Genomic DNA, 57,671 nt, shown 5'->3' on the forward strand with positions numbered 1-57,671 from the left:
CACCCGCATTGGCGAAAACCACGTCCAAGCGTCCGTAACGGTCCCGGATCGCGGTCGTCAACGCCGCCAGATCGGCGAGATTCGCTGCGTCGCCGGGTATCCCGAGGACGCGATCGCCACCGTTCAGCTCTTCGACCGCGGCGTCCAAGCGGGACTTGTCACGCCCGGTGATGGCAACCCGCCCACCCTCGTCGAGCAACCTGCGCGCGGTGGCCAACCCCATACCGCTGGTTCCGCCGGTGATCAGCGCGATCTTGTCGTCGAATCGGGAATTGCTCGGCATGGCACGACCTCTCATACAGTTGAATAGTTCGATAACATATGAACAGTTCGACTGTATGTCAACAATCGAGTAATCTGCTCCGCGTGATGACGGCACATCCCGAGCGGGATCGGATCGAGTTGGCGAATGTGTTCGCCGCACTGGGAAATCCATTGCGGCTGCAGATCGTTCGCGTCCTCGCGGATGGGGCGGAACACACCTGCGGTTCGATCGTGGACGGTGTGCCCAAATCGAATCTGACACACCACTATCGGGTGCTGCGCGATGCGGGCATCATCTGGCAACGTCCGGCCGGCCGGGAAACCTTGCAGTCGTTGCGCCGTGACGATCTCGACGCCCGATTCCCGGGTTTGCTGGATTCGGTGATCGACGCGGCCCGCCGGGATGAATCGCACGCGACTCGAATTTGATCACGGTTTGGCAGCATGGCGCGCGCGAAAGTCGTGGTTACCGTACCCAAGTCGGGTTATGCCGTACTGTGCCCGCGTGCCGCCATCCGCCCTCCGTGATCGCAAACGGGAACGTACCCGCCGTGCCCTCCTCGAGGCAGCCGTCGAACTTTTCGAGAACAGAGGTTATGAGGAAACCACGGTGGCCGACATCGCCGCCGCGGCCGAGGTCGGCACCCGGACCTTCTTCAACTACTTTGCCAGCAAGGAAGAGTTGCTCTTCCCGGAACAGGACGAACGGGTGCGCGCCGCGGTGGCGGCCATCGCGAGTCGTCGGCCCGGCGAGCGGCCGGTGGAGGTGCTGCTGCGCGCGTTGCGGGCGGCCGGCGACAATCCAGGTGAACACCTCGTCGATGACCTGAGTGCGCGCATTGCCGCACTGCGCGCACAGGTGTCGCGCACCGTGCCCGCGGTCAGCGGACGGGCCGCGCATGCGCAACTGGTCGCGCAGCGGGAGATCGCGAGGCAGTTGCATATGGCATTTCCCGCCGAATTGGACGATGTCGGCGCCGCCGCATTGGTCGGTGCCGTGGTCGGAGCGGTCTCCGGTGCGTTGACGGTGTTGTTCCAGAGTCCGGTGGCCGGAGTGGACGGCGAGCGGTTGCACCGCCAGATCCACGAAACGACCTCACGGGTGCTGCAGCCCTGGCTCGCCTCGAATGCCAAGATGCATGCCGGACCTATGCACTGATCGCCTCACCCGAATTGCTGCCAGCCCAACCGGATCACCATGCCGGTGACAACCACCAGCAGTACCACGCGCACGAACTCCCCGCCCTTGCGTAAGGCCATGTGCGAGCCGATGATCGCGCCCGCCACATTGCCGACCGCCATGGCCGCGCCCAGCGCGAACATAATGTGGCCGGTGACGCCGAAGAAGATCAGCGCGCCGAAATTGGATCCGCAGTTGATCACCTTCGCCATCGCGGCCGCGCGCACGAATTCGGTACCGAGCAGGGTGGCGAAGGTAATGATCAGAAAGGTGCCCGTGCCGGGGCCGAGCAGTCCATCGTAGAACCCGATCAACCCGGCGGCCAGGGCGATCACGAGGACGAACTTGCGCCGCGTCGGTGGGTGCGTGGCCAGGGTGATGCCGATCGACGGGCGTAGCGTGACGAACACCGCGACGCCGACCAGCACCACCATCACGATCGGGATGAACAGGTCGCGATCGATCAGGGATACCGCTGCCGCGCCGGTCGCTGCGGTGACCGCCGCGATCGCCGCTGCTGGCAGCAGCGTGCGCCACCGCATGGGAACTTTGCGCGCGAATGTGATGACCGATGCGCTGGTGCCCGCGACCGCGGCGAGCTTATTGGTGCCGAGTGCGGTCTGTGGTGCGATGCCCGGTGCGACCAAGAACAGTGTCGGGAGAATGATCAATCCGCCGCCGCCGACCACCGCATCAACCCAGCCCGCGGCGGTCGCGGCCGTTAGCAAGGCCGCCCAGTCTGCAAAATCCACCCGGCCAGCCAACCAGATGGTTGGATCGGGCCCGTCCGCACCTAGGCTGATGGTCGTGCGCCGGTTCAGTCTGTGGCTTCGCGGCAAGCCCCTCATCTCGGACTCGATGCTGGCCGCCGTACTGATGCTGCTCGAGATTCTCGGGGTCGGCAATTCCGATAGCAAGCTGGCCTACCTCGGAATCGGGGTGCTTTTGCCGGCACCGGTGGCGTTTCGGCGGCTGTACCCGCGAGCCATGGCGGCCGCGATGCTCGGACTATCGATCGCCTCGACGTTGGTGAGCTACGCGTCCGAGGACAACGCCGACCACATCGCGCTGCTCGGGCTCGGCATCATGCTGTACACGCTGGTCGCGTATGTCGGTCGCAAGGAAGGACTTTGGTACGCGCTCGGCCTGATCGCCGACTGCACCAGCTCATTTTTCTTGTTACACAAGCCATCCGGATCTGATCTGATCTTCACCGCGATGTTCTACGCGCTGTGCTGGACGCTGGCCGAGTTCATCGGCGCGCGCCACGCCTATGACCAAGAGGTGGCGGCGCGGCTGGCGGTCGCCGACTACGACCGGGAACGCCGCGCGCACGATGCCGTCGCCGCCGAACGCACCCGCATCGCCCGCGAACTGCACGATGTCGTCGCCCATGCGGTGAGTGTGATCATCGTGCAGGCCGACGGGGCGAAGTACGCACTGCGCCGCGATCCTGACTCGGCCGAACGAGCCTTGACCACGATCGCGAGCACCGGTCGCGAGGCCTTGCGGGAATTGCGGCGGACCGTCGCGCTGCTGCGCATCGAGCATGCTCCGGATCAGTTGCCGCAGCACGGAACCGCGGGCCTGGCGAAGGTGGTCGAGATGATGCGCGATACCGGACTCGCGGTGGAACTCGAAATGACCGGCGAGTTGGACGATATCGCCCCGGAGGTGAGTCTCGGCACGCACCGCATCGTGGCGGAATCGCTGACCAATACGCTGCGCCACGCGGGCTCGCACCCGAAGGCGTGGGTGCGCGTGCAGCGCCGCGAAACCGATGTGGCCATCGAAGTCACCGATACCGGCGGGGTTCCCGTGCAGGAGCAGGCCGCGAGCCCGATAGTCGGCGGTGGTATGGGATTGGTCGGCATGCGTGAACGCATCGCCGTACTCGGCGGCACGCTCGAAGCGGGCCGCACATCCGATGGCGCGTGGCGGGTATACGCGACTATCCCGCTGGTGCGCGGAAACGAAAACGGTTAGCCGCAGGCCTGTTTCGCGGCCGCCCGCACTGTGCGAAAAACACGCTGGACGATGCCGATAGATTAGGGACGTGCCGATTACCGTTCTCGTTGTCGATGATCAGGAACTCATGCGCATGGGGTTGAAGATGGTGCTCGGTGCGCACCCGGACATCGAGGTGATCGGGGAGGCCGAGAACGGGGCGGCCGCGATATCCCGGGCCAAGGAGATGCGGCCGGATGTGGTGCTGATGGATGTGCGGATGCCGGTCGTCGACGGGGTATCGGCCACGCAGCGTATCGTCGAGGCCGGTGACGGCTGCAAGGTGCTGGTCATGACGACCTTCGATCTCGATGAACACGCATTGGGTGCGCTGCGAGCTGGCGCGAGCGGATTCCTGTTGAAGGACACGCCGCCCGAGGATCTGGTCTCGGCGATCCGAAGTGTGGCGGGCGGTGACGCGGTGGTGTCGCCGAAGGTGACCAAGCGACTGCTGGACCGGCTCATCGCCGACGACCCCGGTGGCATGCGGGATCCGGCGATACTCGAGGTGCTGACCGCGCGTGAACGCGAGGTGCTCGAGCAGATCGCGGCGGGGCGGTCCAATGCCGAGATCGCCGAGCAGTTGTACCTATCCGAGGCCACCGTCAAGACGCACGTCGGGCGGGTGCTGACGAAACTCGGTCTGCGCGACCGGGTTCAAGCCGTAGTACTGGCCTACGAAACCGGGTTGGTGCGGCCGGGCGGCTGAGGTCTCAGCCAGCTATCAGGCTGGATCGGGAGAAAAATCGAACCGCGCGACGTTGAACCGGGTAGATCGTCCGAAAGGATCGCCATGCCCGCCGTACTGTTCGTGCTCTACGTCATCGTCGAGATTGCCGCGCTGATCGGCGTCGGCCACCTCATCGGTGTAATGCCGACCATCCTGCTGCTCATCGCCGGCTCCGCGGCGGGCATGCTGCTCATCGGTTCCCAAGGCCGTCGTGTCTTCGAACAGTTCCGACGCGCCGGGCGCGGTGAGATCAATCCGGGCACCGCGGTCGCCGATGGCGCGCTCGTCGCCGCGGGCGGGTTCCTGATGTTCATCCCGGGCCTGGTCACCTCGTTCTTCGGGCTGCTTCTGCTGCTGCCGCCGACCCGCTTCCTGGTCCGTCCGCTGGTCGCCGCGTTCGCCGCGCGCCGCTTCAGCCGTCTGGCCGCGGCGATGCCGTACCGCGGCGTGATCATCGACGGTGACGATGTGGTCGACGGCACGGTTGTCACCGAGTGGTACGACGACCCCCGCCCCTCGACACGGCCGGCCCTCGGCGGCTGATCGGGTTCACGCCGAGCCGCTTCCATAAACCGTGCCAACTATCACCCTCGTGCCCATTTCGTGAGACGGATCAAAGGGCTAGGGTGGCCGGATGGCGACCGAAGAGCTCACCGTCACGGTGAGCGAGGAGCTGGCAGCGGCGGTGCGGCAGGCCGCGGCGGCTGCGGGACAGTCGATTTCCGGATTCACGGCTGCGGCATTGCGGCTGGAGCTGATCGCGGTGGAGGCCGGTATGCGGGCCGCGCCCGGTGCCGCGCCGCCGAGATACTCGGAGGTCATGGCGGTACTCGCACAACCCGCGGACGTTTCGCCGCCGACCATTTCGAGCGACCTGCAAGCAGTCGCTACGGAGCGGAGACTGTCCGACTCGACGGACTGAAAAACCCATACGGCAGACTGGTGTCTCGTGAGTACCCAGTTGCTGATCGGCGGTCGTTTCTACAGCTCGAGTTCACCCGACGCGACGGCAATGGCCGTGACCGACGGCACCGTGGTGTGGTTGGGCGCCGAGCAACCGGGTCGTGCGCTGCATTCGGATGCGGAGATCATCGACCTCGACGGTGCATTCGTGGCACCGGCGTTCGTCGATCCGCACGTGCACGTGACGGCACTGGGCTTGAAGCTGACCGGACTCGATCTGTCGACAGCACGGTCACTCGAACACTGTCTGGAACTGCTGCGCGCGTTCGCGGCGTCGCATCCTGACGGCGCGATTCTCGGCGACGGCTGGGACGAGACCGGGTGGCCGGAGCGGCGGCCGCCGACGGTCGAGGAGATCGACGCGGTGGTGCAGCCGGCCCGGCAGGTGTATCTGTCACGGGTGGACGCGCATTCGGCGGTGGTGTCGTCGGTGTTGTTGACTGCGGCAGTCACTGCCGCGGCGGGATTCACCCGGGGTGCACCCCTGCGTGCCGACGCACATCATCTGGTGCGCACCGCGGTTCTCTCGGGATTGGATCGCGCACAACGGGATCGGGCGCGCAAGGCGGCGCTGGACACGGCGGCCGCGCACGGTGTTGTCGCCGTGCACGAGTGTGCGGGACCGGAGATCGCCGGGCGCACCGATATTCGTGAGTTGCTCGAGTTCGAGCACGGTGTGCAGGTCCGGGCCTATTGGGGTGAGGCGGTCCGTACCGCGGATGAGGCGCGGGCGCTGGTCGCCGAACTCGGGGTGCACGCGCTCGGCGGCGATTTGTTCGTGGACGGTTCGATCGGCTCGCGCAGCGCTCTGCTGCGCGCGCCTTACGCCGATCACGCCGGAACCGGTCTCGGCTACCTCGACGCGGACACGATCGCCGCACATGTGCGCGCCTGCACCGAGGCGGGCATGCAAGCCGGATTCCACGTCATCGGCGATGCCGCGATGGACGCTGTCGTAGCCGGATTCGGGCAGGTGATCGACGAACTCGGTGGCCCGGCCGTCGCGTCCCGCGCGCACCGCGTCGAGCATGCGGAGATGATCGACGCCGATCAGATCGCGAAACTGGCCGCCTGGGGCGTAATCGCCAGTGTCCAACCAGGTTTCGATGCGACCTGGGGCGGCCCGGACGGCATGTACGTCAGCCGCCTCGGCGCCGAACGGGCCGCAACGCTGAATCCGTTCGCGGCCATGGCCGCGGCGGGCATCGCGCTCGCCATCGGCTCGGACGCACCGGTTACCGCACTCGACCCCTGGTCGGCGGTCCGGGCGGCCGTCAACCACCGCACCTCCGGCCACGGCCTCTCGCCCCGTGCCGCCTTCGCCGCCGCCACCCGCGGTGCCTGGCGCGCGGGCGGACTTCGCGACGGCGTGGCGGGCACCCTGGTTCCGGGAGCTCCCGCCTCCTACGCGATTTGGGACGCCGCCGATCTCGTCGTGGCCGCAGCCGCCGATACCGTCCAACGGTGGTCCACCGATCCGCGCTCCCGAGTTCCTGGCCTGCCCCCGCTCGGCCCCGACGCATCCCTGCCCACCTGCCTGCGCACCGTTCACCGCGGAGTCACTATCCATGAGGCCTGAAATACCCGGCGCGGCTCTGCGCCGCATGGTGGGCGTGCTCGGTCGGTTTCCGGTGCTGAGTAGGTCGGTTGCGGCGGTGGTGTCGGGGCTGTTGATCTTCGGGAGCTTTCCGCCGCGACCGTTCTGGTTCCTTGCGCCGATCGGGATCGTGGTGCTGACACTGACCGTGCGCGGCGCCGCGCGGTTGCGTGGGGGATTCGGGTACGGGTTCCTGGCGGGGCTCGGGTTTTTCGTGCCGCTGTTGCCGTGGACCGGGATCTACGTTGGGCCGGTACCGTGGCTCGCGTTGTCGACGGTGTGCTCCTTATATATCGGGCTATTCGGGCTTCTGGCGCGGTTGTTGTTTTCGCTGCCGGGGTGGCCGGTGTTGGTCGCGTTGACGTGGACGGCCACCGAGTGGCTGCGATCGAGTTTTCCGTTCGGCGGATTCCCCTGGGGGCGCTTGGCGTTCGGTCAGGCCGACGGCTGGTATCTGTCGCTGGCGATGGTCGGGGGAGCGCCGCTCATCGGGTTCGCGGTGGCGCTCACCGCGACCGCGGCGGCGGCACTGCTGGTGTACTTGTGGACTCACGTGACGGTCGCGCCGACCGACGATCCGTCGTCTGCCGAGCGGGGTCGTGCTACCACCCGCGTTGGAATTATCGCCGCGGCGGTCACGCTCGTTGTCATCCCGATCACCGGAGCGATCCTCCGGACCGCGCTGCCCGGCCCGGAGCAGGGCGACCGGACGATCACCGTCGCCGCCATCCAGGGTAGCGTGCCGCGGCTCGGGCTGGACTTCAATGCCCAGCGACGCGCCGTACTGGACAACCATGTCCGGCGCACCGAGGAATTGGCTCGAGCGGTCGCGGGGGGAAAGGCACGCAAGCCGGACGTGGTGATCTGGCCGGAGAACTCATCCGATATCGACCCGCTGCGCAATGCCGACGCGGCCGCTGAGATCACCGAGGCGTCCGAGCAGATCGGCGCGCCGATCCTCGTCGGCGCCGTGCTGGTTAACGGCGACCGCACGACGACGAACTCGGTCATCGTCTGGAACGGCGCGGCCGGGCCGGGGGAGCGGCACGACAAGAAGATCATCCAGCCGTTCGGCGAATACCTGCCGATGCGCAGCTTCTTCCGCCTGTTCTCCGAGTACGCCGACCGCGCCGGATACTTCGTGCCCGGGCACGGCGACGGCACCGTCCACGCCGACCTCTTCGAGCGACCGGCAAGCAGTCGCTACGGAGGCGGCGTCGATATCGGCGTCGCGACCTGCTACGAGGTCGCCTTCGACCGCGCCTTCCGCGATTCCATGCACGCGGGCGCGCAATTGCTGACCGTGCCCACCAATAACGCCACCTTCGGCGACAGCGAGATGACCTATCAGCAGTTGGCCATGTCCCGGGTCCGCGCCGTCGAGCACGGCCGCGCCCTCGTAGTCGCGGCCACTTCCGGTGTCAGCGCCATCATCACCGCGGACGGCACGGTCCAGCAGCAGACACCCGAGTTCGTCCCCGCCGCACTGGTCGCCGAACTGCCATTGCGCAGCGACACAACACTCGCGACTCGATTCGGCGCCCGATCGGAACTTCTTTCGGTTATCCTGTCCGCTGCTGCCGTTGTCGTGGGAGTTATCCGGCGGCGAAATGCTCGCGACAAGTACGCGAACGACCAGGCCGCCATGGACGAGCCGGTCGGCTGAGCTCGCGAGATCGTTCGAGCGCGATGAATAGGGCTTCCTCCTAACCAAACAGTTGGTATGTTTCTGGGCTTTAAAACCGTCTTTCGGTCTGCCCTGAGCGTTAGCGTGCAGTTCGCCAGACTAGAAATCAGGGCTGGCGTAAGTCGTTGTTTTCCGGTGTTTATGCTGCTCAGGCCGCAAATCTGGAGAATTTGCGGAAATATATCTAACGAATGTGCCTTGCTGCCGACGTCGTTCGAAGTGAAACAAATCCGCAACGCTGGCCATCCGCTGCATTCGATGCTCCGAATCTATGGGCGTGGATCACGTCCTACGGCTGGCGCGTGCGCGCCTGCGGTGGCGGTGCTCGTGGAGTTGTGCATCAACAGCGGCAGAAGGAGTGATTGATGAAGTCATTGGCCACGGATCGCGTCGACCAATGCTCTTCCGGTGAATTCTCGGCACAACCATTCGCACTGTCGCCAGCGCAAACAGCCCTCTGGTACGCCCAACGTATCCGCCCGGATGTCCCGCTGACCATTGCGCAGTATGTCGAGATCCACGGAGACCTGGACGTCGGACGCTTGCTGTACTCGATCGAACGGTTCGGTGTCGAAACGCAGGTCGGGCATGTGCGGCTGATCGAGATCGATGGTGTTCCACATCAGGTGATCGACCACAACCGTCGCCCGGGCTGGGGCCGGATCGATCTGCGCGACGAGCCCGATTCGCACGCTGCCGCGCTGCGCTGGATGAACGAGCACGCCAGCTCGCCGATCGATTTCGAGCGCGATCCACTGACCACGAACATAGTGCTGCGGACCGGTGAATCCGACTACATCTGGTATGCACGCGGCCATCACATCGTGATCGACGGCTATGGCGCGATGAACGCGCTCACCCGTACCGCGGAGATCTATACGGCGGTGGAGAACCGCACCGAACCCGAGGCATCCCGGGCCACACCGCTGGCCAAAATCTATGCGGACGAATCCACATACCGCGACTCCAGCCGGTTCCGCAACGACCGTGACTATTGGCTCGAACAATTAGCGGGCGCTGGTGGACCGATGACTCTGTCCAGCGTGAACGGCCTCACCGCCGCCCCCGACGCGGGGCGGCGGCGTGCTTGCGCGGTCCTCGACGCGCGCGCCGAAGCCGCGATGACCGCGGCCACCGCCGAACTCGAGACCCACAGCTCGACCATGTTCGTCGCCGCACTGGCCGCCTATGTGCGGTCGGTGACCGGCAATCCCGACGTGGTGCTGAGCCTGCCGGTCTCGGCGCGGACCACGGTCGCGCTGCGCCGCTCCGCCGGCGTGGTCTCGAATGTGGTGCCGATCCGGGTGCGCTTCGATGCCGATCCCAGCGTGCGCGATGTGGTGCGTGCCGCCGAATTGCAGATCACCGGCGCGCTGCGGCACCAGCGCTACCGGCATGACGACATCCGCCGCGACTGCGGCTACTCCCGCGATGCACGCGGATTCTTCGGCCCGATGGTCAACATCATGCTGTTCCACGACGAGCTGAAGTTCGGCAGTCTGCTCGGCTCGCTGCATGTGCTGGCCACCGGCCCGGTCGAGGACCTGTCCATCAATCTGTACAACGGCGAGGGCGGTCGCATCCATATCGACTTCGAGGCCAATCCGCGGCTCTACGCGGAGTCCGAGGTCGCCGCGCACCACACCCGGTTCCTGGACTTCCTGACCCGTTTCCTTGCCGCCGAACCCGATACACGCGCCGAGAGTCTCGTCGCCATCACCGATGACGAGCACGAGCGCGTCGTGCACACCTGGAACGCCACCGAGACCGCGCCGCAGCAGGGAACCCTGTCAGGCCTGTTCACTGATCGCGCGATGATCTGCCCGGATGCGGTCGCGCTCGAATTCGGTAACGAGACACTGACTTACCGTGAACTGGACGAGCGTGCCAACCGGTTGGCCCGACTGCTCATCACGCGCGGCGCGGGCCCGGAAAAGGTGGTCGGACTGTACTTGCGGCGCAGCATCGAGCTGGTCGTCGGCATGTACGCGATCATCAAGGCGGGCGCGGCGTACCTGCCGCTGGATTCGGATCACCCCGTGGATCGGATCGAACAGATCCTCGAACAGGCCGATCCGGTCTGCGTATTGACCGCGACCCGAGACGAGCTCGCGCTGCCGGACGGCGCGGACGCCGTGGCGATCGATACCGTCCACCTCGCGGATTTCGACGCCCGCCCGATCACCGACACCGACCGTCTCACCCCGCTGCGCGCCGATCATCTCGCGTACGTGATCTTCACCTCCGGCTCGACCGGAAAACCCAAAGGCGTCGGCGTGACCCACGCCGCGATCGTCAACCGGCTGCGCTGGATGCAGCACGAATATCCACTCGATACCACTGACGCGGTGCTGCAGAAGACCCCGGCCACCTTCGACGTTTCGGTCTGGGAGTTCTTCTGGCCCTTGCAGATCGGCGCGCGACTGGTCGTCGCGACGCCCGATGGCCATCGCGATCCGGGCTACCTGGCCCGGACAATCGCCGAAAAGTCAATTACCGTTGCACATTTCGTGCCGTCGATGCTTTCGGTGTTCGTCACCGATACCGACGTGCGCGGCTGCACCACGCTGCGCCGGGTGTTCTGCAGCGGTGAAGCGTTGCCGGCGGCCACCGTTCGTGATTTCCACGCCGCCCTGCAGGGACCCGAACTACACAATCTGTACGGGCCGACCGAGGCCGCCGTCGATGTCACCTACTGGCCGTGCCCTGCCGATCCGGACACCGTGCCAATCGGCTCGCCGGTGTGGAACACCCAGACCTACGTCCTGGACGCCCACTTGCGGCCGGTGCCGCCGGGGGTCGTCGGCGAGCTGTATCTCGCGGGAGTCCAACTGGCGCGCGGTTACCTCGGCCAATCCCGTTTGACCGCTGATCGTTTCGTGGCCAATCCGTTCACCCCGGGCGCCCGGATGTACCGCACCGGCGATCTGGCGCGCTGGCGGCTCGATCCGAATCTCGGTGACCACCAGGGGGATTCGAGTCGGGGCTTCCTCGAATACCTGGGCCGCAGTGACTTCCAGGTCAAGATCCGCGGTCTGCGCATCGAACTCGGCGAAATCGAGGCGGCACTGCTGGCCGACGAACGGGTCGCCCGTGCGGTCTGCGTCGCCCATCGCGGCCGCACCGGCGATGAACTCGTCGCCTATGTCGTCGCCGTACCGGCCTTTTCGGACGCCTTGGACAGCGCCGCACTGCTGAACGCATTGCGTCGCACGCTGCCCGGCTACATGGTGCCCTCGGTGCTGATGTTGCTCGACGAACTACCGTTGAGCGCGAATGGGAAGATCGACCGCAAGGCGCTGCCCGAACCGATTGCCGCCCGCCCGTCCGGCCACCTCACCGCCGAACCACGCACCGAGGTGGAGCGGGTGCTCGCCGGAATCTTCGCCGAAGTACTCGGCATCGACGGAATCGGTGTCGAGGACGGTTTTTTCGATCTAGGCGGCAATTCGCTGATCGCCGCCCGCGCGGTCGCACGGATCAATGCCGCCCTCGGCACCGGACTGACCATCCGCGACCTGTTCGAGGCCTCGACCATCGCCGCGTTGATCGAGCGCTTCGCCACGCACAACCCGGATGCGTCCTCCCCGAAGCTGGTACCGGTCGAACGGCCGCAGCGGATTCCGGTGTCGCTGGCACAGCAGCGCCTGTGGATTCTCAACCGCTTCGCCGAACATGCCGCTGTCTACAACATGCCGCTGGCCGTCGAAATCGACGGACCCATCGATATCGTGGCACTGCGTGCCGGCCTCATCGATGTGATCGAACGGCACGAATCCCTGCGCACCACATTCCCGGATGCGCCCGAGGGTCCGTATCAGCTCGTGCATCGGGCCTGCGACATCCCGCTCACCCTGGATCCGATCGACGCGACCGGCGCCGATGTACGCGTACTCGCCGAGGAGTTCGCCGGCTACGGCTTCGATCTGCGTAGCCAGGCCCCGATCCGGGTGGCTCTGTGGACCACCGGACCCGATCGGCACGTATTCCTCATCGTGCTGCACCACATCTGCGGTGACGGTTGGTCGATCGCACCACTGGCCCGGGATCTTATGTCCGCGGTGGCCATGCGTGCGAAGGGCATAGCGCCACAGTGGAACCCGTTGCCGGTGCAGTACGCCGATTTCGCCCTGTGGCAGCGTGAACTGCTCGGCGACGAAACCGATCCGGCGAGTGCGCTCAGCCGCCAGCTCGCCTACTGGCGCTCGGCCCTCACCAGTCTGCCGGACCAGCTCGACCTGCCGCTGGACCGTCCGCGCCCGCTGCGTCGCTCGACCGATGGCGGCCGGGTCGAGTTCACCATCCCGCCCGAGATCCGACGCGCCGCAGCCGAACTCGCGGCCAGCCGGGGCGTCAGCATGTTCATGGTGCTGCATGCCGCATTGGCCACCCTGCTCGCGCGGCTCTGCGCGAGCACCGATATCGCCATCGGCACCCCGATCGCGGGCCGCTCGGATCCGGCGCTCGACGATCTCGTCGGCATGTTCGTCAACACACTCGTGTTGCGCACCGAGGTCGATCCGGCCACTGGATTCGACCAGATGCTCGATGTGGTCCGCGAAACCGATCTCAATGCCTTCGCCAATGCGGATGTGCCGTTCGAGCGGCTGGTCGAACTCGTCAACCCGGAGCGCTCCGCCGCCAGGCATCCGCTGTTCCAGGTGATGCTGTCCTATGACCGTGCGCCGGATCTGAGCATCGAGCTGCCCGGTGTGCAGGCGCAGGTGCTGCCGATCGCGGCCGATATCGCCAAATTCGATCTGCAGCTGGAACTGCACGACAGCCTCGCCGACGGTCCGCTGCACGCCGAATTCGGCTATGCCACAGATGTTTTCGACAAGCGTACGGTCGAATCGTTCGCCCGGCGCTTCATCGCCGTGCTCAGTGCCGTCGTCGTCGAGCCCAATTGCCCGGTTGGTGATCTGGAGATTCTGGACCTGCGGGAGAACGCGAAGCTGGTACCGATTGCCGGTGCCCCCGGCGAGCCCCCGATAACCCTGGCACAGCTGTTCACCGACATCGCCGAGCGGCTGCCGGATGCGACCGCGGTGCGATATGGGGGCGTCGACACCAGCTATCGCGAACTCGACGAGATGTCGAACCGGCTGGCGCGCACCCTGATCGAACATGGTGCCGGCCCCGAGGTCGTGGTGGCGATCGCCTTGCCGCGCAGCCTCGATTCCATCGCGGCCATCTGGGCGGTTGCGAAAACCGGTGCGGCATATGTGCCGATCGATCCGAGCTACCCGGCCGAGCGGATCGGGCATATGATCGCCGATTCCGGTGCCATGCTCGGGCTGACCGTTCCGGCATCCCTGGCCACCATGCCCGCCTGGCCCGCCGCCCGCAGTAAGCATCGCAAGCACGATGTCGACTGGCTGGTGCTCGGCTCCGACGAGCTGGCAACCGAATCCGCCCGCCACTCAACCGATCCCGTCACCGATGCCGACCGCCACTATCCGCTGCGCACCGGCCATCCGGCCTACCTGATCTACACCTCGGGTTCCACCGGAAAGCCCAAGGCCGTGATCGTCACCCACGGCGGTATCGCATCGCTGGCACAGGAGCAGATGTATCTGTTCGGTGTTACGGATTCGGCACGCACGCTGCACTTCTCCTCGCCCAGCTTCGACGCGTCGGTGCTGGAGATTCTGCTCGGGTTCGCGGCCGGCGCCACCATTGTCGTCGCACCCGCGGGCGTGTACGGCGGTACCGAACTCGCCGATCTGCTGCGCACCGAGCGGGTCACCCATGCCTTCATCACGCCGGCCGCGTTGGCCACCGTGCCGGAGGAGGGGCTCGACGAGCTCGAGGCCGTCATCGTCGGTGGTGAGGCGTGCTCCGAGGACCTGGTCGAACGGTGGTCGGCCGAGCACCGCATCCACAATATGTACGGACCTTCCGAGGCGACCGTCGCCGCCACCGCCAGCGCTCCGATGCAGGCGGGACGCCCGGTGCCGCTCGGCATGCCGGTGCGCGGTATGCGGCTTTTCGTGCTGGATGCTCGACTGCATCCGGTGCCACCGGGCACCCCGGGCGAGCTCTACCTGTCCGGCCCGGGGTTGGCCCGCGGCTATCTGGGGCGATACGGCCTTACCGCACAGCGCTTCCCGGCCAACCCGCACGGCAGGCGCGGTGAAAGGATGTACCGCACCGGCGATCTCGTGGTTTCTGATCCGACCGGACAGCTGCGCTTCCTCGGACGCGCCGACGACCAGATCAAGATCCGCGGCTTCCGTATCGAACTGCGCGAAATCGACCATGTGCTGCGCGCCCATCCGGCTGTGAACGCCGCGCTCACCGTCGTGCACACCGACGAACACGGCCAGCCCCGCCTGGTCTCCTATATAACCGCGGACGAACCGATCAATGCCGCCGATATCACCGAGACCGCACGTCAGCGGCTGCCCGGTTATATGGTTCCCGCCTCGATTGCGGTACTCGACGAGATGCCCGTCACCCAGGCCGGGAAGCTGGATCGAAAGGCCCTGCCCGCACCGGTTTTCGCGACCGTGGGCTCCTCGCGTGCGCCGAGTACGCTGATCGAGCAGCGCGTCGCCGCCGCGTTCGGTGAAGTCCTCGGCCGTCCGATAACGGGCGCGGAGGACAGCTTCTTCGACGTCGGCGGCACCTCGTTGCTGGCCACCCGCCTCGCCTCCGCACTGTACGCGGACTTCGGCGTCGACCTGCCGGTGCGGCTGATCTTCGAGGCGCCGACGGTCGCGGGCATCGCGGAACTGATAGCGGAAGCGCCCCGGACGCAACGGGTGGCGCTGGCTGTGCATACCCCGCGTCCGGGACGCATTCCATTGTCGCTGCCCCAGCAGCGACTGTGGTTCCTCAATCGATTTTCACCCGAATCGAGTGCTTACAACATCGCATTCGTCATTCGGATCGACGGCGATCTGGATGTGGATGCACTGCGCGCGGCGCTGACCGATCTGGTCGAGCGGCACGAGGTACTGCGCACCGTCTTCCCGGAGGACAATCTCGGCGCCCAGCAGTCGGTGCTGCCGACGGGCAAGGCCATGCCGGTGGTCGAACCGGTGGCGACCGACGAGAGCGCCGCCGAGCAGGCACTGCGGGCCATGGCCCGTACCGGATTCGATCTCACCAAGGACATCCCGCTGCGGATCACCCTGCTGCGCACCGAGTCTCGGCGGCATCTGCTCGGCATCGTAGTACATCACATCGCCGCCGACGGCTGGTCGCTCGGCCCGCTGACCCGGGATCTCGCCGCTGCCTATATGGCAAGGCGGGAGGGTGTCGCACCCGGTTGGACGCCACTTCCGGTGCAGTACGCCGATTTCGGGCTGTGGCAGCGCGCCTACCTCGGTGACGAGGCCGATCCGGAAAGCCTCGCGGGCGAGCAACTCGCGTACTGGCGTACCGCACTGGCGGATCTGCCCGACGAACTGCCGCTGCCCTACGATCGCCTGCGGCCGGCCGAGCCGACGCAGCAGGCGGGTTCGGTGCGCTTCACCGTGCCCGAGCCGACGCGGCAGGCGCTCGCCGAACTCGCCCGCGAACAAGGCGTCAGCATGTTCATGGTGCTGCGCCCGGCTCTCGCGGTCACGCTGCGGTTCATTACCGGCGGCCGGGATATCGTGATCGGCACGCCGGTCGCGGGTCGCACCGATACAAAGCTCGACGAGCTGGTCGGCATGTTCGTCAATACGCTGGTGCTGCGCTCGGACGTCGATCCGGATATTCCGTTCGCGACGCTGCTGCGCGCGGATCGGGATAATGAGCTGGCCGCCATGGCGCATGCGGATATCCCCTTCGAGCGCATCGTCAAGGAGTTGGGGCGCGATGCGCGCGGCAGCAGTCGCCAGCCGCTGTTCCAAGTGGCGCTGACGGTGCAGGACGGTCCGGTTCCGTCGCTCGAACTGCCCGACCTCGCCTTGCATGCCGATGAATTGGATATTGCGCTGGCCAAATTCGATCTGGAGCTGCGGGTCGGTACCGGTGCCCGCGACACCGGACCGAACGCGTCGCTGCGTGCCTTCGAATTTGTTTATGCCGCAGAGCTTTTCGATGCGGCAACGGTCAAAACATTGGCTGATCGGTTTCTGGGGGTTTTGGCGGCCATTACCGCCGTGCCGCAGGTGCTGGTCCGCGATATCGACGTGCGCACCGAATTCGAGCGACGACAGCTCACTCCGGCCACCGGCGGCGCGACCACGCCGCAGTGCACGCTGGCCGCTTACTTCACCGCCACCGCGCATATGTATCCGCAGCGCATGGCGATCCGCGCGGGCGGCACCTCGCTGACGTACACCGAGGTCGACGCGCGCTCGAATCGGTTGGCGCGGGCGCTGATCGAGCGCGGGCTCGGTCCGGGTGACCGGGTGGCACTCGGCCTGACGCGCTCGATCGACTCGGTCATCACGATGCTCGCGGTCGCCAAGTCCGGCGCCGCATTCGTGCCAGTGGATCCGAACTATCCGGCCGACCGCATGCGGCACATGCTGGTCGACTCCGGGTGCGAAGTGGGAGTCACGCTGACCGAGCACGCAGATCGGCTTCCCGCGACCGCGGGCACCGACTGGCTGCTGCTGGATGCTCCCGAATTCGTCGAGGAACTCGACGAATTCGACGACTGCCTGGTCGACGACTACGAACGCCATCGTCCCGTCGAGATCGACGACCTGGCATATGTGATCTACACCTCGGGCTCGACCGGCAAACCCAAGGGTGTGGGTGTCGCGCACAACGGCCTGTCGAACCTCGGCGACGAGGTCCGCGAGCGTATTCGGATCGACAAGGATTCGCGCACGCTGCACTTCTCCTCACCGAGCTTCGACGCGGCCCTTCTCGAGCTGCTACTCGCCATCGGGTCCGGTGCGACGATGGTGATCGTCCCCACGGATGTCTACGGGGGTGATGAACTGGCCGCGCTGATGGAGCGCGAACGGGTCACCCACACGTTCATCACCCCGGCCGCGCTTGCCACCATTGATCGGGAACGGTGGTCATTGTCGGACCTGCGTGGGCTGATGGTGGGTGGCGAGGCCTTCGGCCCCGAGTTGGTGGCCCGGTGGGCGCCGGGACGTCAGATGCACAACGTATACGGGCCGACCGAAACCACCATCGTCGTCACGATCTCCAGTCCGATGGCGATCGGTGAACCGATCACCATCGGCACGCCGGTGCGTGGTGCGCGGGCGCTGGTGCTCGACGAGCGGCTGCGTCCGGTCCCCGTCGGTGTGCCCGGCGATTTGTACCTGGGCGGATTCGGTGTCACACGTGGGTATCTCGACCGGTTCGAACTCACCGCGACGCGATTCGTCGCCGACCCCTTCGGACCGCCGGGGTCGCGGATGTATCGCAGTGGTGATGTGGTGCGCTGGAATGCCGCAGGCGAGATCGTCTACCTCGGACGCAGTGACCATCAGGTCAAGGTGCGCGGCTTCCGCATCGAACTCGGCGAGATCACCAATGCGCTCGCCGCACATGAGCACGTGCGGTTCGCGCACACCGAGGTGCGCCATATCGCGGGATCGGATCGGATCGTCTCGTTCATCCAGCCCGCCGACGACACCACACCGAATATCGACGCGGTACGCGCCCATGTCGCCGAACATCTTCCCGCACACATGGTTCCGGCGAGTATCACGGTGCTGGACGGGATTCCGCTGACCCCGACCGGCAAGTTGGATGTTGCCGCACTGCCCGAACCGCAGCTGACGGTGCGCACTGCCCAGCGGGCACCCGCGACCGACGCCGAGCGGCTGGTCGCCGAGGTGATGGGCGAGTTGGTCGGTGTCGAGAGCGTGAGCGCCGAGGACAGCTTCTTCGATATCGGCGGAAATTCGCTGGTGGCAACCCAACTCGTGGCACGGCTGGCCGCGGCGACCAATATCCGGCTCGAGGTGCGCACCGTCTTCACCAAGCCGACGGTCGCCGAACTCGCGAGCCTGCTCGATTCCGGCTCCGGTGCGGACGCCCGGCCGGAGTTGGTGCGCCGCGATCGGCCGGCTCGGATTCCGTTGTCGGCGGCGCAGTCTCGATTGTGGTTCCTGAACCGGTTCAATCAGGTCGGGGACGGCGCGGGTCATGTCGGCGGGGCCTACAACATCCCGGTGGTGCTGCGCTTGCGCGGCGAGCTGGATGTCGATGCGCTGACGCGGGCACTGCACGCCGTGCAGCAGCGGCACGAGACGCTGCGGACGGTGTTCCCGGAGGTCGACGGGGTTCCCACGCAGCAGATTCTCGATCCGGCCGATGCGGCCGTCACGCTGTTCGTCGCGACCATGCCACTGTCCGAAATACCCGGCGCGGTACAGAGTTTCGCGACTCGAGGATTCGATCTCGCCTCGACTGTGCCGCTGCGGGCCGAGCTGATCACGGTCGACCAGGACGGATCCACCGACCCGAAATCCGGGGCACCGACCGAGCACGTACTCGCGCTCGTCGTCCACCACATCGCGATGGACGGCTGGTCGCTGGCGCCCCTGGCCGCCGATGTTGCCGCTGCCTATGCGGCCGCATCCGCGGGGAAGACGCCGGACTGGCCGGAATCGGAGATCCAGTACGCGGATTACGCGCTCTGGCAGCAGGACACGCTCGGCACCGAGGACGATCCCGACTCGGTGGTCCATCGCCAGCTCGATTACTGGCGCAAGACCCTGGACGGAATTCCGGAGCTGCTGAGCCTGCCCGCGGACCGGCCGCGCCCGCCCGCGCCGAGCTATCGCGGCGGCATCGTCGAGTGCCCGATCGACGCGTTGACCCATCGGGAACTGCGCACGATTGCCACCAGCAATAACGTCAGCATGTTCATGCTGCTGCACGCCGCGCTCGCGGTACTGCTGCACCGGATGACCGCGACCGAAGACATTACCGTCGGCACGCCGATCGCCGGTCGCGGTGGCCACCCCGAGCTGGATCGGATGGTCGGCATGTTCGTCAACACGTTGGTGCTGCGCACCCGGATCGATCCGGACGCCAGGTTCACCGACCTACTGCACGCCGTGCGCGATACCGATCTTGACGCGTTCGCACATGCGGGCCTGCCCTTCGAGCGGCTCGTCGAGGTGCTGAATCCGGCCCGTTCGCAGGCCCATCATCCGTTGTTCCAGGTGATGCTCTCGGTGCAGAACCACCCGGTGCGGGTGCTCGAACTGCCCGGGCTGCGCATCGAGTCCGAGGATGTCGACACCGGTATCGCGAAGTTCGATCTGCAGTTCACGCTGACCGAATCCGAAACCGGCACAAGGGAAGCCGCCGGCATCATGCTGTCGGTCAACTACGCGAGCGATCTGTTCGACGAGGAGACCGCGCAGCGGCTCGGTAAGCGACTGGTCCGGCTGCTCGCCGGCGTCGCCGCGAATCCGACCACCGCCGTGGGCGACCTGGAACTGCTCGATCCCGCCGAATGGTCCGGGCTGGCCCCGGTGCGCGGGGCGGAGGCGGACCGGCCGGTCACCTTCCCAGAGGTGTTCGAGACCGCGGCGAATATCGATCGCCAGGCCGTCGCGCTGCGTTCGGGTGACACCCAGGTGAGCTACGACGCGCTCGATCGGTGGACCAACCGGCTGGCGCGGGTGCTCATCGAGCGCGGGGTCGGGCCGGAAACGCTGGTGGCGCTGGGGATTCCGCGTTCGGTCGAATCGGTGGCGACAATGCTCGCGGTGGCCAAGGCGGGGGCGGCATTCGTGCCGGTCGATCCGATGTATCCGGCGCAGCGAATCTCCCACATGCTCACTGATTCCGATGCAGCACTGGGGATCACGCTCGCCGCGCACCGCGATCAGATGCCCGGCGATGCCGAGTGGATCGTGCTCGACGATGCCGAATTCCGTCGGCGCGTGCTGGATACCTCCGATGCGTCGATCAGGACGGGAGAGCGGACCAGCGTGCTGCGGGTGGACAATCCGGCCTACGTCATCTACACCTCCGGCTCGACCGGTACACCCAAGGGTGTGGTGGTTACCCATGGCGGCTTGTCGAACTTCGCCGCGGAGACCGCGGAGCGCTTCGAGGTGCACCCCGGTTGCCGAGTCCTGCATTTCGCGACGCCGAGCTTCGATGCCGCCATGCTCGACCTGCTGCTCGCGCTGGGTGGTGCGGCGACGCTGGTGATTACGCCGCCGGGTGTGGTCGGCGGTGCCGAACTGGGCAGGGTGTTTGTCGACGAGGGGATCACGCACGCGTTCATCACCACGTCGGCACTGGGCACGGTCGATCCGACCGGCGTCACCGAACTGGCGCATGTGCTGGTGGGCGGCGAGGCGCTGCCGCCGGAGCTGGTCACACGCTGGGCGCCCGGACGCAATCTCTACAACGTGTACGGGCCGACCGAGACCACCATTGTCACGGTGATTTCCCAGCCCATGACCCCGGGTGAGCCGATCACGATCGGCGGGCCGATCCGCGGCGTCAACGCGACCATCCTCGATGGGCGGCTGCGCCCCGCTCCGGTCGGGGTGACCGGTGAACTGCATTTGGCAGGTAGTGCGCTGGCACGGGGCTATCTGAACCGTCCGGGGCTGACCGCGCAGCGGTTCATCGCGAATCCCTACGGCAAGCCGGGTGAAAGGATGTATCGCACCGGCGATCTCGTTCGCTGGTTCGGGCACAGCTCCGACTCGGCCCGGGAAATCGAATATCTCGGCCGCACCGACCATCAGGTGAAGATCCGCGGCTTCCGCATCGAGCTCGGCGAGATCGACGCTGCGCTCGCCCGCCACGACGCGGTCGAGTTCGCCACGACCATCGGCTATCGGACCCACGCCGGCGCGACGGCATTGGTGTCGTATGTGAAGCCGTGCGATGGAACAACGCCGAGCACAGCCGAGCTCACCGAACATCTCGCCGAACGGGTGCCGAATTACATGGTGCCGCAATCGATCATGCTGATCGACGAGGTTCCGCTCAGCCCGGTCGGCAAGCTCGACCGAAAGGCGTTGCCGGAACCGGTCTTCGGCGCGAGCGAAGGCTATCGGGCACCCGCCACCCTGACCGAGGCGCAGCTGTGCGCCGCCTTCGCGACGGTGCTAGGTGTCGAAACAGTGGGTGTCGACGATGGATTCTTCGAACTCGGCGGCAACTCACTGCTGGCCACCAAGGTCGTGGCAGAGCTGCGCACCAACGGGATCGATATCCCGGTGCAGCTGATGTTCGGCGAATCCACGCCGGCCGCCATCGCGGCCCGGCTGGACGGAGCCGGTCACCCCGGTGCCGCCATCGCCGCGATGCTGGAGCCGGTACTGCCGATCCGGGCCCGCACCACCGCTGCGAGCCGGGCCCCGTTGTTCTGCATCCATCCCGCGATCGGACTGTCCTGGTGCTACTCGGGCCTGCTCGCGCATCTGCCTGCGGACCGTCCGGTGTACGGATTGCAGGCACCGCATGTCGCGGGCGAGGACGGGTTCGATTCCATCGGCGAGGCCGCGGAAAATTATGTGGCACATATCAAGTCGATCCAGCCCGAAGGGCCCTACCATCTGCTCGGCTGGTCGCTGGGCGGCCTGATCGCGCACGAGGTGGCGGTCCAACTGCAGGAGGCGGGCGAGCAGGTCGCGCTGCTGTCGATGATGGACAGCTACCAGCTCACCGATGAATGGCTCGAGCATGCGATCCCCGCGGTGGCCGAGATCATCGGCGAATTCGGCAATGACGCCGATGACGTCGAACTCGACCCGCGCATGACCCTGCGCGACGCCGCCGAACTGCTGCGCTCGCGTCCCGGGCCGTTCGCCGCCCTGACCGTCGAACACCTGGAGCACCTGTACGCGGGCTATACCAGTGGCACTGTCCTGGCCCACAGCTTCCGCCCCAAGACCTTCGACGGTGACGTGCTCTTCTTCACCGCGGCCGATGACGAGATCAACCGCACCGACCCGACCCGCTGCGCCGCGGCGTGGGCCCCCTTCGTCACCGGCACCATTCACAACCACGACCTGCCCTGCAAACACTCGGCCATGACGACACCGGAATCACTCGCCGTCATCGGTCCCGTGCTCAACGAACACCTGGAAGGCGGACCGGGGCAGGAGTCATGGTCGTGAGAGAGCGTTTCGACAATCCATCGACACAGCACCCGTACGCATCGACGAAGCCTGGTGTCACCAAAGCGGATTCGCGCGATACAGCGCAGACGACCGCGCGGACCGGGACGTCGGTGCCGAGGGCCGGAATAGGAGCGAATCGTGAGCGAGCGTCAGCGAGTGAACCATCGACACAGTGCCCCTTCGCGCACGACGCAACAGCGTCAGCGAGGTGCGGTCGTGAGCGAATGCCGTGAAACGATAGGTCGTGAGCAAGCCGTAGCAGGTGCGGCCAGAGTGCGGGCCCCGGGGGCGAGGGCTCGGCAGGTTGTGTCGTGAGTCTCGCGGTAGAAGTGCGCGGCCTGGTCAAGACTTACGGCCGGGTGCGGGTGCTGGACGAGGTCGACCTACAGATTCCGGCCGGCACGGTAATGGCGCTGCTCGGACCCAACGGCGCGGGCAAAACGACGACGGTGCGCATCGTGACCACCCTGCTGCGGCCGTGTGCCGGAGCGGTGCGGGTCGCGGGCATCGACGTCTTGCGCGATCCGGCGGCGGCACGTCGCCGCATCGGACTGTCCGGTCAGTACGCGGCGGTCGATGCCAATCTGACTGGATACGAGAATCTGCGCATGGTGGCGCGGCTGTACGGAATGTCGCAGCGGCAGGCCACATCTCGCGCGGCGGAGTTGCTGAGCGCCTTCGGTCTGGACCATGCGGCGCACCGTCGCGCGGGCACCTATTCCGGCGGTATGGCGCGGCGGCTCGACCTCGCCGGGGCATTGGTGGCGCGGCCCGCGGTGGTGGTGCTGGACGAGCCGACCACCGGGCTGGATCCGCGTGGCCGTCTCGATATGTGGCGCGTCATCGGCGATCTCGTCGTCGACGGCACCACGGTGTTGCTCACCACCCAGTATCTGGAAGAGGCCGACCAACTCGCCGACCGCATCACGGTCATCGATCGCGGGCGGGTCATCGCGAAGGGGTCGGCCGATGAACTGAAGACCTCCATCGGCGGCGACAGACTCACCATCACGTTGGCCGCGGGCCAGGACGTGCTGCCCGCGCTGACGATCCTCGCGCAGGTCGGTATCGGTGAGCCAACTCACGATTTGGACGCGGACGAAGTTTCCATTGTGGTCGCCGACGGCTCTCGCACCATGGTCGAAGCGCTGCGCAGGCTCGACGACGCCGGGGTGTGCGTGGTCGACGCCGACGTGCACCGGCCCAGTCTCGACGACGTATTCCTGTCCCTCACCGGCACCGCCGCGCATGAACTCGAGCCGGAAATCGACGATGTACAAGAGGAGATCTTGTCTTGATGAGCACCGCAATCGTGCGCGCCGAAGCGGAACCGACCGCGAAAACCGAATCCCCGCAGGAGATTCGGCAGCCACACGTCCGGATCATCCGGGACAGCGCCATCGTCGCCTACCGGAATCTGCTGACCATCCTGCGGGTTCCGACCCTGTTGGTGACCGCGACGATCCAGCCATTGATGTTCGTCTTCCTGTTCGCCTACATCTTCGGCGCCTCACTCGGCGGCGGCCAATATCGCGAATTCCTGCTCGCCGGAATCTTCACCCAGACAGTCGCTTTCAACGCCGCCTTCACCACCGTCGGCCTAGCGGGCGATCTGGAGAAGGGCATCATCGACCGCATGCGCACGCTGCCGATGTCGCGGCTGGCGGTGCTGATGGGCCGCACACTCTCGGATCTGGTGGTGAATATTCTGAGCCTGGCCGTCATGGTCGGTTGCGGGTATATCGTCGGCTGGCGCATCAACGGCGGGATCGCCGATGCCGTACTGGCTTTCGCGATAATTCTGCTGTTCGCGTTCGCCATGTCATGGGTCGGCGCTATCACCGGTCTGTTCTCACCCACCGTCGAAGTCGCCCAGAGCGCGGGCCTGATCTGGCTGTTCCCGCTGACGTTCATCTCCTCGGCCTTCATCTCCGCGGAATCGCTGCCGGGCCCGTTGCGCACCGTTGCCGAATGGAACCCCATTACCGCGGTTTCCGCCGCCGGACGAAAGCTCTTCGACAACAGTGCACCCCCCACCTTCGGCACCCCAACCGGTTGGCCCGCCGACCACTGCATCGAATACGCGGTGGCGTGTTCCCTCGCCATTCTTATCGTGGTCGTACCGCTGGCTCTGCTGCGCTATCGCAAGGTCGCCAGCAAGTAGACCGCGATTCATCCTCGGGCAGCACCGGGTCGCCCGGGGCAAGTTCTCACCCCCTTGTAGCAGCTGCTCACCCGCTATACCCCGGTGTGCAGCTGCCACAGGGAGTGCACGCCTTGGACTCGGGCACGAGAAAGGCCGCTTGCACCGGTTGATGCAAGCGGCCTTTTGTCAGTCTGCACCGGCTCCGGGCGAGGAACCTAGACCCGACGCCGTGTCTTCAGCAGATCCAGCCGCTCCTTCAGCAGCTCCTCCAGCTCTTCCTTGCTGCGACGTTCCAGCAGCATGTCCCAGTGCGTGCGCGGCGGCTTGACCTTCTTGGTCTCCTGGGTGGTGCCCTCCATGAGGGTGCCTTCCTGGCCGTTGCGGCAAAGCCAGGTCGGGGGGATCTCTGCGTCGTCGGCGAAGGGAACGTCGAACTCCTCGCCGTTATCGGTCCGGTACCGAGCAATCCGTCGCGGGGCCAGGTCGTGGTCGCGATCGGTTTCGTAGCTCACCGCTCCGAGCCGACTGCCCCGGAGTACGCGATCTGCCATGGTGTGCCTCTCCCTGTGTGCTCGAGTCTTGTTGCGCTGCGACCGCGTCCTTCATCGGTCACTGCCGGATGAACGCGTGACGCTCGCTGGACCTTAGATGTAACGATCGTGCCTGCGCCAATAGTTCCCCATCGGCGTTCTGGCGAACCGTTCCATTGTAGTCGGTGTCCCGGCCACACTCCGCCACGCCCGCGCCGCGCCGATTGAACCGGGGTCGCGAGTCCCATTCGGTCGGCATAACCATTAGGGTTCTGCGTCATGTCGCGCCGCTTGCTGTCCTGCTGCCTGTGGTGTGGGCGGGAGATCGTCGAATCGGAGGCCGGACGCCGTCGCCGGTACTGCCGTCAGTCCTGTCGCCAACGCGCCTACGAACACCGCAGCAGCTTGAAGGGAACCGGAATTCCGGCGGATTCGGTGGTACTGAGCGCCCAGGAGGCGGCCGATCTGGCCGACCGCTGGTTCGCCGCCCGCTGCGCCGCCGAGGACGTGGCCACGGCCATCGGTGAGGGCGCCGACACCGAAGAGCTGAAGGCCTTGAGCGCCACCCTGCTGACCCTCACCCGCGAGGCCGAACGTCTGCGGTGAGCGTCGACCGCTAGCCGATTCTGCGCTCTTCGACCGATGTGCTCAGGCCAGTGCCATTCAGATCCAAGTACAGCAGTCGCTCGGTAACCGAAAGCGTGACCGTATTGCGGCGTTCGATGGCGGCTACCGCGGAATCGATGAAGTCGCGATCGAAGCTGTACAGCGGAATCGCTTCGGCGCGGTGGATCCGCTTGCCGGTGAGCTGTGCGAGCACCTTGGCCGGGTCGCGATGGGTGTAGATGGCAACGCGCTCTGCCGATTTGCTGCCGCGGTGTACACGATCGGCATCGGGTGCGCCGACCTCGATCCAGGCGGTGAGCTGACCGGTGAGATCGCGCACCAGCACCGCGGGCTCATCGGTGGACGAAACGCCGCCGTCGCTGAAGGCGATGCCTTCCTCATACTCGAGGCAGTAGGCGAGCAGTCGCGTCAGCATGAACTCGGCGGTTTCGGACGGGTGGCGCGCGACCCGTAACTCCAACTCCTGATAGACGCCACGGTCGACATCGGCGAGGTGGACGGCGAAGTTGTGCAGTGTTGCGCTGAGGGCCATAGGAGCAGGAGCTTAGTGAACGCGCGTGCCCGCGGCGAACAGTCGCACGGCGCTCGGGGCATTGTGGCCGTGGGCGCGCGCCCGCCAGTAGACGGCGAGGGTCAGTAGCGCAACCATCCAGATCAATACACCGACGGCGAACAGCGTCCGCCCGTCCGGATGCACCAGCGACTGGGCTCGCATCGCCTGCCAGAACACGATGGCGAGCAGTCCGGCATAGCCCGACGCGAATACACCGATCAACGCGGCGCGCGTGCGTTCGGCCCGCAGCCACTGGTAGCGCGGCGCCAACCAGGTCAGCGCGACAACCGCGAGCAGCAAGACTTGAATGGCGTGCAGCCCGAGGAAATGCGGGATCCGCAGATCACCGCCGATGGTGCTCCAGTGCGTGATCGGCATGCCGGCGACACCGTCACGCGCGTCCAGCGACGGGTTGTCCAGCACGGTATGTCCGGCCACCAACTCGACCACGTTGCCGTCGGTGTCGCGGACCAACTGTTTTCCCGTGAACCCCATCAGATACCCGAGTGCCATTCCCACGACCGCAAGGCCGAGTCCGGCGTGAATGGCCCGCGCGGTGGGCCGGTCCACCAGCTGCTGCCATGAAAGGATCAGCACGATAACGAGATTCGCGAAGAACAAGCCGGGCACGCCGGAGGCGAACACCAGCTGACCGATCGAATTCACCGCATCGGTCTCGCTGTTGAAATGGCTGTAGGTGCCGCGCGCGGCCTGCACCACGATGAACCCGACGTCCACGAATCCGGTGATCGCGAACACCGTCCCCATCCACCAGGTGACCCGACTTCCCCTGTGCGGCAATGACAGCAGCCATGCCAGGGTGATGCCATAGAGCACGAACGCGAGCCCGAATTTGAACGGTTTGAGCCATACGGATTCGTCGAGCAGCATCCGGTCGTCGAATGCCATGCCACCGGCCGAGAACAGGACCAGCGCAGCCATCGCGGCCACCATCCACAGCAGGGGGCGATGCAGGCGACCGCCGCCCGGCAGGTCCGGGACGACGGCGGGGCGACGGTGGCGCGCGGACTCGCCAGGGGCGGAAAGACTATCGGTCGTCGGCATGATCCGACGGTAGGAATCGACGACGCACGATCACGTCCCGCTGCGGCGCCATATGCGGGTAATACCCGGGTGCTAGAAATCGACCACCGGTCGCATTCGCTATTCCCTCATCGAATCGCGAATGCGCCGGTGGCCGAATCGGATACGGAGCCCTTACTCCGAGGCGAATCCGACGGCGATACCGCGTGCGCCGAGCCAGGGCATCGGATCGATCGGAGCGCCGTCGCCCGAGTGGACTTCGTAGTGCAGGTGCGGGCCGGTGGAGAAGCCGCGGTTGCCGACGGTGGCGATGACATCGCCGGCGCGCACCTGCTGACCGACGGTGGCGAGAATGTCGTTCACATGGCCGTAGACGCCGATGGTGCCGTCATCCTGCCGCACCCGTACCCACATGCCGAAGCCGGACGCCGGACCTGCCTCGATGACGGTGCCGTCGGTGACCGCGGCGATCGGGGTCCCGATGGGGTCGGAGAAATCGAGACCCGCGTGCAGCGCTCCCCAGCGCATGCCGAAGTTGGAGGTCAGCATGCCCTCGATGGGACGAACGGTGCGCGGCCGGGCCGCCTCGGCGGCGATGCGGTTGTGCTCCCAGCTCACGGCCTCGGGAACGGTCTGCGGCATCTGGGCCTCGCGTGGGGTGAACGCGGTGAAGGCGACGGTGTCACCGGTCCGGTCGGTCGACTGGTCGGTCTTTCCGGCCAGTGCGTCGGGCTCCACGGCGGCCAAGACGCCGAGCGAGGCGCTGACGGCTGCGGCCGCGGCTACTACCCGGGTTGCGGCGCGGTTGCGGCGGGAACGAGTCGCGCCGAGACGATAAGATAACGGTACGGTCACGGGCATGGCAAGAACGTACGGGACTGCCATTTGGGTTTCGTAATCCTGTGGCAACCGCCACAAGCCGAGAAAAGACCTGTTGGCGATAACGACCAGGTAACGACACGGCGTGTCTGCGTTATCTACCTGGCGAAATCGCGTAATGCGGGGAATTGACCAGCCAGCGGGCAGTCGCTCACACTGTTTCAGTGGCGACTAATGGAGTTCTGGCCATCGAGGCGCTCGCCGACCCGACTCGTCGGGCCATTTTCGAGGCTTTGCCGACTGCGCCGATGTCGGTCGGCGATCTCGCGAAACTCGTCGGCGTAACCAGCTCGGCGGCCTCCCAGCATCTGCGTGTACTGCGCGAGGCCCGACTGGTGATGATGCGCCCGGACGGCAATCGGCGGCTGTATTTCCTGGACCCTCGCGGACTGGGCGACGCCCGTGACTACCTGGAGCGGTTCTGGCCCAGCGCGCTGGCGGCCTACGCCGCAGCCTTGAGCGACGCCCGCGCCGGGGGCAATGCCTGAACGGTGGTCAACCCACGCGGCGATAGGTTGTACGCCCGCGATTGTTTCCACTGCCCGGCCACGCCCGCTTGGCGAGCTGCTTGTCGACCGCGCTGATCACCTCGGTGACGCCGATCCGCAGCAATCCGGGGTCGGGCGTATCGGCCATCGGATCGCCGAGTTGACCGGCCCACAGCACCGCATGCCTGCCGAGGAGATGCGGTGGCGGCCCACCCCAGCGTGGCGGTGTCGGACCGAACAGCAAGACGGTGCGGGTTCCGAAGGCGGTGGCCAGATGCGCGACGCCGGTATCACCGCAGATGACGAGCGCGGCCTCGGCGACCGTGGCGGCGAGTTCGATGAGGTTCTGCTCACCCGCGAGCACCCGGCCTACGGGTAGGCCCGCGCGAGCGGCGATATTCAGCGCGGTATCGCGCTCGGACGGGTCACCGGTGAGCACCACTTCGCGACCGAGCACGAGCAGATGCCGCACGACCGCGGCGAACCGGTCCGGCGGCCAGCGACGAGCCGGTGCGCCCGCGCCCACGTGCACCACTACGCAGTCGCGACGACTGGTGGTCGCGACCGGCGGGACGAGCCCGAGATTGCGGCGATCGGCGACGATGCCGTCGGATTCGAGCAGATGACACCAGCGCTCGGCGTGATGCATATCCGCCTGCCATTCCGGGCCCTCCAGCTCCGGAAAGGCCGGATTGCGGTAGGAGAGGATGCGGCCGGGATCGGTCTTGGTGAGCGCGACGATGCTCTCGGCGCTCGGTCCGTGCAGATTCACCGCCAGTGCGGGTTGGGGGGCATCCCAGCGCAGGTCGCCGAGATCGGCTGTGGGCATCATGGAGTCGACGGAGGCGATGAGGTCGACGATGGGCTTCAGGCGATGCGGAGCGGCAAGGACGATCTGATCGCGCGGTTTCGCCCGTCGCAGCGCGCGCAACGCGGGAACCGCGGTGAGCAGATCACCGAGGCCACGTGCCTGCAGCACGAGAACAACCGCCACCCTCTTCTCCTAGCCACCCGAGATCGCGAACCCGACCCACCCGCTTCACCTCATGGGTGCACACGACGAGAGCCACTTAGGGATGACTACCCGAGCCCCCTCGGCGATAAACGTGAGCGAGTACCCCGTTATCGAGCCCACTGTCCGAGTCAGAGGACTAGCCTCGGCGATGGCGGCCACTACCACCAAGGAGCGTTCCTATGACCTCCCGACTCAACCCGTACATCAGTTTTTCCGACTCGGCCCGCACCGCGTTGGAGTTCTATCGCGATGTGTTCGACGGCACGCTGACTATGCAGACTTTCGGGGATATGGGGGATAAGGACGCGCCCGGCGCGCAGCTGATCATGCACGGCATGCTGGAAACGCCGAGCGGATTCACGCTGATGGCATCGGATACCCCGCCCGGTATGGAATACAAACCAGGAAGCAGCATTTCGATCAGTCTCAGCGGTGACGACGCCGACGAGCTGCGCGGCTACTGGGACCAGCTGTGCGCCGGCGGCACGGTGACCGTGCCGTTGGAGAAACAGATGTGGGGCGACGAATTCGGCATGTGCCTGGACCGCTTCGGTATCGCGTGGATGGTCAATATCGCGGCACCCGCCTAGCGGCTGCCCAGGCCGTCCTTCTAGCAAATCTCCAGAAAACTGATACTGCAAGGCCTAACATCACGTCATGACGACAAACAGCGTGCTAGAGGGTCCTCTGCAGTCGCTTGCGCGCAGTGCGTGGCAAACGGTTCTGGTCACCGGCATCCTGTCGGTGATCCTCGGTGTGATGATCCTGGTCTGGCCCGGTGTGACGTTGGTCGCCGCGGGCATCATCTTCGGCATCTACCTGGTGGTGAGTGGCTTCCTGCAGTTGGTGGCCGCATTCGGTACGCACACCAGCACCGGAATCCGGGTGCTCGCGTTCATCAGTGGTGTGCTGTCGATCATCATCGGTGTGTTCTGCTTCCGCGACGAGTTGGAATCAATTCTTTTACTCGGCCTGTGGATCGGAATCGGCTGGCTCTTCCGCGGTGTCGCGCTGCTGATGGCGGCGATCTCCGAGCCCGCGCTGCCGGGGCGGGTCTGGGAGGGTCTCTTCGGAATCATCACCGCGATCGGCGGTGTGGTGCTGATCGTGTGGCCGGTCGCGTCGGTGGCGACGTTGGCATTGGTCGCCGGGTGGTGGCTGATCATCCTGGGCATCATGGAGATCGTCACCTCGTTCGGTGTCCGCAAGGATGCGAAGAAGCTCGCTCAGATCTGAGATTCCGAGTTCCCGCGGCCGTCGCTCTCTTCGCGGCGGCCGCAGGCGTATTCCGTTGGGGGACTGATGTTCGCCTGCGCTCACCTCGCACGCTGTGAGCTGCTTCTCCGGCCGGAACCACGCCCACGCGGGTGTCGCTCCCGATCATCTGGGGTCGCTTCCCTCCCCGCGGCGTGACCGTACGAGTCGGTGTTAGCGTCGCGCGGCGATATCAAATATCGATCCGATCGGGCCCGACCGCGCGACCGATCGCGGATGGTGCGCAGCTAAGGGATGACCTGACCGATGCCGAACAAATTGCCTTCGCTGTCGCGGAACCACGCGCCCCGCTCGGCTCGGCCCTTGCTCGGATAGTTGCCCTCGATGTCCATGATCCCGTTCACGGTGCCGTCGTATTCTTCGAACACCACGCCGCGGGCACGCAGGCCCGCGACGGTTGCTTCGATGTCATCAACGTAGAAACCCATCTGGGTGAACGAGCCGTCGGACGCACCGGCGGATGCGAACAGGCAGAAGACGCCCGACGCACCTTCGTAGCGCAGGCCGCCCTCGCGTTCCTCGACGGGTTCGAGGCCGAGTTTCTCGGCGTACCAGCTGCGGGCTCGGGCCAGATCCTTGGTGGGTACGCGGGCTTCGATGTGTGCGTTGCTCAGCATCTTCGTCATGGTAACCAGCCCGCCGCACGGCATGGGGCTTGATCTGCTGGCTCGCACGGCCTTCGACACGGCGTCATTCACGCCGTACCTTCGTTACAGGACGGAAGTAATGGAGGGCATCGAATGCGGGTCGATATCGAATTCACCAGTGGCGCAGTGACATTGCGGGGCTGGCTGTTCAGACCGGAAGAGGCGTCGGGCCCCGTCCCGTTGGTGGTGATGACACACGGCTTCGCGGGCGTCAAGGAATGGGTTGCCCCTTTCGCCGAAGTATTCAGCAAAGCCGGCCTGGCGTGTCTGGTGTACGACCACCCTGGATTCGGGACCTCCGATGGTGAACCGCGGTACGAGGTCGACCCCGTCGCCCAGATCGAGGGCTACCGCGACGCGATCACGTTCGCGCAGACCCTGGAGGGCATCGATCCGGAACGCATCGGCATCTGGGGAACCAGTTTCGCGGGCGGCCACGTTTTGGTCGTCGCGGCGACCGATCGACGCGTGCGCGCGGTGGTGTCGCAGGTGCCGCTCACCAACGGCTGGGCCAACTTCCGCAGTCTGGTCCCGTCCATCATGCTGCCTGCGGTCCATGCGGCTATCGCCGCCGACCGGCAAGCCCGCGCGTCGGGCAAACCACATCAGACGATCAAGGCGGCCTCCGATGATCCCACCGAACTGGTCGCCATGCCCGGTATCGAGGTCTACAACTGGTTGATGGCCAACGGCCCGCAGATCCCCACGTGGCGCAACGAGGTCACCCTCTCCAGTGTCGACAAATTCCAGTCTTACGCCCCGGAAGCCTTCCTGCGGCGCGTCTCTCCGACGCCACTGCTGATGGTGATCGCCGATCAAGACACCCTGACGCCGAGCGATATCGCGCTGCAGAGCTACGCCGAGGCATTGGAACCCAAACATCTGGCGCTGATTCCAGGTTCCCACTTCGCCGTCTACGAGGAGCAGTTCGAACGCGCGTCCAGCGTCGCCCGCGACTTTCTGCTTGCCGAGTTGAACGGATGACGCCTTCAGGTGAACACCGGTAGTGGTTCGGCCTGCTTGGGAGCGATACTTATTCCCGAGGAGGGAGCCTCGGGTTCAGCGGCGGACCTGGGAGAGCATGTGGTTCGTCAGCCAATGCAATTCGCGAGGATCTCAGAGGGGCCGGAACCCGGCACCGACGCCACCTGACCGATCCATCTCACCCAGGATTACGCCGATCTCGATCGCCACGGCCGGATCGTGCACCGCCGCCGTGCCGCAGGCGATGTCGAAGACGGTCACGCCGAGCACCATCAGCCCGATATGCCCGATATTCATCCCGACGAGGCGGTCGCCGAGCGTGACCGGCCCGCCCGAATCGCCCGGCCTGGAGCAGAGCTGGCTCTGGAACCACCAGTCGCGCGCATCCCACACCACACCGCAGTCGAAGCCGGAGGTGCGGCCGTTTTTGCAGACGACATCGCCCGGTCGCGGCGGTGCGCCGATGCCGCCGATGAAGGTCTGCGCTATTTGGCGAACCGGCGTGACCTTGGTGCGGTCGAATTCGATGACGGCGAAGTCGTTGTTGCGGTTGACCGCGGCGACGGTGCCGATGACGCCCGCTCCCTGCGTCTCGGCCTGGACCGACATACCGATCTCGGCGCAGTGTCCTGCGGTGAGCCCGACCATCCGGTCGGCGCTGTCGTAGCCGACCGTGGTGAGGGTGCATACCGCTCGGCCGTCGAGCAGAATCCCGGAGCCGCCGCCCATTGTCGCCATTTGTGCGGCCGTCGCGCTACCAGGGAGCCCTGAGGGGGCAATGACCGCGATGATCGCGGCCACGAGCACGCGTATCCCGATCCTGCCCATGGCAACCATGTCGCTAACTGTCCGCCGTGGTCGCCACTTCTCGGCCTTCGCTTTCGTTGCAGGTGGGACACGGTTTGATGTCGTCGTCTCCGCCGTTGAGCTGCCGCCGTCCGCGGTGCACACGGAATCTCCACAATTGGTGCGGGTTCTCTCCACAGCGGGTGGCTAGGGTTTCGGTTCATGGAACAGCACGGGGCGGGCAACGGGCAGGCGGCGCGACGGATTCTAGTGGTCGACGATGAGGTGACCATCGCGGAATCGGTGGCGGTGCGGCTGCGGTCCGAGGGGTTCACCGTCGATCTGGCCCATGACGGTCCAGGGGCGGTTGCGGCGGCTGAGGCGGTCGTGCCCGATCTGGTGGTGCTGGATGTGATGCTGCCCGGCTTCGACGGTCTCGAGGTGTGCCGTCGCATTCAGGCCGCGCGCCCGATCCCGGTCCTCATGCTCACCGCACGCACCGACGAAACCGATCAGCTCATCGGCCTCGGCGTCGGCGCGGACGACTACTTGACCAAGCCGTTCTCGGTTCGTGTCCTCGCCGCGCGAGTCCATGCCCTGCTACGCCGCATGGACCGTGCCGTCGAACGCGACGGCGCCACCATCATCGTCGGTGATCTGCGCATCGATGTGGACCAGCGCCGGGTGTGGCGCGCCGATATCGAAGCCCAACTCACTCCGCTGGAATTCGACTTGCTGGTTCGGCTGGCACGACGCCCCCGCGTCGTGCTGGCCAGGGAACGATTGCTCGAAGAGGTTTGGAACTGGGCCGACGCCGCGGGCACCCGGGCGGTCGACAGTCATATCAAGGCATTGCGCCGCAAGCTCGGCGCGGACGTGATCCGTACGGTGCACGGTGTCGGCTATGCGTTGGACGCGCGATGAGTGCAGAGTCCGGTAGGGATCGCGCTATCGAGGATGGCGTACGTGCTGGTGCGGCGGGGCCGCGGTGGCGTGCGGCCGTTTCACCGAAGCTGGGTGCGATATCGGCCGCGGTCGCGGAGGTGCTGCCGCGGCCGCTGGATCCGGTGAAATCGATCAAGCTGAAGTTCGCGATTCTGATGCTCGGGTCGGCCGGGGTGGCATTCGGGTTCTTCCGGCTGCGGATCGGCTGGCTGCCGCCGAAGACGACGATCGCGGCAACGGTGATCGCGCTGATCACCTCGCAAATCCTCGCGCACGGCACCACTCGGCCGCTGCGCGAGATGACGGCGGCGGCCAAGCGGATGGCGCAGGGCGACTACACCCGCCGGGTGCGGGCCAGCTCACGCGACGAGGTCGGGCAACTGGCGGCGGCCTTCAATCAGATGGCCGCCGACCTGGCCGCCGCCGACCAACAGCGCCGCGACCTGATCGCCAATGTCTCGCACGAACTGCGCACCCCGATCACCGCGCTGAATGCGGTACTGGAGAACATGGTCGACGGTGTATCCGAACCCGACGACAAAACCCTGCGCACCGCACTCGCCCAGACCGAACGGCTCGGCCGACTCGTCGGCGAACTGCTCGACTTGTCCACCATCGAATCCGGCGCCCGCGCCCTGGACCGCGAAGAAATCAGCGTCACACCGCTTTTGGTCGAGGTCATCGCCGAGGCCGAGGTGGCCGCCGCGGCGCTCGGGCGCGGCGTGCGCTTCCGCACCGATGTGCAACCGAGCAGCGCAAGCGTTTTCGCAGACCGTGCACGTTTGCATCAGGTGTTGCTCAACCTGCTCGACAACGCGGCCCGCCACGGACCCGCCGGTGGCGAAGTCCGCATCGAGGCCCGCGTCGACCGCGGCGGTCTCGTCATCGACGTCCAAGACCAAGGCCCCGGCATCCCGATCGCTGAGCGCGCCACCATCTTCGACCGCTTCACCCGCGGCGGGCGCACCGATGGTGGCGGTACCGGACTGGGTCTTGCCATCTCCCGCTGGATAGTCGACCTACACGGCGGCACCATAGCCGTCGCCGATCCGGGCTCGCGCATTCGCGTGGTTCTCCCCGCCCCCTAACGCATTCCACTTTTCCGTAACCCGGACCAATGCGGTCCCGGGACGATCCCGCACACCCGTAGGAGGGCCCACTCATGCCAGATCAACCCGAACCACTTACCCCGCCCGAAGCGATATCGGAGCCGAGCGTACGAGCCGAGTCGGTAGCGGATGCGTCGAGCCCGTCGAGTGTGCTGATAAGTCCGCCATCGAGTGCGCCGCCAACCATGGCGCCACTTCCGCCGCCGAACTCCGGGTTGCCCGCGCCGCGACCCTGGCCGGTACAACTGCCGAGATGGCGGCGCATCGCCTGCCCGCCGGGCGTATTGCCCGCGGCGGGTATCGCAGGTCTCGCGGGCGCGGTGTTCATTCCGCTGGACCGGCCTGGGATCGGTTGGGTACTTGCCGGCTTGGTGGCGGCGGCCGCGGTATGCACGGTGGACGGCCGTGCACGTCACACGGCAGAAATGGCCGTGCCGACAAATCATGCGCTCGGCTCCGAGGCGAGGGAGCGTGACCCAGGACATTCGGCTCCTGAGGCGCCCGGTGGTCGGATGTTGCTCAAAGATGCTGGCGCGGAGTCCGATCGATCTGACGCGCACGGCAGCGGTTCGGTGGACAACGATGCGGTGCCGATACCGAATTCGCCGAAATTGCCCGTTGCGAAGGCAACCGAACATGAACCAGGGAGCGAGGTTCCGGTCGGTGCCGGGGGTGGGGTCAGGCTGGAAGAGGGCGGTGCGGAAGCTGATCGAGCCGTACCGGGATTTGGTGTCCGCACTGCGAATTGGGGGCGGGTTTGGTGGACGATCCTGGCGTTGGCGCTGCTGGCCGTGGGGGCGATGCGGGCCGCGGGGTGGCTGTTCGCGCTCTGTGTTGTAGCGGCCGCGGTGGCCGGGTCGTTGGCTGTCGTCGGCCGGCGGTCGGTATATGGCGCGTGGTACGACGTGATCGCGGTGCCGATCGAGTCTGTTGCGGGCGTTCCGTGGGTGTATTCGGCGTTCGGGCGGATCGGCGAAGGTCCGGCGCGGCGGTCGTGGCGAGCCGGGATATCGGGTGCGGTGACGCTCGCGTTGTTGGCGGTTTTCGTGCCATTGCTGGGCGGCGCCGATGCGACATTCGCGAAGCTGCTCGACGCGGTGACGCCGAAGCTCGACGCGGCATCGGTCGTGCAGTGGATCGCGCTGTTCGCGGTACTCGGGCTCGGCAGCGTCGGGGCGATGTATCTGCTTGCGGGTCCGCGAGCAGCGGCGACAGGCGCGCCATCCGGCCGATGCCTGCGACGGTTGGAATGGGCACTGCCGGTGGGTGCGCTGACCATCCTGTTCGCGGTCTTCGTCGCCGCCCAGTTCGTCGCGCTGTTCGGCGGTGACGACTACGTCCAGCGCACCGCGAATTTGACCTACGCCGAATACGCGCGCAGCGGATTCTGGCAGCTCTCGATCGTCAGCATCCTTACCCTCGCCGTAATTGCCGTCGTATTGCGTTGGGCCACACAGGAGTGCGCCGCCGACCGAGCCTGGTTGCGCATCCTGCTGTCCGCGATCGGCGTGCTGACGCTGATCATCGTCGCCTCGGCCCTCGGTCGCATGTGGACCTACCAGCAGGCCTACGGCTTCACCGTCATGCGCCTCTTGGTAGAGGTGTGCGAACTCTGGCTGGGTCTGGTGTACCTGCTGATGATCGCGGCGGTGCTGCGCCTCGATGGCACCTGGCTGCCGCGCGCCGCCATCGGCACCGCGATGTCGACGCTGTTCGCGCTGGCCGTGCTGAACCCGGAAGGCCTTGTCGCGGAACGAAATATCGACCGCTGGGAGCACGGCGGTAACCTCGACACGCTTTACCTCAGCAGACTCTCGCCCGATATCCTCCCTGCCGTCGGGCGGCTTCCGCAGCCGCAACGGGCGGAGATATTCGGCCCCATCCGCACTAGTCTCGACGACGACACGTGGCAGAGCTGGAACCTGTCTCGCGCCCGTGCCCGCTAGGACACTCGTGCCTGGTTGCCGGCGATGACGACATGCGCCAGACCGGACGCGTGCGACTGCCGCGGACAGGCAGAGTTGCCGGGCCACCGAACTCAGCTGCCGGTCGCCAAGCCGTACGCGCCCATCAGAGTCCGAACCCCGGAAGTCGGCCCACGCCGACCTTTCGGCGAACTGTCCCCATGTCGCAGGGGCGCAGCGGGCGCTGAGTGCGCCGAAGCGCTGAATGTTTCGCGGCCTAAGTGAGGGCGCGGCGCACGGCGTCGGCGGGATCGGTGGCGAGTTGTGCTGCGGGGATGGGGCTTCCGCTGGCGTCGTGAAGTTGCCAGCCGCCGAGGGAGACGACGGTGATGGTGCCGCGGTGGTGAGCGAAAGCGAGTTCGGAGAGGGTGCCCCAGGATCCACCGATCACGATGACGGCGTCGGCGGAGTGAATCAGGATGGCGTTTCGGGCCTCGCCCATACCGGTGTACAGGACAGCGGACAGACCGCGACAGGCGGCGGACCGGTCGGTATCAGGCCGAACCCCGATGACAAGACCGCCCATCCCGGAGGCCCCCTCGGCAACGGCCGCCATGACGCCGCTACCGCCGCCGCATAGCACCGTGGCACCGGCAGCGGCGAGCAGCCGTCCCACCTCCGCCGCCCATTCGGCCTCGGTGTTCGTGCAATCACGCGGTCCGCACACCGCGACCTGCGCAGGTATGTCACGAGCCATGAAGTCGACGATAGTTGCTGGTCTCGGCGCCGAGCGGAGGGCATCTGCCGCATCGCGAGAGTCCGGTTCGCCGAACCAGATCTCAATGCCCGAGGCGCGCTCCACGACCGGGACGCCGGTGCGTGTGAGCGTGACGAGTTCGTGGACCCGTGATCAGGCCACTGGCTCGGTGCCGAGCGGCGGATATCCGCTGGCCGGTTCGGGCAGGGGCCCCGCGGGCTTACCAGAGGTGCCTACCGGCGCTTGGCGAGCAATGTATCGAGTTGAGTGGCGAATTCCTCGGCGGCACTTCGGTATCCGACGTGATCGCCCGGGAATTCCACGATGTCGAGTCCGAGGTGCTCGCCGAGTACCACATTGGGCAGCGCCGGGAAGGTTTCCTTCGAATCGTGTCCGACGACGAGGACGAGCTTGTCGGCGACGGATTGCAGTGCGTCGAAATCCGGTGTGTAGCGGACGTACTGACGCATCTCGTTCTCCATCCAGAACAGCATGTTCTGCTGGATGCGCGCACCGATCGCGGCGGCTTCGGGCGTGGGTTCTTCGGCGCCGGGCTGCTGCTGGCGCAGCCCGACGCCCGCGGCGAATGCGGAAATGGCGGCGACGAAGCCTTCGGACTTGCTTGTCTGGTAAACGTCGTCCAAGAAGGTGAGCCACTTGTCGGCATCGGGCAGGACGGTCGCCAGCGGCGGTTCGTGGGGGATGAGCGTGTGCACGAGTTCGGGTCGCGTCGTGAGCAATTCGAGCGCGACGATGGCGCCGGAGCTGCTGCCGAGCACGGCGGCGGGCTGATCGCCGAGGTGGGTGAGCAGTGCGGCAGCATCAGCGCCGTCCAGTTGGACGTTGTGGTCCTGCGCTGGGCTGCGGGAGAATCCGCGCCGATCGTAGGAAACCACCGTATAGCGATCCGCCAGGCGCTCGGCGATCTGATCGAAGCTCCCGGCGTCGCCATTGCCGCCCGGGATGAGCAGCAGCAGCGGTCCGGTGCCGCGGATCTCGTAGTACAGCGTCGCACCGGGCACGGCGAGGGTGTGGCTGGTGGGAACGTCCATGGGAAAGGCTCCTGGTAGATAGGACAGTTGCCGCAACGCTTCCCGGATGACGGGCAGTGCCGCGGTGGGCGGGTCCGCATCGACCCAACGGTCGATGGCGACCTGCAGTGCCGTCGCGATCGCGCCCGCCATGATCCGCGGGAACATCTCGGTGTGCGGGTCGTGGCCGGTGCGTTCGGCGATGGCCGTCGCGATGGCCTCTTGGATGACGGCCTGCGCCTTGAGATATTCACCCTGCAGCGCGGGCTCGGCGGTGATCAGCCGAATACCGCGAGTCCACACCGGATCGGGCAATTCGTCGTCGCGGAATTCGGAGAGTACCGCGTGGATGACCGCGGGCCACAGCGCTTCGGCCGCCGGACGATCGTGCAGTCCGTCCGCGATCCGCCGGGCCCGATCGACCGCCACCGAGCACACGGCCTCGTGCTTACTGGCGAAGTAGTTGTTGAACGTGCGTGGCGAAACTCCCGCCGCCGCCGCGATGTCCTCGACCAGCACGCTGTCGAGCCCATGCTCGACCGCCAGCCGTAGCGCCGCGAATCCGAGCGCCTCCCGAGTCGCGAGCTTCTTGCGTTCGCGCAACCCGAGTACGAATGCCACGCTTTCACGATACGCAATCTTGCGTGGCACGCAAGATTGCGTGATCGGAAAGTTGTGCGCCCCAAGGGGATCGAAAACCCCGCAACCGCCGCCGCCCGAGATCAGTACAGCCGCCACCCGTCTCGGCGAATTGCTCGCGAAACATTCGCCGCGTGCGGACATGTGGCGTAGGAACCGGCCGGCACTTGCGGTGTCGGCCGTAGGCGGCCCAGGGCACTTTTGTTCGGAGGCTACGCAGACTTGCGTAGCACCGAAATCCGCCCTCCACTCCACGCGACCAGCACCGCGGCCAGGAACGACAACAGCGACGCGCTCATCCAGGCCTGTTTGGTGAAGTGCAGCTTTTCCTGCACGTCCACCCAGAAGTCGGTCCATACTCCGGCGTCGCCCGGGTTGATCAGCTGGTAGACCGAAAGTCCCACCAGCCACGCGAAAACCATGCCCCACCGCGATGGCGCGTTCGCCGAGGTATTCCACTGGTCAGGCCTGCGAAGGAAGAAGTCCGCGACGAGCACGCCGAGCAGCGGCACGAAAACCGACCCGATCAGGCCGAGGAAGCCGAAGTAGTTCGCCATGTTCAGCCGCAGCGCGAGCAGTGTGATCAGCACACCCAGGCCGATCGAGAGCACCCGGCGATCGACCCGGGGCGTGAGGTTCTGGATCGATACGGCCGTCGAGTACACATTCGCGAACGACTGGTCGGCCTCACGGAAGACGAAGATGAAGAAGAACACCGCACCGAGGGTCACCTTCAGGAACGGCGAATACACCCCGCCGTCGCCGGGCGCGAGCGCCAGCGCGAACAGCCCGAGCACATAGGCGATGATCTGGGTGAACGCATACGCCCCACTGGCCGCGCCGAATGCCGCACCGGTGCTGCGGGAGTGACGGGTGTAGTCGGCCGCCACCGGCACCCACGAAATCGAAACCGCGAGCGCCGCATCGGTAGCGACCCAGAACAGATTCCAATCCACACCGAACGGCCCGCCACCCGCGGTGCCCGGGTTGGCGGTGAGATCAGGCAGACCCGCGCGCACGAATTGGACGTAGAACCAGATCAACGCGATCACCACGCCGACGGTCACGAACCGTCGCAGCATCCGGACCGAACCGAGCGGCCAGATCGTCAAGACCGTCGTCAGCGCGCCCGCGGCGACCACGTAAATCCAGTGCTGACCACCATCGAACAACTCCTCCGCCGCATCGCCGATGACGATCAATTCGAAGGTGCCCCAACCGATCAGCTGCGCGATATTGAGTACGGTCGGCAGATAGCTGAGCTTCGCGCCGAATAGTCCGCGCAGCAACATCATCGCGGGCTTACCGGTCTTGGCTCCGGGCACCGCGGCAAGACCGAGCATGAGGCCGCCGACCACCGTACCGATGATCATCGCGAGAATGCCCGCGGCGATGGAGATCTGGGCGGCGCCATCGGAATTCGGCGCCAGCACCGTGTACGCACCGGAGAATGCGAACAGGCTGACCCCGAGGTTCGCCCAGAACGCGCCCTGATCCCAGAACGAGAGCACCTTCGGCGCTGGCTGGTCCAGGGTCAGCGGTGCTTCGCGCCGCTCGGATTGATCAAGGGTGGGTGCAGACATCCCGGTACCGCTCTCCCTACGCCGGCATTACCCGGACAGGTTCATGCGGTCGGCGAAACATGGGGTCCGCCCTCTCAGCCCGGCCGTGCCCGAGCTCCCGCGCTGGGTTTTCGGGCGAAATGCTACACCCGTGCACGGCGCGCCGGGCCGCGCCTTCGGACATTCCAGACAGGTTCCGCGGAGACCGCCCCGAACATCGCAACCACCGCCCATACTGTCCGGTACCGACCTGGTTATTGCTCGGTTATCTGCCGCTCATCGCTCACCTCGACTGGAATGAGTATGCGCCTATGATGCTGATCGCCTTGCACGAGACCGTCCTCGCTCAAATCGGGAATCCGACGCCGGAGGCACCGCCCAATTCGGAGAAGATCCTGCAGATGGTCCGCTACCTGACCTGGTTTGTCATGCTGTCGGGTGTCTGCGGCATCACCTACGCGGGCGGCCGGTTCGCGTGGGAGAAGTGGAGCGGCGGCACCCTGGACTCGCCGAAAATGCTTGCCGGCGCGATGCTCGGTGGTGTCATCGCAACCAGCGCGGGCACCATCATGAACTCTATCGTCGGCTGAAAACAGTTGTGGGTGTTCGGCTGACGCTGGCTCCGGCAGCGGCGGCGGCGCGCGCGAAGACGACCGCGTCGCGCACCGCCGCACCGCCGGGATCATTGTTGAAGTAGACGAACACCTCTTCGCGATCCGACCAGGTGTCGGCCAGCCGTCGCGCCCAACTGGACAGTGCCGTGCGTCCGTAGCGCGGTGTGGGTGTGGCACGTCCGGAATGCAGTCGCAGATAACCCCAGTCCGTCGTGCGCCACAGCGGCGCGACGGGACGGGAGCGGACATCGGCCCAACACAGCGCCGCGGCGTGTTCCGTCAGCACGGCACGAACTTCCGGAATCCACCAGGAATCGTGCCTGGGTTCGACCGCGATCCGGACTTCGGGCGGAAAACAGCGTAGGCACGCGTCGAGCAGTGCCGGATCGACCCGCAGTGTCGGCGGAAGTTGCAACAGCACCGGCCCCAGCTTGTCGCCGAGTACACGGGCGTGTTCCATCAAGCGCCCGACCGGCTCCTCGGGTTCGCGCAGTCGCTTGATGTGGGTGAGGAAACGGCTTGCCTTGACCGCGAAACAGAAGTCCGGCGGCGTCCGATCCCGCCATGCCGCAAAGGTCTCCCCGCTGGGCAGTCGATAGAAAGCATTGTTGCTCTCGACCGTTGCGAAGCCCGCGGCGTAGGTTTCCAGCCACGCACGCTGCGGAACATTCGTCGGATACAGCACCTCGCGCCAGTCCCGGTACTGCCAACCCGATGTGCCGACGAGTAGGGGCATACCTCCATCGAAGCACTTTCTGACGGCCCTCATGTCAACGACGCTATGTAGTAGATAGATTCTCGTACCACGTGCTGATCTTCAGCTTCCCGAGCCATATCACCGACGCGATCGAGCACATGGTGACCAGCGCGACGCTACTGGCTCTCCGTGCCGTACAGGTCGTCCGGGATCGTGGCCTGCGCCCGGTCTCCGGTTCGTCCGGTCAGTAGCACCCTTCAAGGGTGGCTGCGGCGACCACATCGATGACATCGGTGACCTCGTTGCGCGCGTGCATCGCGATGCGTTGTCGCCGCGCGCCGTTGCCACGCGCCAGAACTGCTTTGACGGTATCGGCGACGAATTGCTGGTCGCCGGACTGTTCGAGCGCGGGGGTGAGGTGGTCGATCAGACCGGCGAGCAGGGTGCTGGCCGGAAGGGCGCGCCCACTGATCGTGTCGAGCCCGTCTCCGTCCAACCCGGACCGGGCGGCTTTCCAATACGCGGCCCGCAAAACCTCCGCGGGCACCGGGGGCGGTGGCAACCCATCCTGAATCGCCGTCTGCGCCATGACGACCGCCGCGCGAATCAGCGTGGCCAACAACGCCGTTTCCTCGACCGTCGCCGGTACATCGCTGACGCGCACCTCGACGGTCGGGTACGAGGCCGAGGGCCGCACATCCCAATACACCATCGCCGTATCGAGAATGCTGCCGCTGGCGAGCATCATCTGCACCATATCGTCGTAGTCCGCGACGGAATCGAAGAAGGGCGGGGGACCGGCACTGGGCCACCGCCGCCACATGATGCTGCGCCAACTGGCGTATCCGGTATCGGTGGCGCGGTAGACAGCGGAATTGGCGGTCAGCGACAACAACACCGGTAACCACGGCCGCAAATAATTCCCGACCCGTATCGCGATATCTCGTGACGACACCCCGACATGCACGTGGCAGCCGCACAAACCCTGTTCATGGGCGAGCATCCCGAAGTTTTGTTCGATACGTTGATAGCGAGGTGTATCGGTGACCGGATACGCATCCGGTATCGCGGGCGGCACCGCCACCGCAAGCAATCGGGCACCGTGCTTCTCCGCGCAATTCGCCACGCTGCGGCGCAGTCGGCACAGGTCATCGAGCAATTCAGGGGTCCGGGTGTGCACCCCGGTATTGATCTCGACCTGACACCGCGTCAACTCCAACTGCAGATCGATACCGACATCGGCGGCCGCCCCCGCGACTTCGACATTGCGCGGACTCGGCGCACCCGTGATCGGATCCGCCAGAAGGAACTCCTCTTCCACGCCGACGGTGGGTAGGACCACGGCCATCACTGGATTTTACTGCGCAAATCGCTGATCCGGACGGATACCGCCACGGCCCTGTCCACCGTGGAACCCGGTGGCGCGACCCGCTGGCGGTTCTGAGTCGCCGCACCTCGATTACCCGTCAGGTAATCGTGTCGGGACCGCGGGCTTCGTAGGATCGGCAGCATGAGTACGCAGACAGCCGGTGACCTGCTGCGCCATTGGCGGCTCGAGCGCAGGCTCAGCCAGCTGGAATTGGCCGGGCGCGCCGAAACCTCCGCGCGGCACCTGAGTTTCATCGAAACGGGTCGCGCGAATCCGAGCCGCACCATGCTGGTGCACCTGTGCGAGCAGTTGGAAATCCCATTGCGCGAACGCAATCGGCTGCTGCTCGCGGCCGGATTCGCACCCGCCTACGCCGAACCATCCCTCGATACACCCGCGATGGACGCGGTGCGCGGTGCGATGCGCCAGATCCTCGCGGGCCACGATCCCTATCCTGCACTGGCCATCGACCAGAGCTGGAATATGATCGACGCCAATTCCGGTGTGGCACTGCTGTTGGCGGGTATCGACCCGAAACTGCTCACCGCACCGGTGAATGCCCTGCGCCTGAGCCTGCACCCCGATGGTATGGCCAGCCGCATCGTCAATCTGGCCGAATGGCGCGGCCATATCTTCGAGCGGTTGTCGCGCCAGATCGAAGTCACCGGTTCGCCGGAATTGATCGAGCTCCGCGACGAATTGCGCGAATACCCCGGTGGCACAGCCGATCTCATTCTCCCCGATCCGGACCAGGCCGTCGTCCCGCTACGCCTGCGCCACGATGACCACGAACTGTCCTTCATCAGCGTCACCACCGTCTTCGGCACGCCGATGAACGTCACCGTCGCCGAACTCGCCATCGAATCGTTCTTCCCTGCCGATGAGGAGACCAAGAAGCGCCTCAACGCCGCATCGTGATGAGCGGCCGTTGTGCTGTGTGCGTCATGGTGATCGACGCCAGTGACTACTGATCAACCGCGCCGAATCGAGGCTCGAGGGGGTAGGTTCGGGGCGTGGGCAGGGGACCGAAGTGACGGGCGCGGCGGATCTCGCGGCACTGGTCGGCGTAGCGGTGGATTCGATGACCGATCTGGGTTCACAGCATTCGTGGACATTGCATCGAGCAATTCTCGGTGACGGGCGCGAGGTCTTCGTGAAGGTCGCGCACGACCAGGCGGCGGTATTCGCGGCGGAGGCGGCGGGGCTGCGCTGGCTCGCGGCGGGGGCTCCGGAGTTGGTGCCCGAGGTGCTGGCTGTCGATGGCGGGATGCTGGTGCTGCCCTGGGTGCCCGCGGCCGCGCCGAGCGCATCTTCCGCGGCGCGTTTCGGGCGCGAACTTGCTGCGCTGCACGCGGATTCGCCGGGATCGTTCGGCGCGCCGTGGTCGGGTTGGATCGCCGATCTACCGCTGGACAACACCCAGGTCGATGGCTCGTGGGCACGCTGGTACGCCGACTACCGCCTCGCCCCATATCTGCCGAGGGCCGCCGCAGCGCTCGGTCGCGACGGAATTCGGTTGGTGGAGCGCGTGATCGAGAATATCGAAACCTTGGCGGGCCCACCCGAACCGCCCAGCCGCATCCATGGCGATCTGTGGTCCGGCAACGTCCTGTGGACCGCCGACCACGCACTCGTCATCGACCCGGCCGCGCACGGCGGTCACCGCGAAACCGACCTCGCCATGCTCGCCCTCTTCGGCATCCCACACCTGGACCGAATCCGCGCCGCCTACCACGAAACCCACCCCCTCGCCGACGGCTGGCGCAACCGCATCCCCCTGCACCAACTGCATCCACTCCTCGTGCACGTGGTTCTGTTCGGTATCTCCTACCGATCCCAAACCATCGCCGCCGCCACGGCCGCCCTCGCCGCATCGCACCCATAGGACCGCACCCCGTAAGACTGCCCCCTACAGCGCCCCAGTACTGCCCCCTCGCGAGGGCGCAGCACGGTGACATGTGCGGGGGTGCTGGGCGCGCATGTATCGCGGTAGTGGGCCCGGCCATGCTCGGTGCGGACAGACCGACGCCTTCGGTGAGGACGGCGCGCTGCTGGCCTGGCAATCATGCCCCGACACCGGCAGGGTGGTGGGCAGGGCACATCGAGGCCCACGGACTCAGCGGCGCAAGGCGGTTTCCTGCTGCATATGCGACAACTTCTCGGGATTGCGAACGGAGTAGATGCCGGTGATCAGCCCGTCGTCGATGCGCACCGCCATGACCGTATCGAGCTCGCCGTCGAGCCGTATTACCAGCGCCGGATAGCCATTGACCTGGGCCGGTTGCAGCGACAAGGCAGTAATCCTGCCCGACAACGCGGCCAGTAGGCGGGCCACCTTGTCGGCTCCCGTGACGGGCCGCGGGAGGGCTTGTTTGATTCCGCCACCATCACCCAGGAGTACGACATCAGGCGCGAGAATATCGAACAGGCTCTGTATGTCGCCGGTTTCGACCGCCCGCTGGAATGCCGCGAGCACGTCTCGGCTCTGGGCCGCTGAAATCACCCCGCGAGGTCGGCGCGCCGCCACATGTGCGCGGGCACGATGGGCGATCTGGCGGACCGCGACCGGGGTTTTGTCGACGGCTTCGGCGATTTCGTCGTACGGCAGGTCGAACACCTCGCGCAGCACGAACACCGCGCGCTCGGTTGGTGCAAGTGTCTCCAGCACCAGCAGCATCGCCATCGAGACGTTCTCGGCGAGTTCGACATCGTCGGCGACGTCGGGCGTGGTGAGCAGCGGTTCGGGCAGCCAGGGGCCGATGTAGGTCTCTTTGCGGCGTCCGAGTGTGCGTAGTCGGTCGAGTGATTGGCGGGTGGTGATTCGGACCAGGTAGGCACGCTGGTCTTGCACGGTGTCGTGGTCGACGCCTGCCCACCGTAGCCAGGTTTCTTGCAGGACGTCTTCGGCGTCGGCGGCCGATCCGAGCATTTCGTACGCGACGGTGAAGAGCAGGTTGCGGTGGGTGACGAAGACTTCGGTGGCAGGATCCGCACTCACGACTGCGCCCCCGGCATCCGGAAGTGTGTGGTCACGGGTGGCTCCTGTCTGTTGGATCTCGACTGCGTCGCTCACCAGACGCCGGACCACCACATTCTGTGACACCAGGCGCTTGTGACGGGCATCGCCCCGGGGGTGTCACAAGGCTCGAGGCGTGGGGTACACAGGTGAGTTCAGCTCGTCTTCGCGATGACCTTCTCCGCGAACCGGGACAGGTGCGCGATTTTGGTGTCCAGCGATTCGGTATCGGGTTCGGTGGTGTACGGGTAGCGGAAGCCGACGATCACATCGGTGACACCCTTGTCCTCCAACCGCTTCACACCATCGACGGTGAACCCGTCCAGCGAGATGACGTGGATCTCGAAATCCTTGCGGGTGCCGTATTCGGCGCGCAGCACATCGAGTTTCGCGAGCAGCCGGTCCAGTTCGGCTGGATCGCCGCCTGCATGCATCCAGCCGTCGCCGCGCTGGGCGGCGCGTCGCAATGCCGGGCCACTGTGTCCGCCGATGAGGATCGGAATCGGTTCGGTCGGCACCGGGCTGATCTTGATGGGCGGCAGATCGTAGAACTGTCCGTGGTATTCGAAATAGCCGCCCGCGGTGAGCCCGCGCACGATATCGATGCACTCGTCCATGCGTGCACCGCGATGTTCGAACGGCACACCCATTATTTCGAAGTCATCGGGCCATGGGCTGATGCCGACGCCGAAGCCGAACCGGTTCCCGCTCAATGCCGCGATCGAGGCGGCCTGCTTGGCGACCAGCACCGGTGGGCGGATGGGCAACTTCACCACGAAGGGCGTCAGCCGCAGTGTCGTCGTGGCCGCCGCGATGGCCGCCGACAGCACGAAGGCCTCGATGAACGGCTTGTCCTCCAGGAACTCCCGATTGCCATCGGGGGTGTAGGGGTAGGTGGCGTCGGATTCCTTCGGATAGGCCACACTGTCGGCGATCGTCATCGACGTATACCCGGCAGCTTCCGCGGCCTGTGCCAGCGGAATATAGAAGCTCGGGTCCGTCATCGTCTCGGCATAGGTGAATCGCATCTCAATCGCCTTCCATACGTTCGGCGCTGTGCGCCCTGTTCGATGCGGCACCGCGCACGCTTCCGGCGATGCCGAATCCGACCACAATCACATCCGCGGTCGCGTCCCACTCGACCGGTTCGGTAATCAGCTGGGGGAGTGCGGTTCCTAGGCCCATGGGTTCGAAAACCCCTCCGGGATCAGATAATCGAACATCGCTTTCATATCGGCTGACAGCCGCATGAGCTCGATGGCGGAACCGAGGGCGCCTCCGTCGAGATAAGCGAACTCCATCCCGATATCCTCGAACGCGCCGCGAGCGAGCACCTCGGCCCCGCTCGCCTTCGCCTCGGCCAAGGCCGCGTCATAGTCTTCGGCCACCCATGCGACGTGATGCAGTCCAGGCCCGACGCTGTTCAGATGTTCGGAATACAAACTGACCCCGGACTTGGGCTCGATCAACTCCAACTGCTGCCCGCCCGCATACCCCAATGCCACCGTGATCGTGTAATCGGCGGGCGCGCCACGCAATTCGCACAATTGCGGTCCGAAGTGCACGTCGGGGACGGTGAACCACTTCGCGACGCCGTATCGCTCGGTGAACTCCCGCTGCGCCGCCTCGATATCGCGCACCACCCAGCACAGCTGGAAGATCGGCCCGCGCGCGATGGTCATCGGATCACCTCTGGTCTGCTGCACGAAGGCGACCGCGCCTTCGTTCCGTACGGCCCCAATTAAGCATTTTCGCTTAACATCGTCAATACTTGGGTTTAGTACAGTGCTGACATGGCCACCGAGGATCCGCGTGCCGCACTGCTCGACGCGGGCGAACGACTCATCGCCGAACGCGGCGTTGACGTCCCGCTGCGCGATATCGCCGCGGCCGCGGGTCAGCGCAACAACTCCGCGGTGCACTACTACTTCGACTCCCGCAGCGGTTTGCTCGAGGCCATCGTCGACCGCCGCATGAACTGGCTCGAAGACCGCCGAATGGGACTGCTGGCCAGGTATGAGACCGAGGGAACCGCACATGAGATCCGCACACTGGTCGCGATGCTCGCCGCCCCCATCCTGGAACTCATCTACACCGCAGAGGTCACCCACTACGGCCGCTTCCTCGAGGTGGTGCGCGCCCACCCCGTGATCGCCGACGCTCGCCGCCTCGCCGGCGCCGACCGTGCCGCCGTCCGCATCATCGCCACCCGCCTGGATGCGGGCCTGCCGCAACTCCCGTCCCGTTGTCGCCGCCAGCGCCTGGAAACGATGGCGACCGTCATGTTCGCCCTGATCGCCGACTACGAACGCGCGCTCGAAGCAGGCGTGCGCACCGCGGACCCCGACAGCGACACCGCCGAGATCATCGACATGATCGTCGCAATGCTCACCGTGCCGGTGCGCGAAGCGACCTCAGGTGGTGCGTAGGATTTTCGACGTGCCGTCCAGCGTCTTGCCCGGGAAGACTGGACGCGGGCGGATCGCGGCATTCCCCGGCGCGAATACACACCCATTTACGCTGTGGGGCAGTGAATATACGTTCATCGGCACGGAATGTGTACTCGGCCGAGCAGCGAGCACCGGTAGCCGACACTGTTCCGGTAGGCGCCTGACGCCACGGTCGACCAACCACGGAGGTCCCATGAGGGAGCCAGCCCACCCGTTACCGGCATTGCGCAACCAGGATGCACAGCCCGCGTTGACTTCAGCGAAACCGATGATCTGACAATGAAATTCCCTTTCGACGAGCTGACCCCCAACCAGCTCTCGTTCGCCGAACGCGACGAACGATATCGCCAGCTGCACGACTGGTCCGAACCCACCTATCGACACAACTCCGGCTTGCGGATGGTGTGGCGCTACGACGACGTGCGGGAGTTGATGGAAGCGGCCAGCCCCGGCATCTCGAACGCGAAATCGCTGGAGCCCCTTGTCGGTTTCGGGCGCATCGCGGCCAATCCTCGCGCCGTCGGCCATCTCTGCCGGCATCTGCTCCCGCTGCCGGCGAAGGCGACCGCGGATCTCACCGACGACATCCTGCACAAACGGGTATGGGACACCTTGGCAGGCCCGGGGGGACATTTCACAGTGCCGAGGGCACAACGCCCGCAACGGATCAAGGACCTGACCGAGCATTTCCATCACGCGCTTGGCACCGAACGTGACGTGAGTGACCGGACGCTCGACGTGACGTCCCTGTCGATCGATTACGCGGCCCGGATCGTCGGCGCAGCGGTCGGCTTGCCGCCTGCGGACTGGCCGCATGTGGCGATATGGAGCGGTGCCCAGTCCGGGCTGCTGGGTCGGCGGATGCGCGGACGCGAATTGGCCGAGGCGGTCGGCGGCCTCGGTCGGCTGTTCACCGTGAGCGCCGACGCCATCGCATCCGGCGGACGGGATCGGACGGACGGATTGCCCGGCCGTCTGTGCGCTGCCCGCATACCCCGTCGAGTTGCCGTGTCCGCCGTGGCCAACTCACTGGCCGCAGGCGTACACACCGTCAGCGGCAGTATCCAGCAGGGCCTGCAGCGCCTGCTGAACAATCCGGACCGGCAGTGGTGGCACCTGCTCGCCGACGAGGCATCGACCGCGCACGTAGCGGCCAAGGTACTTCAGCTCGATCCGGGTCTGGTGGCTTGGAAGCGGCATGTCGTGGACTCGCTGACGCTGCGCAGCGGCACCGCGCTCTCGCCCGGGCCGGTTCTGGTGATGTGCGCCGCCGCCAACCGAGATCCGCGGGCCTTCCCGAACCCCTTGGACCTGCACGGTGCCGGCAAACTTCCGTTGACCTTCGGATTCGGTAAACACGTCTGCCCCGGCAAGCAATTGGCGCAGCTCGCAGTCGAGGTATTCCTGCGGGAATTGCACGCTCTCGCACCGGCCGCACGTCTGGTACCGGCGGGGCAGCGGACTCGAGCACGCCCGTCCGACTTGCTGTTCAGTGGCGCCGACATCGTCATTGTCACCGGCTGAACCGTTCGGGGTGTCGCAATGGAGTACTACGAGCTGGACATCGCGGATGTCGACGAATGGACCGAAACCTCCAACAGTTTCGTCCCGATGGATCATCGCTACCGCGAACCCGAGCGCTGGCAGGTGGCCATGACCGTGCAGCAGACGACCACGTACCGCCTGCTGCGCTGGGATCAGCCCGGCGACCGGCTGGCTTTCCGCACCCCGTCGAACATCCGTCGTGTTTCGGCCGAGGACTTCTACTGGGTAGTCGTCCCACAGCGGGGAGAATTCGCCGCGGCCGATGAGCACGGAGTCACTCGAATCTCACCGGGGCAGGCGGCGGTGCTGGCGCTGGATCGGCAGTGCCGGCTGCATATCCCCGGCTCGGTGGCCTACGGCTTCCAGGTACCACGCGCAGAGTTCGCGCGACCCGGCCTACGACAGCCGGTGCTCGACCTCGGCTCGGGTCTCGGCCGGATCGCCGCGGGCATGGTCCGTGATCTGCATGCCGAACGATCCGCGTTGACGAGCCGGGAGTTCAACGCGGTCGGTGACCGGATCGCCGAGCTGCTCTGCATGATGAGCGCGGGTGATACCGGACCGCAGCAGACTCATCTGACAGAGCTCGCCGAGACCGTCCGACAGCACGTGCGCCGACACATCGGAGTTGCCGACCTCCGGCTGCCCGAGGTGGCGCGGGCATTGGGCTGGTCGCCGCGACAGCTGCGCACCGCACTGCATCAGGCGGGCACCACGTATCGGGAAGTGCGCCAGGACGAAGCACTGCGAGCGGCTCGGACCATGCTCGAAAACCCCGACACGACAGCAACAATCGGAGAGGTTGCCGTGCGCAGCGGCTTCACCCTCACCTGGTTCTCCGCTGCATTCAAGGCACGATACGGTGAGACACCGCGAGAGTTTCGCAAACACCGGTTAGCCGAGTCGGTCCGGTCCACAACAACTCTCGGCTGAGTGCCACCGCAATAGTGAGCACTACCCGATCCATCTCGGCTTCGGTCATCGGAGCCATACCGCAGCCTGTGCTCAGGCCCCCGAATGGACAGCCTAGTACTGACCGGCCTGCGTCAGTGCCGTGACGACTCGTTACGCCTCGGGCTTCTCGTGGACGATACCGGCGTAGATCGGCACAGCAGTGGTCGGCGGTTCCAGTCGCCGACGCATGTCCGGGGCGTCGACGAGTGGCAGTACATCGGCGTCCGCAAGCGGAGTGTGAATTCCCTTCTAATGACCTGCATCGCTGCCCGGCTTTTTGTTTTTGCGCCGTCGAATTCTGTTGCGAGGCAGGAGCGGTGGGTTCCCGTGGCGAGGCATGCGTCAGCCGTCGACACTGACCTGGCACAGCTCGCCCAGCCGTTCGATCAGCAGCCGACCAGGTCAGGCAAGTCCGCGCCGGCACTTCCGCACGGTCGCGGTCGGTCGGAGATCAGCGAAAATTGGAGTACATCGTGGCAGATCTCTTGCCGTTCGTGATCGCCGGAATTGTATCCGGCTCGGTTTATGGGCTGGCCGCAACGGGTTTGGTGCTCACCTATAAGACGTCGGGAGTATTCAACTTCGCCCACGGCGCTATGGCCACCGTGTCGGCGTACGCGTTCTACACGTTGCACATCATCGATGGTGTCGTATGGCCGCTCGCCCTGGCGATTTGTGTGCTCGGGATCGGCCCGACCATGGGCATGGCACTGGAATTGCTGGCCCGCGTTGTAGACCGGGCGAGTTCGGAACTGCGGATCGCCGCGACGGTCGGCATTCTGCTGGTTGTCCAGGCGGGGGCGAGTCTGTACTACGGGCAGACGACGCCGCGGATCGTTCCGGTCTTCCTGCCCCAGGGCGGATTCGCCGCCTTCGGTGTCCGGGTGCAGTGGTCGGATGTATCAACGTTCGGCGTCGCGGTACTGGCGACCGTCGCGTTATCGGCCGCGCTGCGGTTCACCCGAGGTGGTATCGCGATGCGCGCGGTCGTCGGGAACGCGGCATTGCTGGATCTGGCCGGGACGAGCTCGGTGCGCACGCGACGATCGGCCTGGTGTGTCGGCACTGGTTTGGCATCGCTGTCCGGTGTGCTGTTCGCGCCGTTGATTCCGCTCGATCCCATGCAGTTGACGTTGCTGGTCGTCCAGGCTTTCGGGGCGGCGGCCATCGGCCGATTCACCAGTCTGCCTTGGAGTTTCGGCGGTGGACTGCTCATCGGGGTGCTCGCCGCGTTGGCTACGCACTACTTCACCACCGGGGTGGCCGCGGGAGTTCCCACCGCATTGCCGTTCTTGGCGTTGTTTCTCGTGCTGCTGATCATGCCACGCCGCTACCTGGTGGACCGGGACCGAGCGGTCCGGCGGATCCGGTCCGGTTGGACTGCGCCACCGGCGTTGCAATCCGCGGGGGCGGTCGTGGTGTTGGTGGTGCTCGCGCTGGTTCCGTCGTTCGCGGGCATCCATTTGACGGATTGGACTGTGGCGCTGGCGATGACGCTCGTCTTTCTGTCGCTCGGTCTGTTGGTCCGCACGTCCGGTCAAGTCTCGCTGTGCCACATGGCTTTCACCGCGATCGGAGCCTGCGCGTTCTCGCACCTGGCTGTCGATCGGCAGTGGCCGTGGCCGCTCGCGTTCATCGGCTGCGGACTGGTGGTCCTACCGATCGGTGCGGTGTTGTCGATTCCGGCTATTCGACTCAGCGGCCTGTATCTGGCGTTGGCGACCTTCGGATTCGGCGTCGTAGTTCAGATGATGTTCTACAGCGAGCCCTACATGTTCGGCACCAGTGGTCTGGGCCTGAAAATGCCGCGCCCCAGCGTATTCGGACTCGACTCCGACCCGTCGTTCTACCGTTTAGTGCTGGTGCTGGCCACGGTAGGCACGCTGATTGTGGTGGTGTTGGACAAGAGCAGGCTCGGACGATTGCTCCGGGGGCTGGCCGAATCGCCGACCGCGTTGCGGACCACTGGTGTCACAATCGAAGTCACCCGCGTTCTCGTCTTCTGCGTTTCGGCATTTCTTGCCGCATTGGGTGGCGCACTCGCCGGAATGGCCCAGACCACTGCCTCGGCGGCGAATTATCAGCCGCTGCTATCGGTTACTTATTTCGCGGTCATTGTCGTCGTGGTGGGCCGGGAGCCTTGGTATCCGCTGCTGGCCGCGGTGGCGTTGATCCTGGTGCCGTCCTATCTCCAAGTCGTGGGAATGTCGCTGTGGCTGCAGGTCCTGTTCGGCATTCTGGTGGTGCTGCGCGCCGCCACCGCGAGCCGACTCGAAGTTCCCGTGCCGATTCGATCCTGGCTGGACAACGCTTTTCGCCTGCACCGGTCCTCGGTGGTCTTCGCCGCGGAACCCGCCACCGAGCAGCCCGCAACGGTGCTGGACGTCCACGATCTTTCGGTTCGCTTCGGCGGCGTAGTGGCAGTCGACGGACTCTCGTTCGACGCGTGCACCGGGCGGATCACCGGACTCATCGGCCCAAACGGGGCAGGCAAGACCACGACCTTCGATGCCTGCACCGGTCTCGTCCAAGCCAACGCAGGCGAGGTGCGACTGCAGGACCTGGTGATCAGCCGAGCCTCGACCGCGCGCCGGGCGCGGCTGGGCATCGGGCGAACCTTTCAGCAGACCGAACTGTTCGACTCCCTTACTGTCGCCGAAAACGTCGCGATGGGCGCCGAAGGTCCACTCGCCGGTGCGAACCCGCTGGCCCAACTGGTCTCGGCGCACGGACAGGCCCGGCGGGTGCGCACCGCGACGGCCTCCGCGATGGCGTTGTGCGGTATCGAATCCATCGCGGATTCTCGCGTCGGTGCACTGTCCACCGGGCAACGAAGACTGGTCGAACTCGCCAGATGTCTTGCCGGGCCGTACCGGATCCTGTTGCTCGACGAGCCCAGTGCTGGCCTGGATCGCTCGGAAACCGTGCGCTTCGGACAGATTCTGCGGCAGGTCGTCGCCGCCCGTGGCGTCGGAATCGTTCTGGTAGAGCACGATATGTCGCTGGTGCTCGAGATCTGTGAGGAGATCTTCGTACTCGACTTCGGTCGCCTGATATTCCGGGGCTCGCCCGCGCAGGTTCGCGCTTCGGTGGTAGTGCAGCACGCCTACCTCGGCGAGCCGGTCACCGACGAACGCGGGATGACGGAGCCCGTCGCATGACCGAGACCGACTACGCGCTCCAATTGCGCTCGATCACCGCGGGATACGGCACCACGATCGTGCTCCACGACGTCGACCTCGCGGTTGCCCCCGGGTCGGTCGTGGCGCTGCTCGGGCCGAACGGCGCCGGAAAGTCGACGCTGCTGCGGGTGGCCTCCGGGCTACTTCCGGCCCGATCGGGGACGGTGTCGATAGGCGGGGCCGATCTGACCCGCGCTCGTCCTGTGCGTCGCGCCCGCGCGGGGCTGTGCCTGATCCCCGAAGGCCGAGGTGTATTCGCGGACTTGACGGTTCGGGAGAACCTGCGCCTCCTGACGCCGCCGTGGCGCCGAGGTAGTACCGACGACGTGCTCGATATCTTCCCCGCGCTGCGGGCGAAGCTCGATCAACGGGCCGGCTCGCTGTCCGGTGGCCAGCAGCAGATGCTGGCACTGGGGCGTGCCTGGCTGGCAGATCCATCGGTTGTGCTGCTCGACGAGGTGTCCATGGGCCTGGCTCCGCTCGTCGTGGACGAGATCTTCGCGGCGCTCGGCGAATTGCGTACTACCGGCTCGGCGATTGTCCTGGTCGAGCAGTACGTGGATCACGCCATGACGATGGCCGATCGCGTGGTGTTGCTCAGCCGCGGCACTGTCGCGTTCGCCGGGCCCGCCGTTGACATCGACCGAGCTGCCGTGCTGCAGAACTATCTCGGCATCGACAGCGGTCACACAGACTTGCCGGCGTCGCCGGCAGGACACCCACCCGGAACCGCGGCCGGGCGATGGGCGTAGCGAATCGAATGCTCGGTATCCGTACAGGAGTGGAGTAATGAGGAAAACAAGGTTTCTGTGGTGGGTCGCACCGGTGCTGGCGGCGGCGCTCGCGCTCTCGTCGTGTTCCGCCGACTCGACGAGCGGCGGGACCGAATCCGTTGGCCCGGTGAAGGTTTCCGACGGCGGGCTGAATGGCGATCCGATTCTCATCGGGTCGATTTGCAGCTGCACCGGCCCAGCCGCGGCGTCGGTGGGACACGCCAGCGACGTGCTACAGGCATGGGCGTCGTGGGTCAACGATCGTGGCGGAATCAATGGGCACCCGGTCAAGCTCGTCTCATACGACGACGAGCAGAATCCGACAACAGCGCTGGCCGTCGCGAAGAAACTGGTAGAACAGGACAGGGTGGTCGCAATCGTCGGCCAGACCAGCCTGGTCAGTTCGAGCTGGCAGAACTATGTCGACAGCAAGGGCATCCCGGTCATCGGCGGACAGCCGGTCGACGCCCCGTTCATCACCGACCCGAACTTCTTCGCCTCCGGAACCACGCTGCCGGTGTTGATGCTGGGTGAGGTAGCCCAGGCCAAGCAGGCGGGGGCGAAGACCCTCGGCGTCTACTATTGTGCCGAAATCCCGGTCTGCGAGCAGCTTCCACAGATGCTGAAACCAATGGCCGAACAGGCTGGTCTGGGATTCTCTGCGGAGAAAGTCGCGATTGCCGCGCCGAACTACATCGCTCCCTGTCTCGCATTCAAGGATAAGGGTGTCGACGCCGTATTCCCCGGCGTCTCCGTCGAGGCGATTTCGCGCATCGCGGCATCGTGCGCACAGCAAGGTTACAAACCGATTCAGGCTCCTACCGGCGTGAGCCTGCAGAGAGCGTGGGCCACGGACCCGAACTTCGAGGGCAGTATCTTCGCGGGCTCGAACGCGCTGTACACCGATGACTCGATTCCCGCCATCAAGGACTTCGGTGACGCCCTCGACAAATACATTCCCGGTCTTCGGGGCAGCGGGGACTTCAGCGCGCCGCTGCTGTGGCCCTGGGCAGGTGGGCAACTGTTCCTGGCGGCGGCCAAAGCAGCCAACCTCTCCCCGTCTTCGACGAGCGCGGATGCGATCAAGGGACTGCGCGCACTGCGCGAAGAGACCCTCGACGGTCTCGCTCCGCCGCTGACCTTCCCTGAAGGCCAACCGGGGTTCCCGCTGTGCTACTTCACCGGAAACACCAAAGGCGGAGTATTCCACTCTGCCAACGGTGGTAAGCCGACGTGCATCGACCAGGCAACTGCCGCTGCGCTGATGAAGGCACTCACGCCGTCATAGCCATCCGAACCCGTATTCGGCGAGGCGGTGGCGTTGGGCCGCCTCGCCGATGCATTTGAAACCCGTTGGGTTGATCGCCACCGCAGACATAAGGACAGGGCTGGCCATCGGTTCGCGCAACGGCTTGTCGATCTCCAGCGAGAAATCCTTCGGGGGTGGGCGATGTCCACCCCATGGGTGGCTATCGCCCACTGCACATGTAACCGAATCTATTCATGCAAGCCGAAGGAATCTCACACGAGGAAAGACACGCGTCCTTTGCATCTCATCGCTGTCATTGTGCTGACTGCAGTCATCGCCGGGCTCCTGCGTTGGTTGGTGATTCCGGAGCGGCGTCGCAGCCTCGCCTCTCGCCCGAACGGACCCGATCCCTGTTACGTCCAGGTGTGTCCGATTCGGCTACGTGGCCCTTTTAT

49 protein-coding genes and 1 riboswitch (2 of these 50 running past the window's edge) are annotated in these 57,671 nt (G+C 65.9%); of the genes, 30 read left to right on the forward strand and 19 right to left on the reverse strand.

Annotated elements, in window-relative coordinates:
* A protein-coding gene (locus ACIBI6_RS07295; protein WP_364347966.1) for a glucose 1-dehydrogenase crosses the window boundary here: on the reverse strand, positions 1-283 show its 5' end (the start). 485 nt of this gene lie to the left of the window's left edge; the window shows 283 of its 768 coding nt (coding positions 1-283); its start codon is at positions 281-283; its stop codon lies beyond the left edge, outside the window.
* Between the two features lie 86 nt (positions 284-369).
* Here ACIBI6_RS07295 and ACIBI6_RS07300 point away from each other — a divergent pair, with 86 nt between their 5' ends.
* Both ACIBI6_RS07300 and ACIBI6_RS07305 read left to right on the forward strand, forming a co-directional pair.
* Positions 370-693, forward strand: coding sequence for a helix-turn-helix domain-containing protein (locus tag ACIBI6_RS07300; RefSeq protein ID WP_364348445.1), 324 nt, complete (start codon positions 370-372; stop codon positions 691-693).
* Between the two features lie 76 nt (positions 694-769).
* Positions 770-1,423, forward strand: a complete 654-nt coding sequence (locus ACIBI6_RS07305) for a helix-turn-helix domain-containing protein (RefSeq protein WP_364347969.1) — start codon at positions 770-772, stop codon at positions 1,421-1,423.
* 5 nt (positions 1,424-1,428) lie between these two features.
* On the opposite strand, the gene ACIBI6_RS07310 is transcribed toward ACIBI6_RS07305, so the two are convergent.
* A complete protein-coding gene (locus tag ACIBI6_RS07310; RefSeq protein ID WP_364347972.1) occupies positions 1,429-2,196 on the reverse strand; it encodes a TSUP family transporter in 768 nt (255 codons plus the stop codon).
* A 55-nt stretch (positions 2,197-2,251) separates the two neighbouring features.
* Here ACIBI6_RS07310 and ACIBI6_RS07315 point away from each other — a divergent pair, with 55 nt between their 5' ends.
* From ACIBI6_RS07315 to ACIBI6_RS07355, 9 genes are all read left to right on the forward strand, one after another.
* Positions 2,252-3,430: a histidine kinase gene (locus ACIBI6_RS07315; RefSeq protein WP_364347975.1), complete on the forward strand. Its 1,179-nt coding sequence runs from the start codon at positions 2,252-2,254 to the stop codon at positions 3,428-3,430.
* A gap of 70 nt (positions 3,431-3,500) precedes the next feature.
* Complete coding sequence (locus tag ACIBI6_RS07320) at positions 3,501-4,160, forward strand: response regulator transcription factor (RefSeq protein ID WP_364347978.1); 660 nt, start codon at positions 3,501-3,503, stop codon at positions 4,158-4,160.
* Between the two features lie 84 nt (positions 4,161-4,244).
* Positions 4,245-4,724, forward strand: coding sequence for an FxsA family protein (locus ACIBI6_RS07325; protein ID WP_364347981.1), 480 nt, complete (start codon positions 4,245-4,247; stop codon positions 4,722-4,724).
* Positions 4,725-4,815: 91 nt separating this feature from the next.
* Positions 4,816-5,103, forward strand: a complete 288-nt coding sequence (locus ACIBI6_RS07330; RefSeq protein WP_364347984.1) for a hypothetical protein — start codon at positions 4,816-4,818, stop codon at positions 5,101-5,103.
* A 27-nt stretch (positions 5,104-5,130) separates the two neighbouring features.
* Positions 5,131-6,723: an amidohydrolase family protein gene (locus tag ACIBI6_RS07335; RefSeq protein WP_364347987.1), complete on the forward strand. Its 1,593-nt coding sequence runs from the start codon at positions 5,131-5,133 to the stop codon at positions 6,721-6,723.
* Positions 6,724-6,748: 25 nt separating this feature from the next.
* Positions 6,749-8,407 (forward strand): apolipoprotein N-acyltransferase, encoded by a 1,659-nt coding sequence (gene lnt, locus ACIBI6_RS07340; RefSeq protein ID WP_364348448.1) that lies wholly within the window; start codon positions 6,749-6,751, stop codon positions 8,405-8,407.
* A 386-nt stretch (positions 8,408-8,793) separates the two neighbouring features.
* Positions 8,794-22,443 (forward strand): amino acid adenylation domain-containing protein, encoded by a 13,650-nt coding sequence (locus ACIBI6_RS07345; RefSeq protein WP_396955553.1) that lies wholly within the window; start codon positions 8,794-8,796, stop codon positions 22,441-22,443.
* Between the two features lie 314 nt (positions 22,444-22,757).
* Positions 22,758-23,744, forward strand: a complete 987-nt coding sequence (locus ACIBI6_RS07350; RefSeq protein WP_364347993.1) for an ATP-binding cassette domain-containing protein — start codon at positions 22,758-22,760, stop codon at positions 23,742-23,744.
* A gap of 83 nt (positions 23,745-23,827) precedes the next feature.
* On the forward strand, positions 23,828-24,610 hold the full coding sequence (locus ACIBI6_RS07355; protein ID WP_364348451.1) for an ABC transporter permease: 783 nt from the start codon (positions 23,828-23,830) through the stop codon (positions 24,608-24,610).
* 197 nt (positions 24,611-24,807) lie between these two features.
* On the opposite strand, the gene ACIBI6_RS07360 is transcribed toward ACIBI6_RS07355, so the two are convergent.
* Positions 24,808-25,143: an RNA polymerase-binding protein RbpA gene (locus ACIBI6_RS07360; protein ID WP_040691372.1), complete on the reverse strand. Its 336-nt coding sequence runs from the start codon at positions 25,141-25,143 to the stop codon at positions 24,808-24,810.
* A 258-nt stretch (positions 25,144-25,401) separates the two neighbouring features.
* Between ACIBI6_RS07360 and ACIBI6_RS07365 the strand changes: the two genes are divergently transcribed.
* Complete coding sequence (locus ACIBI6_RS07365; RefSeq protein WP_364347997.1) at positions 25,402-25,728, forward strand: hypothetical protein; 327 nt, start codon at positions 25,402-25,404, stop codon at positions 25,726-25,728.
* A 10-nt stretch (positions 25,729-25,738) separates the two neighbouring features.
* Here ACIBI6_RS07365 and ACIBI6_RS07370 read toward each other — a convergent pair whose 3' ends face one another.
* The 3 genes from ACIBI6_RS07370 to ACIBI6_RS07380 form a co-directional block, all read right to left on the reverse strand.
* The gene (locus tag ACIBI6_RS07370) at positions 25,739-26,281 is read right to left on the reverse strand and encodes a YaeQ family protein (RefSeq protein WP_364348000.1); all 543 of its coding nucleotides are present in this window, start codon (positions 26,279-26,281) and stop codon (positions 25,739-25,741) included.
* A gap of 12 nt (positions 26,282-26,293) precedes the next feature.
* Positions 26,294-27,367: a hypothetical protein gene (locus ACIBI6_RS07375; RefSeq protein WP_364348003.1), complete on the reverse strand. Its 1,074-nt coding sequence runs from the start codon at positions 27,365-27,367 to the stop codon at positions 26,294-26,296.
* A 153-nt stretch (positions 27,368-27,520) separates the two neighbouring features.
* A complete protein-coding gene (locus ACIBI6_RS07380) occupies positions 27,521-28,207 on the reverse strand; it encodes a M23 family metallopeptidase (protein ID WP_364348006.1) in 687 nt (228 codons plus the stop codon).
* 182 nt (positions 28,208-28,389) lie between these two features.
* Here ACIBI6_RS07380 and ACIBI6_RS07385 point away from each other — a divergent pair, with 182 nt between their 5' ends.
* Positions 28,390-28,713 carry a metalloregulator ArsR/SmtB family transcription factor gene (locus tag ACIBI6_RS07385; protein WP_364348009.1) on the forward strand — a complete coding sequence of 108 codons (324 nt, stop codon included), beginning with the start codon at positions 28,390-28,392 and terminating at the stop codon, positions 28,711-28,713.
* A 7-nt stretch (positions 28,714-28,720) separates the two neighbouring features.
* Here the strand turns inward: ACIBI6_RS07385 and ACIBI6_RS07390 are convergent, their stop codons facing one another.
* A complete protein-coding gene (locus tag ACIBI6_RS07390) occupies positions 28,721-29,707 on the reverse strand; it encodes a glycosyltransferase family 9 protein (RefSeq protein WP_364348012.1) in 987 nt (328 codons plus the stop codon).
* A gap of 200 nt (positions 29,708-29,907) precedes the next feature.
* Between ACIBI6_RS07390 and ACIBI6_RS07395 the strand changes: the two genes are divergently transcribed.
* Both ACIBI6_RS07395 and ACIBI6_RS07400 read left to right on the forward strand, forming a co-directional pair.
* On the forward strand, positions 29,908-30,318 hold the full coding sequence (locus tag ACIBI6_RS07395; RefSeq protein WP_364348015.1) for a VOC family protein: 411 nt from the start codon (positions 29,908-29,910) through the stop codon (positions 30,316-30,318).
* A 67-nt stretch (positions 30,319-30,385) separates the two neighbouring features.
* A complete protein-coding gene (locus tag ACIBI6_RS07400; protein WP_364348018.1) occupies positions 30,386-30,964 on the forward strand; it encodes an HdeD family acid-resistance protein in 579 nt (192 codons plus the stop codon).
* A 266-nt stretch (positions 30,965-31,230) separates the two neighbouring features.
* Here ACIBI6_RS07400 and ACIBI6_RS07405 read toward each other — a convergent pair whose 3' ends face one another.
* Positions 31,231-31,620 (reverse strand): VOC family protein, encoded by a 390-nt coding sequence (locus ACIBI6_RS07405; protein ID WP_396955554.1) that lies wholly within the window; start codon positions 31,618-31,620, stop codon positions 31,231-31,233.
* 123 nt (positions 31,621-31,743) lie between these two features.
* Here ACIBI6_RS07405 and ACIBI6_RS07410 point away from each other — a divergent pair, with 123 nt between their 5' ends.
* A complete protein-coding gene (locus ACIBI6_RS07410) occupies positions 31,744-32,634 on the forward strand; it encodes an alpha/beta fold hydrolase (protein ID WP_364348024.1) in 891 nt (296 codons plus the stop codon).
* A 132-nt stretch (positions 32,635-32,766) separates the two neighbouring features.
* On the opposite strand, the gene ACIBI6_RS07415 is transcribed toward ACIBI6_RS07410, so the two are convergent.
* A complete protein-coding gene (locus tag ACIBI6_RS07415; RefSeq protein WP_364348027.1) occupies positions 32,767-33,471 on the reverse strand; it encodes a S1 family peptidase in 705 nt (234 codons plus the stop codon).
* Between the two features lie 171 nt (positions 33,472-33,642).
* Here ACIBI6_RS07415 and ACIBI6_RS07420 point away from each other — a divergent pair, with 171 nt between their 5' ends.
* Together ACIBI6_RS07420 and ACIBI6_RS07425 are read left to right on the forward strand one after the other, a co-directional pair.
* The gene (locus ACIBI6_RS07420) at positions 33,643-34,344 is read left to right on the forward strand and encodes a response regulator transcription factor (protein ID WP_364348030.1); all 702 of its coding nucleotides are present in this window, start codon (positions 33,643-33,645) and stop codon (positions 34,342-34,344) included.
* Between the two features lie 176 nt (positions 34,345-34,520).
* Positions 34,521-35,453 carry an ATP-binding protein gene (locus ACIBI6_RS07425; protein WP_396955612.1) on the forward strand — a complete coding sequence of 311 codons (933 nt, stop codon included), beginning with the start codon at positions 34,521-34,523 and terminating at the stop codon, positions 35,451-35,453.
* A gap of 82 nt (positions 35,454-35,535) precedes the next feature.
* On the opposite strand, the gene ACIBI6_RS07430 is transcribed toward ACIBI6_RS07425, so the two are convergent.
* On the reverse strand, positions 35,536-35,802 hold the full coding sequence (locus ACIBI6_RS07430) for a hypothetical protein (protein WP_364348036.1): 267 nt from the start codon (positions 35,800-35,802) through the stop codon (positions 35,536-35,538).
* Between the two features lie 184 nt (positions 35,803-35,986).
* On the opposite strand from ACIBI6_RS07430, the gene ACIBI6_RS07435 reads away from it, so the two are divergent.
* The gene (locus ACIBI6_RS07435; protein ID WP_396955555.1) at positions 35,987-37,420 is read left to right on the forward strand and encodes a DUF4153 domain-containing protein; all 1,434 of its coding nucleotides are present in this window, start codon (positions 35,987-35,989) and stop codon (positions 37,418-37,420) included.
* A gap of 235 nt (positions 37,421-37,655) precedes the next feature.
* On the opposite strand, the gene ACIBI6_RS07440 is transcribed toward ACIBI6_RS07435, so the two are convergent.
* From ACIBI6_RS07440 to ACIBI6_RS07450, 3 genes are all read right to left on the reverse strand, one after another.
* The gene (locus ACIBI6_RS07440; RefSeq protein ID WP_396955556.1) at positions 37,656-38,135 is read right to left on the reverse strand and encodes a dethiobiotin synthetase; all 480 of its coding nucleotides are present in this window, start codon (positions 38,133-38,135) and stop codon (positions 37,656-37,658) included.
* A 233-nt stretch (positions 38,136-38,368) separates the two neighbouring features.
* A complete protein-coding gene (locus ACIBI6_RS07445) occupies positions 38,369-39,787 on the reverse strand; it encodes an alpha/beta fold hydrolase (RefSeq protein WP_396955557.1) in 1,419 nt (472 codons plus the stop codon).
* Positions 39,788-40,017: 230 nt separating this feature from the next.
* Positions 40,018-41,388, reverse strand: a complete 1,371-nt coding sequence (locus ACIBI6_RS07450; RefSeq protein WP_364348047.1) for a cytosine permease — start codon at positions 41,386-41,388, stop codon at positions 40,018-40,020.
* Positions 41,383-41,499, reverse strand: a riboswitch (TPP riboswitch). It overlaps the preceding gene by 6 nt.
* 179 nt (positions 41,500-41,678) lie before the next feature.
* Between ACIBI6_RS07450 and ACIBI6_RS07455 the strand changes: the two genes are divergently transcribed.
* Positions 41,679-41,957, forward strand: a complete 279-nt coding sequence (locus tag ACIBI6_RS07455) for a hypothetical protein (protein WP_364348454.1) — start codon at positions 41,679-41,681, stop codon at positions 41,955-41,957.
* Here the strand turns inward: ACIBI6_RS07455 and ACIBI6_RS07460 are convergent.
* Positions 41,944-42,717 (reverse strand): DUF72 domain-containing protein, encoded by a 774-nt coding sequence (locus tag ACIBI6_RS07460; RefSeq protein ID WP_364348457.1) that lies wholly within the window; start codon positions 42,715-42,717, stop codon positions 41,944-41,946. The genes ACIBI6_RS07455 and ACIBI6_RS07460 overlap by 14 nt on opposite strands.
* Before the next feature lie 71 nt (positions 42,718-42,788).
* Here ACIBI6_RS07460 and ACIBI6_RS07465 point away from each other — a divergent pair, with 71 nt between their 5' ends.
* Positions 42,789-42,929, forward strand: a complete 141-nt coding sequence (locus ACIBI6_RS07465; RefSeq protein ID WP_364348050.1) for a hypothetical protein — start codon at positions 42,789-42,791, stop codon at positions 42,927-42,929.
* On the opposite strand, the gene ACIBI6_RS07470 is transcribed toward ACIBI6_RS07465, so the two are convergent.
* Positions 42,923-44,026, reverse strand: coding sequence for a glutamate--cysteine ligase (locus tag ACIBI6_RS07470; protein ID WP_364348053.1), 1,104 nt, complete (start codon positions 44,024-44,026; stop codon positions 42,923-42,925). The genes ACIBI6_RS07465 and ACIBI6_RS07470 overlap by 7 nt on opposite strands.
* Before the next feature lie 162 nt (positions 44,027-44,188).
* Between ACIBI6_RS07470 and ACIBI6_RS07475 the strand changes: the two genes are divergently transcribed.
* Both ACIBI6_RS07475 and ACIBI6_RS07480 read left to right on the forward strand, forming a co-directional pair.
* Entirely contained in the window at positions 44,189-44,965 is a 777-nt protein-coding gene (locus ACIBI6_RS07475) for a helix-turn-helix domain-containing protein (protein WP_396955558.1), read from the forward strand.
* A 112-nt stretch (positions 44,966-45,077) separates the two neighbouring features.
* Complete coding sequence (locus ACIBI6_RS07480) at positions 45,078-45,932, forward strand: fructosamine kinase family protein (protein ID WP_364348065.1); 855 nt, start codon at positions 45,078-45,080, stop codon at positions 45,930-45,932.
* A gap of 231 nt (positions 45,933-46,163) precedes the next feature.
* Here the strand turns inward: ACIBI6_RS07480 and ACIBI6_RS07485 are convergent, their stop codons facing one another.
* The 4 genes from ACIBI6_RS07485 to ACIBI6_RS07500 all read right to left on the reverse strand — a co-directional run bounded on the left by ACIBI6_RS07485 (position 46,164) and on the right by ACIBI6_RS07500 (position 48,745).
* Positions 46,164-47,045 carry an RNA polymerase sigma-70 factor gene (locus ACIBI6_RS07485; RefSeq protein WP_396955559.1) on the reverse strand — a complete coding sequence of 294 codons (882 nt, stop codon included), beginning with the start codon at positions 47,043-47,045 and terminating at the stop codon, positions 46,164-46,166.
* A 173-nt stretch (positions 47,046-47,218) separates the two neighbouring features.
* Positions 47,219-48,091, reverse strand: coding sequence for a TIGR03619 family F420-dependent LLM class oxidoreductase (locus ACIBI6_RS07490; RefSeq protein WP_364348068.1), 873 nt, complete (start codon positions 48,089-48,091; stop codon positions 47,219-47,221).
* 1 nt (position 48,092) lies between these two features.
* A complete protein-coding gene (locus ACIBI6_RS07495) occupies positions 48,093-48,248 on the reverse strand; it encodes a hypothetical protein (RefSeq protein WP_396955560.1) in 156 nt (51 codons plus the stop codon).
* Complete coding sequence (locus tag ACIBI6_RS07500) at positions 48,239-48,745, reverse strand: VOC family protein (RefSeq protein WP_364348074.1); 507 nt, start codon at positions 48,743-48,745, stop codon at positions 48,239-48,241. Before ACIBI6_RS07500 ends, ACIBI6_RS07495 begins: the two co-directional genes overlap by 10 nt.
* A gap of 111 nt (positions 48,746-48,856) precedes the next feature.
* Between ACIBI6_RS07500 and ACIBI6_RS07505 the strand changes: the two genes are divergently transcribed.
* From ACIBI6_RS07505 to ACIBI6_RS07535, 7 genes are all read left to right on the forward strand, one after another.
* A complete protein-coding gene (locus tag ACIBI6_RS07505; RefSeq protein ID WP_396955561.1) occupies positions 48,857-49,492 on the forward strand; it encodes a TetR family transcriptional regulator in 636 nt (211 codons plus the stop codon).
* A 300-nt stretch (positions 49,493-49,792) separates the two neighbouring features.
* Positions 49,793-51,037, forward strand: a complete 1,245-nt coding sequence (locus ACIBI6_RS07510; RefSeq protein ID WP_396955562.1) for a hypothetical protein — start codon at positions 49,793-49,795, stop codon at positions 51,035-51,037.
* An 18-nt stretch (positions 51,038-51,055) separates the two neighbouring features.
* A complete protein-coding gene (locus ACIBI6_RS07515; protein WP_364348083.1) occupies positions 51,056-51,991 on the forward strand; it encodes an AraC family transcriptional regulator in 936 nt (311 codons plus the stop codon).
* A 494-nt stretch (positions 51,992-52,485) separates the two neighbouring features.
* On the forward strand, positions 52,486-55,173 hold the full coding sequence (locus ACIBI6_RS07520) for an ATP-binding cassette domain-containing protein (RefSeq protein ID WP_396955563.1): 2,688 nt from the start codon (positions 52,486-52,488) through the stop codon (positions 55,171-55,173).
* Positions 55,170-55,946 (forward strand): ABC transporter ATP-binding protein, encoded by a 777-nt coding sequence (locus ACIBI6_RS07525; RefSeq protein WP_364348089.1) that lies wholly within the window; start codon positions 55,170-55,172, stop codon positions 55,944-55,946. The genes ACIBI6_RS07520 and ACIBI6_RS07525 overlap by 4 nt, the downstream gene beginning before the upstream one ends.
* A gap of 37 nt (positions 55,947-55,983) precedes the next feature.
* Positions 55,984-57,255: an ABC transporter substrate-binding protein gene (locus ACIBI6_RS07530; protein WP_396955564.1), complete on the forward strand. Its 1,272-nt coding sequence runs from the start codon at positions 55,984-55,986 to the stop codon at positions 57,253-57,255.
* A 279-nt stretch (positions 57,256-57,534) separates the two neighbouring features.
* Positions 57,535-57,671 carry the 5' portion of a hypothetical protein gene (locus ACIBI6_RS07535; protein ID WP_396955565.1) on the forward strand. 190 nt of this gene lie beyond the right edge of the window, so the window shows 137 of its 327 coding nt (coding positions 1-137); it begins with the start codon at positions 57,535-57,537; its stop codon lies beyond the right edge, outside the window.

This window comes from Nocardia sp. NPDC050412, assembly GCF_044458825.1.
GTDB lineage: Bacteria > Actinomycetota > Actinomycetes > Mycobacteriales > Mycobacteriaceae > Nocardia.

Excerpts from the sequence above, each read along its gene's own strand:
- lnt (WP_364348448.1), top strand. The coding sequence starts at position 6,749 with ATGGTGGGCGTGCTCGGTCGGTTTCCGGTGCTGAGTAGGTCGGTTGCG.
- ACIBI6_RS07440 (WP_396955556.1), bottom strand. The coding sequence starts at position 38,135 with ATGGCTCGTGACATACCTGCGCAGGTCGCGGTGTGCGGACCGCGTGAT.
- ACIBI6_RS07450 (WP_364348047.1), bottom strand. The coding sequence starts at position 41,388 with ATGTCTGCACCCACCCTTGATCAATCCGAGCGGCGCGAAGCACCGCTG.
- ACIBI6_RS07455 (WP_364348454.1), top strand. The coding sequence starts at position 41,679 with ATGATGCTGATCGCCTTGCACGAGACCGTCCTCGCTCAAATCGGGAAT.
- ACIBI6_RS07475 (WP_396955558.1), top strand. The coding sequence starts at position 44,189 with ATGAGTACGCAGACAGCCGGTGACCTGCTGCGCCATTGGCGGCTCGAG.
- ACIBI6_RS07415 (WP_364348027.1), bottom strand. The coding sequence starts at position 33,471 with ATGGTTGCCATGGGCAGGATCGGGATACGCGTGCTCGTGGCCGCGATC.
- ACIBI6_RS07345 (WP_396955553.1), top strand. The coding sequence starts at position 8,794 with ATGAAGTCATTGGCCACGGATCGCGTCGACCAATGCTCTTCCGGTGAA.
- ACIBI6_RS07330 (WP_364347984.1), top strand. The coding sequence starts at position 4,816 with ATGGCGACCGAAGAGCTCACCGTCACGGTGAGCGAGGAGCTGGCAGCG.
- ACIBI6_RS07370 (WP_364348000.1), bottom strand. The coding sequence starts at position 26,281 with ATGGCCCTCAGCGCAACACTGCACAACTTCGCCGTCCACCTCGCCGAT.
- ACIBI6_RS07410 (WP_364348024.1), top strand. The coding sequence starts at position 31,744 with ATGCGGGTCGATATCGAATTCACCAGTGGCGCAGTGACATTGCGGGGC.
- ACIBI6_RS07300 (WP_364348445.1), top strand. The coding sequence starts at position 370 with ATGACGGCACATCCCGAGCGGGATCGGATCGAGTTGGCGAATGTGTTC.
- ACIBI6_RS07325 (WP_364347981.1), top strand. The coding sequence starts at position 4,245 with ATGCCCGCCGTACTGTTCGTGCTCTACGTCATCGTCGAGATTGCCGCG.
- ACIBI6_RS07510 (WP_396955562.1), top strand. The coding sequence starts at position 49,793 with ATGAAATTCCCTTTCGACGAGCTGACCCCCAACCAGCTCTCGTTCGCC.
- ACIBI6_RS07365 (WP_364347997.1), top strand. The coding sequence starts at position 25,402 with ATGTCGCGCCGCTTGCTGTCCTGCTGCCTGTGGTGTGGGCGGGAGATC.
- ACIBI6_RS07380 (WP_364348006.1), bottom strand. The coding sequence starts at position 28,207 with ATGCCCGTGACCGTACCGTTATCTTATCGTCTCGGCGCGACTCGTTCC.
- ACIBI6_RS07400 (WP_364348018.1), top strand. The coding sequence starts at position 30,386 with ATGACGACAAACAGCGTGCTAGAGGGTCCTCTGCAGTCGCTTGCGCGC.
- ACIBI6_RS07460 (WP_364348457.1), bottom strand. The coding sequence starts at position 42,717 with ATGCCCCTACTCGTCGGCACATCGGGTTGGCAGTACCGGGACTGGCGC.
- ACIBI6_RS07470 (WP_364348053.1), bottom strand. The coding sequence starts at position 44,026 with ATGGCCGTGGTCCTACCCACCGTCGGCGTGGAAGAGGAGTTCCTTCTG.
- ACIBI6_RS07500 (WP_364348074.1), bottom strand. The coding sequence starts at position 48,745 with ATGACCATCGCGCGCGGGCCGATCTTCCAGCTGTGCTGGGTGGTGCGC.
- ACIBI6_RS07360 (WP_040691372.1), bottom strand. The coding sequence starts at position 25,143 with ATGGCAGATCGCGTACTCCGGGGCAGTCGGCTCGGAGCGGTGAGCTAC.
- ACIBI6_RS07430 (WP_364348036.1), bottom strand. The coding sequence starts at position 35,802 with ATGAACACCGCGCCCGCGAGACCTGCGATACCCGCCGCGGGCAATACG.
- ACIBI6_RS07495 (WP_396955560.1), bottom strand. The coding sequence starts at position 48,248 with ATGGGCCTAGGAACCGCACTCCCCCAGCTGATTACCGAACCGGTCGAG.
- ACIBI6_RS07530 (WP_396955564.1), top strand. The coding sequence starts at position 55,984 with ATGAGGAAAACAAGGTTTCTGTGGTGGGTCGCACCGGTGCTGGCGGCG.
- ACIBI6_RS07490 (WP_364348068.1), bottom strand. The coding sequence starts at position 48,091 with ATGCGATTCACCTATGCCGAGACGATGACGGACCCGAGCTTCTATATT.
- ACIBI6_RS07425 (WP_396955612.1), top strand. The coding sequence starts at position 34,521 with ATGCTCGGGTCGGCCGGGGTGGCATTCGGGTTCTTCCGGCTGCGGATC.
- ACIBI6_RS07405 (WP_396955554.1), bottom strand. The coding sequence starts at position 31,620 with ATGCTGAGCAACGCACACATCGAAGCCCGCGTACCCACCAAGGATCTG.
- ACIBI6_RS07375 (WP_364348003.1), bottom strand. The coding sequence starts at position 27,367 with ATGCCGACGACCGATAGTCTTTCCGCCCCTGGCGAGTCCGCGCGCCAC.
- ACIBI6_RS07505 (WP_396955561.1), top strand. The coding sequence starts at position 48,857 with ATGGCCACCGAGGATCCGCGTGCCGCACTGCTCGACGCGGGCGAACGA.
- ACIBI6_RS07420 (WP_364348030.1), top strand. The coding sequence starts at position 33,643 with ATGGAACAGCACGGGGCGGGCAACGGGCAGGCGGCGCGACGGATTCTA.
- ACIBI6_RS07525 (WP_364348089.1), top strand. The coding sequence starts at position 55,170 with ATGACCGAGACCGACTACGCGCTCCAATTGCGCTCGATCACCGCGGGA.
- ACIBI6_RS07395 (WP_364348015.1), top strand. The coding sequence starts at position 29,908 with ATGACCTCCCGACTCAACCCGTACATCAGTTTTTCCGACTCGGCCCGC.
- ACIBI6_RS07515 (WP_364348083.1), top strand. The coding sequence starts at position 51,056 with ATGGAGTACTACGAGCTGGACATCGCGGATGTCGACGAATGGACCGAA.
- ACIBI6_RS07435 (WP_396955555.1), top strand. The coding sequence starts at position 35,987 with ATGTTGCTCAAAGATGCTGGCGCGGAGTCCGATCGATCTGACGCGCAC.